Below are 51,585 nucleotides of genomic sequence, written 5' to 3'. Positions count from 1 at the left end.
ACAACATCTACAGTGATGGTCTCTGCAACTCCTGAATCCGTATTTAAATCATTGTCGGTAACTGTAACTGTTAAAGTATCTCCCGGAATACTCGTATCCGTAATATCAACAGTACCAGTAACTCCTGTAACAGGAATATCCGTACAAAAATCAAAACCTCCTATAGCCGAACCGTGTTGAGCACCTGTATTACAAGTAGAACAGTTCTGCCACACAATTGTTATACTAGAAATTCCATCTAAGTCTTCAAAATTCACACCTATCTGGTCATTATCATTAGCTACAGAACTTCCCGTAGCATCAATTTGTCCATTAGCTCCGTTAGAAGTGTAAGAAGGTGTAGTTGAATTTGTAAATGTTGGAAAAATTGTATTACCTGCACCATCTGTTGCAGTTACAATGTATGAATCACCGCTTCCAGCACCATTTTCATTAATATTATATAAATCAAACCCAACAGAGTAAATATTTGAACTAAATGTAATGGTTTGTGTTATTCCGGTTGTTCCAAAACCAGTGGTAAAATATTCTAAAACATCGTCTCCAACTATTCCCGTAGCATTAGAGCTTACACTAGGAGTAGGACCTCCAAAACCTACAGGCCAATTACTTAAAGTACCTGTTTCTCCAGAAAAAGTATGTGTAATACTAACTCCGGATCCATCAACATCGTTAAAAGTATTTGTTAAAGCACCATCCGGAGTCCAATCAAACTCATCTATTCCATTTGGAACAAAACCATCCCATATTAAATTATATACGGTATCATCACAAGCAGGACCTTGATGCAATATCACAGGTGTAGGCGCAGTACAAATATTTGCTCCAAGAGCTGTAACTCTCGGGTTCGATCCAAGTGCGTAATCAACACCAGTTTCTGTTACCAAACCATTAGATAAATTAACTGTTGCAGGATCCACTGTCCCAAATTGTCCACCATCACCACCATCTGCATTAGCGTCATTATATGCTTCATTAGCATCACTACAACCGTCGTTATCAGAATCTAGATCCTGCGTATTTGGTATACCATCTCCATCAAAATCACAAAGACTTTGAGAAATCAAAATATCATCTATTGCAAGATCATTACCTCCTCCTCCCGGAGCATTGTTAATTAGAACAAACTCAATCGGATCACTTGAAGTTGGTGTAAAAGCTCCGATAAATTCTTGCCAATCAACAGTTCTTAATAAATCGCCGGTATCAAAAGTATATACAACAGAGCCTCCTTGTTCTATATTACACGTTATATTTGGGAATACTCTTGTATCTGTACTTGGTGAATTTTCAAAATCAATATTTAGCGCCCAAAATGCTATATTTAGTTGTTGTCCTTCAACCACATTAAATACTGATCTTCTATAGAATTCTAAACCTGCTATATTATTAGAGTTATAAATAGCCATTCTACCCGTAAAATCTGTTGGGCCAGTAGTATGATCTCCTATCGTTTTCCAAACTGAAGAAGCAAACGTTGGTGCAGTAGCCTGAATATCCTCAAAAATAGTATATTCTCCATCCTGAAGATCGATAGGGTTTCCTCCACCATTACCAGAGCCCGTTCCATCTTCGTAGCTATAATTTGTATATACAGAAGATACACGAGTACCATCACCCACTCCAAAATCTTCTGATAATAAGGTAAAGTTAACTCGTGGATCTGCAACCCCACAACCGTTTTCATCGCTATCCAGAATACCGTCATTATCATCATCTAAATCCGTGGTATCCGGAACTGTATCACCATCACTATCTTTTAATACTACAATACTCACCACTGCTATATCGCAAGAGAAAGTAGATCCTGTAGGACAAATTTGATATGTCAATGTATACTCCCCAACTGGAACAGTAATTGCAACATCCACAGAACCTGTTCCGGTGTTTAAAGTAATTCCTGGATTATCTGAACCAACCAAGGTAAGATCTACTGTAGAAGTTGTAGGAGTTGCTCCCTCGATATCATCATTGCTTAAAACATTCGCAACGGTTTGCCCTCCTATTCCTTCGACTACAGTTGCGCCTAAGTCATCAACTGCATCAAGGTCTACAAAGTTAGAACAGGTTGCAGGAGCTGTTACGACAAGATCTATTATTTGACAAGTTGGTTCATTATCATCTGTTATTGTTATGGTTATATCTCCTCCAGAAATTGGAAAAGGTCCAAAAACCGTTGAACCTCCATATGTTCCTGTTCCAGAAGCTCCCCCAGAAACGGTATATGTAGTTCCTAAATCTGTTCCCGTTGGATTTAATTCAAAGGTAAAGGTATCATCACTACCATCAGAATTTGTTCCATTATCGTCACAGACTATAGAACTTAAACCAGCGTCAGCTATATTACAATTAGTACAATTTGCAGAATTTGACAGATCACAATAATCTATAGTTCCCGCCAGTACTTTATCGATAAATGTTTGATTTAAAGTAGAATTCACAACTCCAGGCGTCCTACCTGTAGCGTCCGATCTAACTATGTTAGAACTACTCTCCCAATCTCCACACTGGAAAGAAAATGTGCTTCCTGTTCCACCAGCACCAGCATTAAAAGAAGATGCTCCACTAGGAAAACTCGGAAAAGGGGCAGTTACATCACCATAAGAATACCCATGAAAGAATGAACCATCAGGCCTTCTTACTTGTATCACATCGCCTCCATTTCTAAAAGTAATTCTTGACCAAGATGGTGCTACACTAGTACACGGTAAATAACTGGTATCAGATGTAGTTGGTCTTGTACTACATCCATTTAAGGAAGAATGATTTCCAGGAAGAATATACACTCCATCTCCATTACTATCAGTAGGATCATCTGCCGGAATACTTGCATCCTTTTCTCCTTCATTATATATCACTATTAATGATCCAGGAGTTACATTATTAAAAGCACTACCTAAAATCAAGTATCCTTGAGCAATCCCAACTCCTCCTCCACTTAATTCGAAATCCCCATTATTATCATCAATAATCCAACCTGTAAGATCCACCGGGGCGGTTGGGTTTGCAGAATCTCCAACTACCAAAAGCTCTACCCATTCCTGTGAACCACCATTACCATTTGAAGCCTCGTTTAATATAATTCCGGCTGTACTTGTTACAACCGCTCCTGTTGTGCCTTGTGGACTTCCTGTTATTGTTGGGATACCATTAGAATCAACATCCCCAGGCGTATTTGCTAAATTATTATCAATAGTTAAATCTGTTGCGGTAAAAGCTCCATCTCCTTCTAACGTATCAAAACATCCATCATCATCACTATCCGTATCTAAATGATCGGGTATCGTATCATTATCAGAATCAATAAACGTACAATAAATTAAATTTGAAAATAAGAAGGTGACGTTTCCATTATTCACGACATTACCATCCTGTCTGGCTTTGTTCGTAATAATACTAAAAGAAGAAACCTGTCCTTCTATAACCACATCAGAGTAGTTAAGTGTAGTATTGCCGGAACCAGCTGTATAAGAAGTTATAGTAGGAGATAAACTATTATTATTTACGATCAAATGGGAGTTTCCTCCGGAAGTAGTTGTATAAGCACCTGTAGGAAAAGTAGTTGGCGCCATTAATTCTCCCAAGGTTATAGACTGAACATTTGTACCCGTAGCATTTACTGTTACTTTATCACCGCTATCAATTCCAGACCATCGAAATTGGACATCTGTAACGATCTCACTAAAAGTAAAAGTGTATACAACACTTTCATTGACCCCATCATCTATTTGCTGTCCTTGAACTCGAAGCGAAGTAGCATCCTCAACTAACAATTGTGATAAAACACCACCATCTACTTGATTCACCACAGCGGTTAAATCCACATCAACTCCATCAAAATCATAAATATCGTTAATAGCACCTACTCCATTTTGATTTCCGCCTGGCGCTGAACCTACATTAATAAATGCTCCTGAACAATTTAATCCCTCATCCGTATCCAGGATTCCGTCATTATCATCATCCTGATCAACAGAATCAGCAATCAAATCTGAATCGGTATCTTGTCCAAAAGAACTATTAGGTATTAATAAAAGTAAAAATAGAGTCAAAAGCACAAAACGCAGTGCCTGACCCCAACAGATTTGGGTATTTTTTTTCATATGACGATGGTTTACAATAGCTTGTAAAGGTTATGGGTGGTAACTTTTACAAGCCATTTATAAATATCTAAAAAATATTTATAATTTCAAAAACAGCGAAAATTACGGTAAAACCATAATAAACACTATATACAAATATTGCAATAGTATTATGAATTTAATAACTTTTTTCCCGTATATTTTTTACATTTTCGATGAAATACACAATTTTAAGCCATAAAACACACTGATAACACAATATTTCGAAATAGCCCAGTTTTAAAGACTTCTGATGTCTTTGTCTTTTTAAGTAGTATATTTGCAAACTTTAGCAATAGAACTACAATGAAATTCACTGAGGAAATAAAAAGACGACGAACTTTTGGTATCATTTCGCACCCTGATGCAGGTAAAACTACTTTAACAGAAAAATTACTTTTATTTGGAGGAGCTATCCAGGAAGCTGGAGCGGTGAAATCTAATAAAATTAAAAAAGGTGCTACCAGTGATTTTATGGAAATTGAACGCCAGAGAGGGATTTCTGTAGCAACGTCTGTTTTAGCTTTTGAATATCAAGGTGTTAAAATTAATATTTTAGATACCCCAGGGCACAAGGATTTTGCAGAAGACACCTTTAGAACTCTTACCGCGGTTGATAGCGTTATTGTAGTAATTGATGTTGCCAAAGGTGTAGAGGAACAAACTGAAAAACTAGTTTCGGTATGTAGAATGCGTAACATACCTATGATCGTTTTTATAAATAAATTGGATCGAGAAGGAAAAGATGCTTTCGAACTGCTAGATGAAGTGGAACAAAAGCTTGGGTTGAAGGTTACTCCATTAAGTTTTCCTATCGGAATGGGATATGATTTTAAAGGAATTTATAATCTCTGGGAAAAAAACATCAACCTTTTTAGTGGAGATAGTAGAAAAAACATAGAAGAAACCATTGAGATATCTGATTTATCTTCTTCCGAATTAAATACCCTGATTGGTGATACTGCGGCCAAAACTTTGCGGGAAGAAATAGAATTAGTTGATGGTATTTATCCTTCCTTCGATAAAGAAGCATATCAAAATGGGAACTTACAACCTGTATTTTTTGGCTCTGCCTTAAACAACTTTGGAGTTCGCGAATTATTAGATTGTTTCGTGTCCATCGCACCTACACCGAGACCTAAAGAAAGTGATATTAGAATCGTAAAACCAGACGAAAAAGATTTTACAGGTTTTGTCTTTAAGATTCATGCAAATATGGATCCTAAGCATAGGGATCGATTAGCATTTATTAAAATAGTTTCAGGGACTTTTGAAAGAAATGTACCTTACTTGCATACCCGACATAATAAAAAGCTTAAATTCTCTAGTCCTAATGCTTTTTTTGCAGAGAAAAAAGAAATTGTAGACATCTCCTATCCCGGTGATATTGTGGGCTTGCATGATACCGGGAATTTTAAAATCGGAGACACACTTACCACCGGAGAGCAATTAAATTATAGAGGAATTCCTAGTTTTTCTCCAGAGCATTTTAGATATATCAACAATGCAGATCCTATGAAATCCAAGCAATTAGCAAAAGGAATTGATCAGTTAATGGATGAAGGGGTTGCCCAATTATTTACTTTAGAACTAAATGGAAGAAAAGTAATTGGTACCGTTGGAGCACTACAATACGAAGTAATACAATATAGATTAGAGCACGAGTATGGGGCGAAATGTACTTATGAAAATCTTAATGTACATAAAGCTTGTTGGGTAGATGCAGAAGATGAAACGAATGACGAGTTTAAAGATTTTAAACGCGTGAAAAGTAAATTTCTGGCAAAAGACAAACAAGGTCAATTGGTGTTTTTAGCAGATTCCTCTTTTAGTCTTCAAATGACTCAACAAAAATATCCTTCTATCACTTTTCACTTTACTTCAGAATTCTAAAACTATTTTAAAGTGGTTTTTAGGCTGTTTCACAAAAAACAGGTAAAATAACACTGGTTAAAAACAAAAACCGATTAAATAAAAAATATTTAATCGGTTTTTAGTTTATATATAATTTAAAACTATATTTAATTCTATGTTAATAACAAATACTTATATCAATCTTTGGAACTATCAAAAGAACGTTTTCCTCCCAGAATTTCAAAAAACAACTTAAAATCTGAAATCAAACTCCAAAAAGGGTACTTAAATGTTGCGGGTTTATTTTTCTCGAAAAAAGCGTGACCAACCCAAGCAAAACCATATCCAACCGCAGGAACTAAAAACCATTTCCAACTCCAACCATAATATATGGCAATCGCAATAATTACAAACACCAAAAAGGTTCCTATAAAATGTAAGGTTCTACTTGTCTTATTTTGATGCTCGCTAAGATAGAACTTATAGAATTCTGAATAGGTTTTAATTCGATCAGACATATTGATATATTCTTATTTAAGAACGTTTAAGATAATAAAAATATATTTTCTGATCAAGTTCAATATATTTCAAAAAAAAGATCCGCATGATTTTTTAATCAAGCGGATCATTATATTCTTAAGATATTTTACACCTACTATGCTTGTCCTGTTGGACCAAAATTCAAAGGGATCGGTGGTTGTTCATAATCTTTAATTTCACCATGAGCAGCTTCAAATCTCGATACATTATCCCCTAAAGCCTTTAATAGTCTTTTAGCGTGTTGAGGAGTTAAAATAATTCTACTCTTTACCTTACTTTTAGGTCTTCCGGGCATGATATTCACAAAATCTACCACAAATTCAGATACTGAATGATTAATAATTGCCAGATTACTATAAATCCCATCCGCAATAGCATCATCCAATTCTATGTTTAACTGATTTTGTTTTTGTTTCTTTTCGTCTGCCATTTTATAATATTTTATTTGAACACATTGGTTCTTAAAACAGAAAGCCTGCCAATTGGCAGGCTTTACTGATTAATTATAATTAACTTCTTGTCGTTGTTCCATTCGATCTTCGAATTCTTCTTTAGAACCCACTATGATACTCTCATAGTCTCTCATACCGGTTCCGGCAGGGATTCTATGTCCAACGATTACATTCTCTTTCAATCCTTCCAGATCATCAACTTTACCACTTACCGCGGCTTCGTTTAATACTTTGGTTGTTTCCTGGAATGATGCTGCAGAGATAAACGATTTAGTCTGTAGCGAAGCTCTTGTAATACCCTGAAGTATTGGAGTCGCTGTGGCAGGAGTAACATCTCTTGCCTCCACTAAGTTCTTATCTTCTCTTCTTAGAATAGAGTTTTCATCTCTAAGATCTCTTGGAGAGATAATCTGACCTGCTTTCAGGTTTTCACTATCCCCTGCATCTTCTACTACTTTCATTCCGAAAATAGCATCATTTTCCTGGATAAAGTCCGATTTATGAACCAATTGATTTTCTAAGAAGATTGTATCTCCCGGATCCTGAATTCTAACTTTACGCATCATTTGACGTACTACTACTTCAAAATGCTTATCGTTAATCTTCACACCCTGTAATCGATATACTTCTTGTACCTCGTTTACCAAATACTGCTGTACTGCTGAAGGCCCTTTGATTTTAAGGATATCTTCTGGAGTTACAGAACCATCTGATAATGGCATACCTGCACGTACAAAATCATTCTCCTGTACAAGAATCTGGTTAGATAATTTTACAAGATACTTCTTGATTTCACCAATTCTAGATTCTACAATGATCTCACGATTACCACGCTTGATCTTACCAAATGATACAACACCATCAATCTCACTAACAACGGCAGGGTTCGATGGATTACGTGCTTCAAATAATTCTGTTACACGTGGAAGACCTCCTGTAATATCCCCAGCTTTTGCTGACTTACGCGGAATCTTAACCAACACTTTACCAACCTCGATCTTTTCATTATCATCCACCATTAAGTGAGCTCCAACAGGAAGGTTATATGAACGAAGAACTTCGTCTCCTTTACCCATAATCAGTAGTGTAGGTATCTTTTTCTTATCACGTGATTCTGAGATTACTTTTTCCTGGAATCCAGTTTGTTCATCTATTTCTACCTGATATGTTATCCCTTGTTCTACATTTTCGTAAGCAACTTTTCCTGCAAATTCTGAAATAATTACACCATTATATGGATCCCACTGACAGATACTTTGATCTGCTTTAACAGTATCTCCACTCTTGATAAACAATTGAGAACCATAAGGTATAAGATTTGTACTCAGTACAATTTTAGTTTTCGGATCTATTACTTTTACTTCAGAAGTACGAGAAATAACTACATCAATTTCGTTTCCTTCAGAATCCTGACCTTTTACAGTCTTCAATTCTTCTATTTCTGCTTTACCGGCAAATTTAGATTTTAATTGATTTTCTTCTGAAATGTTACTTGCAATACCTCCTACGTGAAAAGTACGTAATGTAAGCTGCGTACCCGGTTCTCCAATTGACTGAGCTGCAACAACCCCAACTGCCTCACCACGCTGCACTGTTTTACCAGTTGCAAGATTACGTCCGTAACATTTAACACAAATACCTTTCTTAGCTTCACAAGTAAGGGCAGAACGAACTTCCACAGACTCTACCGGAGAGTTTTCGATATTCTTTGCCGTTACATCATCAATTTCTACACCTGCTTCTACAAGTACTTCTTGAGTTAAAGGATTAATTACGTCTACTAAAGAAGTTCTACCTGCAATTCTTGCTGCAAGACCTTCAATAATTTCTTCATTTTTCTTTAATGGACTAACTTCTACTCCTCTAAGTGTTTCACAATCTTCAACATTCACAATCACATCTTGTGCAACATCCACTAAACGACGAGTAAGGTATCCAGCATCGGCAGTTTTAAGTGCCGTATCCGCAAGACCTTTACGAGCTCCGTGAGTAGAGATAAAGTATTCAAGAATTGAAAGACCTTCTTTAAAGTTAGAAAGAATCGGGTTTTCAATAATTTCTCCACCTGCAGAATTTGATTTTTTCGGTTTTGCCATCAATCCACGCATCCCTGTAAGCTGACGAATCTGTTCTTTAGATCCCCTTGCTCCAGAATCAAGCATCATATACACCGAGTTAAACCCTTGTTGATCTTCTCTAATACGCTTCATCGACAATTCTGTCAACTCAGCATTGGTAGATGTCCATATGTCAATTACCTGATTATAACGTTCGTTATTAGTAATAAGACCCATGTTATAATTTGCAACGATATTATCAACTTGCGCGTTAGCATCGGCAATCATGGTATGTTTCTCTTTTGGGATAATGATATCTCCCAAACTGAACGATAAACCTCCTCTAAATGCAAAATTATATCCTAGAGTTTTAATCTCATCCAAGAAAACAGCCGTTTCCGGTACACTTGTAACTTTTAGGATATCTCCAATAATATCTCTAAGAGATTTTTTGGTCAATACCTCATTGATATATCCAGCTCTTTCAGGTACTTTTTCATTAAATAAAACTCTACCTGTTGTAGTTTCTATGATCTTAGTAACTAATTCTCCATTTTCATCGATATCTTTTGTTCTAACTTTTATGTTAGCATTGATATCCAATCTTTTCTCATTGTAGGCAATAATAACCTCTTCTGGAGAATAGAACGTTAGATCCTCACCTTTAATTTCTAATTCTGGCGTAGACCTGCGAGACTTAGTCATATAGTATAGACCTAGTACCATATCCTGAGAAGGTACCGTTACTGGTGAACCATTCGCAGGGTTTAAGATATTATGAGAAGCTAACATTAATAACTGAGCTTCTAATATAGCTTCTGGTCCTAATGGTAAATGCACCGCCATCTGATCTCCATCAAAATCGGCATTAAATGCCGTACATACCAATGGGTGTAACTGTATTGCTTTACCTTCAATTAGTTTAGGCTGGAAGGCCTGAATACCTAGACGGTGAAGCGTTGGAGCACGGTTTAGTAATACCGGATGTCCTTTTAGAACATTCTCTAAGATATCCCAAACAACAGGCTCTTTTCTATCTATAATTTTCTTTGCAGACTTTACTGTTTTTACAATACCACGCTCAATCAACTTTCTGATCACAAATGGTTTGTATAACTCGGCTGCCATGTTCTTAGGAAGACCACATTCGAATAATTTCAGTTCTGGTCCCACAACAATCACAGAACGAGCAGAATAATCCACACGTTTACCAAGTAAGTTCTGACGGAAACGTCCTTGCTTACCTTTTAATGAATCTGATAAAGATTTCAACGGTCTGTTAGAATCTGTCTTAACTGCAGAAGCTTTACGTGTATTATCGAATAAAGAATCTACCGATTCCTGTAGCATACGCTTTTCATTACGTAAAATTACTTCTGGAGCTTTGATTTCCATCAAACGCTTAAGACGATTGTTACGAATAATTACACGACGATATAAGTCATTTAAATCAGACGTAGCAAAACGACCACCATCTAGTGGTACTAAAGGACGTAATTCTGGTGGAATTACCGGAACTACTTTAAGAATCATCCATTCCGGACGGTTTTCTCTATTCTTATTGGCATCACGTAAGGATTCTACCACCTGAAGACGTTTTAATGCTTCAGTCTTACGTTGCTTAGAAGTTTCATTATTTGCTTTATGTCTTAATTCGTAAGATAACTCATCAAGGTCAATTCTCTTTAAGATTTCGATAAGGCATTCTGCCCCCATCTTAGCGATGAACTTATTCGGATCCGTATCATCAAGATATAAATTCTCTTGAGGAAGGCTATCTAAGATATTTAGGTATTCTTCTTCTGTAAGGAAGTCCATTTTTTGAACAGGCTCTCCTTCTTCATTTTTAGCGATACCTGGTTGGATTACTACGTATCTTTCGTAGTAAATAATCATATCTAATTTCTTAGATGGTAGCCCTAATAAATATCCAATTTTGTTTGGTAAAGAACGGAAATACCAAATATGTGCCACTGGCACAACTAAGTTAATATGTCCTACACGATCTCTACGAACTTTCTTTTCTGTTACTTCAACTCCACATCGATCACAAACGATCCCTTTGTAACGAATTCTTTTATATTTACCACAAGCACATTCAAAGTCCTTTACAGGTCCAAAAATACGCTCACAGAACAAACCATCACGCTCAGGTTTGTGAGTACGATAATTGATAGTTTCAGGTTTTAAAACCTCTCCCTGTGACGCCGCTAAAATTGACTCAGGAGATGCTAAACCTATCGAGATTTTATTAAATCTCTTTACTGTATTCTTATCATTATTTCTTGCCATAATATATGGTTGCTTAAGAATTATTGTAATTTAAAATTGAATAATAAATGATGTATCGCACCCTTCGACTTCGCTAAGAGTGCGATTCAATCTATATTATTCTTCTAATCTGATATCAAGACCCAGACCTTTCAATTCATGCATTAATACATTGAATGATTCCGGTAATCCTGGCTCTGGCATAGGCTCTCCTTTTACGATACTTTCGTATGTTTTAGCTCTTCCTATTACATCATCAGATTTAACAGTCAATATTTCACGAAGGGTAGCAGAAGCACCATAAGCTTCTAATGCCCATACTTCCATCTCTCCAAAACGCTGACCACCAAACTGAGCTTTACCACCAAGTGGTTGCTGCGTAATCAATGAATATGGACCAATAGAACGTGCGTGCATTTTGTCATCAACCATATGCCCTAACTTAAGCATGTAGATTACACCTACAGTTGCTGGTTGATCAAAACGATCTCCTGTACCACCATCGTATAAATATGTATGTCCGAATCTTGGAATACCTGCTTCATCTGTAAACTCATTGATCTGATCTAAAGAAGCTCCATCAAAAATCGGAGTAGCGTATTTTCTACCTAATTTCTGACCAGCCCAACCTAATACAGTTTCATAAATCTGACCAATATTCATACGAGAAGGTACCCCTAATGGATTCAATACGATATCTACCGGTGTTCCATCTTCTAAGAATGGCATATCTTCTTCTCTTACGATACGTGCAACAATACCCTTGTTACCGTGACGACCTGCCATCTTATCTCCTACTTTTAGTTTACGTTTTTTAGCGATGTAAACTTTAGCTAGTTTTATAATTCCAGAAGGTAATTCATCTCCCACAGAGATTGTAAATTTCTCTCTACGTAAGTTACCTTGTAAATCATTTTCTTTAATCTTAAAGTTGTGGATCAAATCCGCAACCATCTTGTTAAGATTATCATCAGTAGTCCAGGTACCTTTAGTAAGATGCGCATAGTCATCAACACTGTTAAGCATCTTTTGAGTAAACTTCTTACCTTTTGGAAGTACTTCTTCTCCTAAATCATTAATAACCCCTTGAGAAGTCTTACCTCCTACGATTATAAATAATTTATCTACTAATTCTGCTTTTAATAATGCAAATTTTGCATCATAAGATCTCTCTAATATTGAGATATCTTCTTTATCCTGAGAACGCTTGCGCTTATCTTTAATAGCACGCGCAAATAACTTCTTGTCAATAACAACACCGTGTAAAGATGGAGAAGCTTTTAAAGAAGCATCTTTCACATCTCCTGCCTTATCACCAAAGATCGCTCTTAACAGCTTCTCTTCAGGTGTAGGATCACTTTCTCCTTTTGGCGTAATCTTACCAATAAGAATATCTCCTGGTTTAATTTCAGCACCAACACGGATCATTCCGTTTTCATCAAGATCTTTGGTAGCTTCTTCAGAAACATTAGGGATATCGTTAGTCAATTCTTCATTACCTAACTTAGTATCTCTAACTTCTAAAGAGTATTCATCGATATGAATAGAAGTAAAGATATCATCTCTAACTACTTTTTCAGAAATCACGATTGCATCCTCAAAGTTATATCCTTTCCAAGGCATGAAGGCAACCTTCATATTTCTACCTAAAGCAAGTTCTCCGTTCTCTGTTGCATACCCCTGACATAAAACCTGTCCTTTTTTCACTCGATCTCCAACTCTTACAATTGGTTTCAAGTTTATAGAAGTACCTTGATTTGTTTTACGGAATTTGATCAGGTTGTATGTTTTAGAATCACTATCAAAACTTACCATTCTCTCCTCTTCCGTTCTATCGTATTTGATAGTAATCTTCTGAGCATCTACATATTCTACTACTCCTTCTCCTTCTGCATTAATTAATACTCTTGAATCCGAAGCTACCTGACGTTCAAGTCCTGTACCTACTATTGGAGCATCTACTCTTAATAATGGAACTGCCTGACGCATCATATTCGATCCCATCAATGCACGGTTCGCATCATCATGTTCTAAGAAAGGAATTAATGAAGCAGAAATAGAAGCAATCTGGTTTGGAGCAACATCTGCATAATTTACCGATGATGGATCAATTACAGGGAAGTCACCTTCCATACGTGCAATTACCTTATCACTCTCTATTGTACCATCTTCTTTTAATGGTAAGTTAGCTTGCATGATTAATTTCTCTTCTTCCTCTTCTGCACTTAGATATTTAAACTCACTTAAATCTACCTTACCATCTTCCACTTTTCGATATGGAGTTTCAAGGAATCCCATTGAATTCACTTTTGCAAATACCGCAAGCGAAGAAATCAATCCAATATTTGGTCCTTCAGGTGTTTCAATTGGGCACAAACGACCGTAATGTGTATAGTGTACATCTCGAACCTCAAAACCTGCTCTTTCTCTCGATAAACCACCAGGTCCAAGAGCAGAAAGCCTACGCTTATGAGTAATCTCTGCTAATGGATTTGTTTGATCCATAAACTGAGATAACTGATTAGTACCAAAGAAAGAATTGATTACAGAAGACAACGTCTTTGCATTGATCAAATCTATAGGTGTAAATACTTCATTATCTCTAACATTCATACGCTCGCGAATCGTACGAGCCATACGTGCTAAACCAACACCAAACTGTTGTGACAATTGCTCTCCTACAGTTCTTACACGACGGTTAGAAAGGTGATCAATATCATCAATCTCAGCTTTAGAGTTGATTAACTCTATTAAGTATTTTATAATGGTAATAATATCTTCTTTGGTAAGTACTTGCTTATCCATTTCGATATTAAGACCTAATTTTTTATTCATTCTATAACGACCTACTTCACCAAGGTTATAACGTTGGTCTGAAAAGAATAACTTGTCAATAATACCTCTTGCAGTTTCCTCATCAGGCGGTTCTGCATTACGTAATTGACGGTATATATGTTCTACGGCTTCCTTTTCAGAATTCGTAGGATCTTTTTGTAATGTATTATGGATGATCGCATAATCACCTTTCTGGTTATCTTCTTTATGAAGTAGAATGGTTTTAGCTCCAGAATCCACGATCTCATCTAAGTGATCTTTATCCAGGACAGTATCACGATCTAAAACAATTTCGTTACGCTCTATAGAAACAACTTCTCCTGTATCTTCATCAACGAAATCTTCGTGCCATGTATTTAATACACGAGCTGCAAGTTTACGACCCAAGACTTTCTTTAATCCTGATTTAGAAACCTTCACCTCTTCTGCAAGGTCAAAAATTTCCAAAATATCTTTATCTCTTTCGAAACCGATAGCACGGAAAAGTGTAGTTACCGGTAATTTTTTCTTTCTATCAATATATGCGTACATAACGCTATTGATATCTGTAGCAAATTCTATCCAAGAACCTTTAAAAGGAATTACTCTGGCAGAATATAGCTTAGTTCCATTCGCGTGGAATGATTGTCCAAAGAACACACCAGGTGAACGGTGTAACTGAGATACAACAACACGTTCTGCTCCATTAATACAGAATGTACCACTAGGAGTCATATAAGGAATCGTACCTAAATATACGTCCTGCACGATTGTCTCAAAATCTTCGTGCTCAGGATCAGTACAAAAAAGTTTTAAACGAGCTTTAAGAGGCACACTATAAGTAAGTCCTCTTTCTATACATTCTTGCAAATCATATCTTGGAGGATCTACAAAGTAGTCTAAAAATTCTAGTACAAATTGATTACGTGTATCCGTAATCGGGAAATTTTCCATGAAGGTATTATAAAGACCCTCATTTCCTCTTTCTTCAGACTTTGTTTCTAATTGAAAGAAGTCCTGAAAGGATTTGATCTGGATATCTAAAAAGTCTGGATATTCAGGTCTATTCTTTACAGAAGAAAAATTCAATCTTTCAGTTTGCGTTGCTAACATCAATGGACGGAATTAAATTAAAGTTTAAAAAACAGCGTATTTTAATACATCATATTTATATACGCAAAATGGTTTAGACCTTAGAGAGAATTCTCCAGGTCTAAACCTCTATGTCAATATATGGTAAGCTTACTTAAGCTCAACCTCTGCTCCAGCCTCTTCTAATTGAGCTTTAAGAGCTTCTGCTTCGTCTTTTGCTACTCCTTCTTTAATTGCACTTGGAGCATCATCAACTAATCCTTTAGCCTCTTTAAGACCTAGACCAGTTAATTCCTTCACAAGTTTTACAACTGCTAATTTAGCACCACCAGCTGCTTTAAGGATTACATCAAATTCAGTTTTTTCTTCAGCAGCATCTCCACCAGCAGCTCCACCACCAGCAGCAACAGCCACTGCAGCAGCAGCAGGCTCGATACCATACTCATCTTTTAATATATCAGCTAACTCATTAACTTCTTTTACTGTTAAGTTAACTAATTGTTCTGCGAATTCTTTTAAATCTGCCATTTTCTATCGTTTTAAATAATTTTTTTTAATTGAAATATAATTTGTTAAAAAGTGCGTACTCGCTTAGATTATCCTTCTTTTTCGGATAATGTTTTAAGAATACCAGCTATAGTACCTCCGCTTGACTTTAATGCTGAAATAACATTCTTAGCAGGCGATTGTAGTAAGCCAATGATTTCTCCGATAACTTCTTCTTTAGACTTGATATCTACAAGTGCATCCAGAGTTTCGTCTCCCACAAAGATTGCTTCTTCTACAAAAGCACCTTTTAATAAAGGCTTCTCAGATTTCTTACGAAATTCTTTGATAACTTTTGCCGGAGCATTACCAGTCTCAGAAAACATAATAGAGGTATTACCTTTTAATACATTTGGTAATTCTCCGAAATCTTTATCTGAATTCTCCATTGCTTTTGCAAGGAGGGTATTCTTAATTACTTTTAATGATACGTTAGCTTTAAAACAAGCTCTACGTAAGTTTGAAGTTGTTCCTGCATCCAAACCTGAAATATCCGCTAAATAGATATTAGAGTTTTCAGCTAACTGAGCAGTTAAGTCTTCAATTACTTGTGATTTTTCTTCTCTTGTCATAATCGTTTATCTTAATTACCCAGCAAAGTTCTTAGAATCAATCTCCACACCAGGGCTCATTGTAGAAGACATATATATAGACTTAATATATATACCTTTAGCAGCCACAGGTTTTAACTTCACTAATGTTGTTAATAATTCTTTTGCATTTCCTGCAATTTTATCTGCAGAAAATGATGACTTTCCGATTGCAGCGTGAACAATGCCGGTTTTATCCACTTTAAAGTCGATTTTACCAGCTTTAACATCAGAGACAGCCTTTGCTATATCCATTGTTACTGTACCTGTCTTTGGGTTAGGCATTAAACCACGTGGTCCTAAAACTCGACCTAATGGACCTAATTTACCCATAACACTAGGCATTGTAATGATCACATCTACATCAGTCCATCCACCTTTGATCTTGTCAAGATATTCATCAAGACCTACAAAATCAGCTCCAGCTTCTTTAGCTTCAGCTTCTTTATCTGGTGTTACCAATGCGAGAACTTTAACATCTTTTCCTGTTCCGTGAGGTAATGTTACCACACCACGTACCATCTGATTTGCTTTACGAGGATCTACGTTCAAACGAACAGCAAGATCTACAGAGGCATCAAAATTTACGTTTGTTATTTCTTTTACTAAAGCAGAAGCTTCGTCTAATGAATATGCTTTATTCTTTTCAACTTTAGCTCTAACTTCTTTTTGCTTTTTAGTTACTTTTGCCATTTTCTACACGTTTTTGGATTAAAAAGGAGCTTGTCCTTTTACAGTTACACCCATTGAACGAGCGGTACCGGCAATCATTTTCATAGCAGATTCTATAGTAAATGCATTTAAATCTTGCATTTTATCTTCTGCAATTGTACGAACTTGATCCCAAGTAACACTAGCCACTTTTTTACGATTTGGCTCTCCAGAACCTTTTTTCGTTTTTGCTGCTTCCAGTATTTGAACTGCCGCAGGTGGAGTCTTAATTACAAAGTCAAAAGATTTGTCCTTGTAAACATTAATAACAACTGGCAATACTTTACCAGCCTTATCTTGTGTCCTACCATTGAATTGCTTACAGAATTCCATGATATTCACTCCGGCAGCACCTAAAGCAGGTCCAACAGGTGGGGATGGGTTAGCCGCTCCTCCACGTACTTGAAGTTTTACAACCTTACTTATCTCTTTAGCCATTTTTCTAATTTTAAATTAGAATTGTTCTATAAAGTGGAAGCAATAAGAACAATTCAGGATATATAACGTAACAATTATTATACTTTTTCTACTTGCATATAGCTTAATTCTAATGGCGTTTTTCTTCCAAAAATCTTAACCATTACTTCTAGCTTACGCTTTTCTTCATTTACCTTTTCTACGGTACCATTAAAACCGTTAAATGGACCATCAATCACCTTCACTGTTTCTCCAACAGTATAAGGAATAGCCACATTATCAGTTTTCACAGCAAGCTCATCTACTTTACCAAGCATTCTATTAATTTCTGCTTTTCTTAAAGGCACAGGATCCCCTCCTTTTACCTCTCCAAGAAAACCAATAACACCATTAATAGATTTTATAATATGCGGTATTTCACCAGAAAGGTTTGCTTCTATCATCACATACCCCGGAAAATACACTCTTTCTTTATTTATTTTTTTGCCATTTCGGATTTGAACCACTTTTTCAGTAGGAACCAAAATTTGAGAAACATAGTCTTCCATACCCAAATGAGCAATCTCTCGCTCAATGTAGTCCTTGACCTTATTCTCCTGGCCACTAACAGCACGTACAACGTACCATTTTTTTGTATTACTAACCTCAGCCATTATAATTATGATTTAACTAAAGTGAAATAATACTCTATCACATTACTAAATACAGTATCTACTCCCCAGATAGCTAAAGAAAAAATAACCGAAAAAACAATAGTAACTAAGGTTAGTCTTTGCGCTTCCGCCCAAGGAGTCCAAGTTACATGGTTTTTCAACTCGCTATATGATTCCGTAATGTAATTTATTAATCCAGCCATCTTGTTATTCTTTTTAATGACAAAAACTATTGTCATTTGAAATTCATTCTACAAGCTTTATGCAATGAACATTAGCACAAGCTACTTAAGCACGGGTTGAGAGGCTCGAACTCCCGACACCTGGTTTTGGAGACCAGTGCTCTACCAACTGAGCTAAACCCGTATACATAAGTCAAGGTATTCGTCGTAACGAATACCTCTCCTCATATATTAATATATTGTATTAGTCTAAAATTTCAGTAACCTGTCCAGCACCTACTGTTCTACCACCCTCACGGATTGCAAAACGAAGACCTACATTCATTGCAATTGGCTGAATAAGCTCAACAGTAATTGTTAAGTTATCTCCAGGCATTACCATTTCAACTCCATCAGGAAGCGCAATGTTTCCAGTTACGTCAGTTGTACGAACGTAGAACTGAGGACGGTAGTTATTATGGAATGGAGTGTGACGTCCACCTTCTTCTTTTTTAAGGATATACACCTCAGCTTTGAATTTAGCATGTGGAGTTACAGATCCTGGCTTAGTAATTACCATACCACGAGAAATCTGAGTTTTTTCAATACCTCTTAATAAGATACCAGCATTATCTCCAGCTTCACCTCTATCCAATATCTGACGGAACATCTCAATACCAGTAATAGTAGAAGTAAGTTTCTCAGCTCCCATACCGATGATCTCAACAGGATCTCCAGTGTTAGCAATACCAGTTTCGATACGTCCAGTTGCAACGGTACCACGACCAGTAATAGAGAATACATCCTCGATTGGCATTAAGAAAGGCTTATCAATCTCACGTAATGGCTCCTCGATCCACGCATCTACTTCTTTCATCAATTCCATCACAGTATCAACCCATTTTTGCTCACCATTTAGAGCTCCAAGAGCTGAACCAGAAACTACAGGCCCATTGTCACCATCATACTCATAGAAAGAAAGAAGATCTCTTACTTCCATCTCTACTAATTCTAGTAATTCCTCATCATCAACCATATCCACTTTGTTAAGGAATACAACGATTCTTGGAATACCTACCTGACGTCCTAAAAGGATGTGCTCACGAGTTTGTGGCATTGGACCATCTGTAGCAGCAACCACTAAGATTGCTCCATCCATTTGCGCAGCACCAGTAACCATGTTCTTTACATAATCGGCGTGACCTGGACAGTCAACGTGTGCATAGTGACGGTTAGCTGTTTGGTATTCTACGTGAGAAGTATTAATAGTAATACCTCTTTCTTTTTCTTCTGGAGCGTTATCGATAGTATCGAAATCTCTAGCCTCAGAAAGACCAGCATCTGCTAATACCTTAGTAATCGCAGCCGTTAAAGTTGTTTTACCGTGATCAACGTGTCCAATAGTACCAATATTTAAGTGCGGTTTGGAACGATCAAAAGTTTCCTTTGCCATAATTAATTTATTTAATCTTAGTTATATATTAGTGTTCAATTAATGCTTCTGAACTAAGAGCCAATGACGAGATTTGAACTCGTGACCTCTTCCTTACCAAGGAAACGCTCTACCCCTGAGCTACACCGGCTTTTTAAAGTACACAATGATAAACCAGACTCCTTCATTATATATCGAAAGAAAACCGATTCATCATTACTTTTATTTTAAAAATCCAATGCTAATTTTGCATCAAGATTAGCTCTGTATTTTTTCAGAGCGGGAGACCGGGTTCGAACCGGCGACATTCAGCTTGGAAGGCTGACGCTCTACCAACTGAGCTACTCCCGCGTTTTACAATTCTGTAATCAAAATTGAAGGTTGTGGGGAGAGCAGGATTCGAACCTGCGAAGGTAAAAACCAACAGATTTACAGTCTGTCCTCGTTGGCCGCTTGAGTATCTCCCCAATTATTATCATTATTTTAGAATGAACTTCTAAATTTTGAATGCGCAAAAGTAATCAAATATTTCACAATTCAAAATTTAATTTTAAAAGCTTTAATTTTCTACAAAATTAACCCTTTAAAAGAGCCGATGGAGGGACTCGAACCCACGACCTGCTGATTACAAATCAGCTGCTCTAGCCAGCTGAGCTACATCGGCTTTTCAGTATGTTTTTGAACATAAAAAAGTCCGCTATTTCTAACGGACTGCAAATGTATAGAATTTATTTATTACACAAAACAATTTTTTAAAAAAAATCATCAAACATGTGCATTTAATTTCTCCTTCCGTTTTCGTAATTGTCTTTCCAATGAACTAACACACTCATCTACACCCTCTTCAAAACTTTTATTTATTTTTTTAATTATAAACTCATCTCCTGGAACACTCAGCAAAATTTCGGTAATTTTATTTTCTTTACTACTTGTATTCATAACTTTCAAAAAAACATCAGCGTGGATAATACGACTGAAATGATTCTCCAGTTTATCCAATTTTGCCTGTGTAAAATCTACCAATTTTTGATCGACATTAAAATTTACGGATTGCAAGTTCACTTTCATAGGTGTTAGTTTAATTGGTTGAACATATATTTAAAGCCTAAAAGAAATCACGTAACCACTACGCTTTACTTTTTATTCCTTGGATGAGACTGTTTATACACTTTAGCTAACTGCGCTACACTTTGATTTGTATATACCTGAGTAGCCGCTAAACTGGAATGACCAAGCAATTCTTTTACAGCATTTAAGTCTGCTCCTTCATTAAGAAGATGCGTCGCGAATGAATGTCTCAATATATGCGGGCTTCTTTTTATCTTAGAAGATGCCTTACTAAAATAACCATTTATGATTCGATACACAAGTGTTTCATAGATTTTAACTCCTTTTTCTGTTAGTAATAAAAAAGGTTCTTCAGAATCCGCTACAACTTCTGCCCGCAGCGCTACATATTTTTCTAAAGTACCAAGTAACGAAGGTATCAAAGGAATATACCTTTCTTTATTTCGCTTTCCTAAGACTTTAACCTGTTTATTAGAAACATCCAGGTCACCTAACGTAAGATTCACCAATTCGATTCTACGCATTCCGGTTGCATAAAAAAGCTCTACAATCAATCTGTCTCTTACACTTTTAAAATCTTGCCCCTCCTTTAATTCATTTAATACATTTTCTACCTCCAGACTAGAAAACGGAATTTGTATTTTCTTAGACGCTTTCAAAGCCTGATGCTTTGCCAAAGGGTTTTTATCAATTTGCTCGGATTTAAGCAGAAATTTATAATAAGTTTTAAGCGAAGATACTTTTCTATTAATAGTTCTATTAGAAATACCTGTGTCTACCAAATCTATAATCCAAGAACGAATCTGAGGATAATTTGATTTTGATATATTTTTTACACCATACTCTTTCTCATAAAATTCGATAAAGGCTAATAAATCCGTTTTGTAAGCCGCAACAGTATGTATAGAATACTTTTTTTCTAAAAGGAGATAATCAATAAATTCTTTGATAAACATAAAAAACCATTAGACAGTAAAAGTATAAAACTTTTAACATCTAATGGTTTTAATTTATCTATACTGAAAAACGAAGTTCGATTTCATTTTAAGAAATCAATACATACAACGTTTCAACTTGTTTTAAATTTCTTCCTGATCTCTTAAGTGCTGAATGTACTGCGCTTTTTGAACCTGAGCTCTACGCTCTACAGAAGGCTTTGTGAACGCCTGACGCTTACGCAGCTGACGCATAGTTCCTGTTCTGTCGAATTTACGCTTAAAACGTTTTAACGCTCTATCTATATTTTCTCCGTCTTTAACTGGTATAATTAACATAGTGTTACCTCCTTTCTTTAAAAATTAGGCTGCAAAGATAACACAAAACTATTATCTACAAAGCTTTTTTTCAATGAAGTTGATTATTTATTTCTTTTCAGCATTTAGAACTAATAAATTCTAAAAAGAAAACGGCTTCTTATTTGCATCTACAAGGTTGATAACAAACAAAAAACCGAATTTCTTTTTCTACATATTGTTCTTACACATTAAGAAAACATGAGATGATTATTTAAGAGACCAAACAGTATATCCTTTTGGTGGTGCCTGAATCTTTACCCATTTTCCTCCTTGTGTTATAGGTTCCCAACTAGAATTACCCGTATAATCTTTTATCCTTCTGCTGGACCAGTTAGTCTGAATCCATCTTTCTTTCCAGGAATTAGAATTATTGATATATACGATCAATCCATTCTTTCCTCCTCCTCCATTTCTTCTGGCAATATACTCATCATTATCTGTCCATAGATTAGAAGTATTTCCTCCGGCAAGATTATTATGAATCCAAATTAGGTTATTCAGCTTATTTTTATCTAACCAATCTTCATAATCTCTATAAAAAAGAGCAGGATACCCTTCGTGAGTTAAAATATAAGCATACGCTAATAACTTGTTAGTATAAATTTCATCGGTATCGTGATTAGCTACAAAAGTAACCGCTCTGCTCGCATTTCTTTTCCATAACATATCTCCACTAAGTGCATTTAAATTATTACCTACAAATGCATCTCTCATTTTATAATAACACGCAAAATCAAAAGCTGAAACCTGCGCTTCAGATGTCCACCAATCCAAAGTGTTCACATTACCATCCCAATACTCTCCAACAGAAAAACCTCCTACAGCATTTTTCCACTCTCTAACAACCCAAGGTTCAAAACCTTTTACATAATCAAATCTCCATCCGTCAAATCCCATAGTATTCTTGTAATACTTTGCTACCGAATTACTTCTTTTCCAAAGCCAGTCCTGTACATATGCTTTTTTGTGACTTAAATCAGGAAAACCTCCAAAAATCCCACTATCAGAGTTATAGGATTCATTAGGGTGAAAATCATACTTAGTTCTATTGAACTTATTCGACATAGGATTAAATTTCGTGTAGGTGTTTTTACCAGCAAACTCATTCCATTCGAGATCTCCTCCACTGTTATGATTAATTACGATATCGGCAATTACACTTAATCCATTATTATGAGCACGAGATATTAAAGACTCTAATTCTGTTTTGGATCCAAATCTAGTTTCGGTACTTCCCATCTGGTTATATTGACCGAAATCATAATAATCAAAAGGGTCATACCCCATAGAAAATGTTCCATTTTGTGCTTTACTCACAGGTGGTAGCCATATAGCATCGACCCCTGCATTACTCCAACTACTAACTTTTCCTTTAACTACATTCCACCAAGTACCTCCGGCAGGAACATCCCAATAAAAAGCTTGCATCATTACACCGGATCCAATGGCCTTAAGACCGGCTCTAGTAGAAATTGATTCTTCGGGTTTTGCGGATTCAGGCTCTACAGAATCTAGAATCTCGTCTTTACCACACGATACCATTAGAAAGGATACCGCCAACAGAAAATAAATGAACTTAAAAGTTTTCATAAAATAAGTGTTTGTGTGTTAAATTTATCCCAATGTAATATTTTTACATATAACGAAAACGTTTGAAGTATCACGCAAACGTTTTCGTGTTGATAAAATTTTAACATTAACACAAAAACAGCAATCAAAAGCTGTTAATTCCTTACTTTTTTATGACATAATAAAAGAAATCCGCAGGACTTATTAGTTATTCAACTATAAGTTGCGGATTTTATAGAGTTATCAAAAAGAATCTAGTTAATTTAAGAAAATCTCAAGTGGAAAAGCCTATATCACTTCTTATCAATTACCATTTTGGCGAATTGAAAACATTTTTCGCCAAAAGTGAATTGAATTATTCCTTAACTGCAGGTTTGTACTCTTTCTTATCAATTACCATTTTGGCGGATTGAAAACAATTTTCGCCAAAAGCGAATTGAATTATTCCTTAACTGCAGGTTTGTACTCTTTCTTATCAATTATCATTTTGGCGGATTGAAAACAATTTTCGCCAAAAGTGAATTGAATTATTCCTTAACTGCAGGTTTGTACTCTTTCTTATCAATTACCATTTTGGCGAATTGAAAACAATTTTCGCCAAAAGTGAATTGAATTATTCCTTAACTGCAGGTTTGTACTCTTTATTATCAATTATCATTTTGGCGAATTGAAAACAATTTTCGCCAAAAGCGAATTGAATTATTCCTTAACTGCAGGTTTGTACTCTTTCTTATCAATTATCATTTTGGCGATAATCTCTCTTAAGATTTCAGAGGTACCGCCTCCTATTGGTCCAAGTCTACTGTCTCTAAATAATCTTGCCAATGGATACTCTTCCATATATCCATAACCACCCAATAACTGAAGACATTTATAAATTACCTCATCGGCAATCTTGGTTGATAATAATTTGGACATGCTAGCTTCTTTTACCACATATTGCCCTTCATTAAGTCGTTTTGCTACCGAGTAATTAAACTCTTTACACATTTCTAGTTCACTAGCCATATCTGCGACTGTATGCCTAAGTGCCTGAAACTTATCTATAGTTCGCCCAAAAGCTTCGCGTTCACCCATATAATTAATCACATACTCTAACGCATATTCTGTTCTGGCATGTGCATTAATACCCATTATCAATCTTTCTAGCGCAAAATGCTGCATAATGTAAGAGAATCCTTTATTTTCCTCTCCCATTAAGTTCTCCAAAGGAATTTTCACATTATCAAATGCTATTTCACCAGTATCAGAGGCCTTCCAGCCTAGTTTATCTAATTTAGTTGCAGAAACACCAGGGGTATCTCTATCAATGATAAAAATACTGATCCCTTTATTACCTAACTCCGGAGCTGTTTTGGCCGCGATTACCAGATAATCGCTATAAACTCCATTAGTAATAAAAGTTTTTGATCCGTTAATGATATATGAATCACCTTCTTTTACTGCAGTAGTTCTCATACCCGCAACATCAGAACCTCCAAACGGCTCAGAAATACACAGGCATCCTATTTTCTCACCACTGATACTTGTTCTTAGATATTTTTCTTTTATTCTATCGTCACCCTCTTTATTAACGTGAGTCATAGCAAGATATACGTGTGCCCACATTGCTGCTGCAAAACCACCAGAATTAATCTTTTGCAATTCTTCTAAGAATATCACCGTATAAAAAAGGTCTAGATCCAGTCCTCCATACTCTTCTGGATACGCAATTCCGAAATAGCCCATCTCACCGAACTTCTCCCAAATAAAACGCTCAATGTCTCCAGTTTTCTCCCATTTCTCTATGTGAGGAACTACCTCTTTTTGTAAAAAATCTTTAAGACTTTCTCTAAATAATTCGTGCTCTTCTGTAAAATACATGTTGTTTAAATGATAACTTTGATTTATATAGCTAACATATTACCGCAAAAGATATTCAAAGAAACCTAAATTAAGATTTAAGTATTATCAATATTCGCAGCAATTTTTTCCGATTATTATTTTAATGTCAAATATAGCGCTATTCTATCTATTTTTTCTAAAGAAAAACCTTCTATTTTTCCTAATTCTTCAAAATCAGATATTCCGTTATTTTCCTCAATAAAATCTTTGATATCCAGTGCAGTTTCAAAATCAAAATAAGGAACTTCCATTAACTCTTTAACAGAGGCTTGATTGATATTAACTTTCTTTATCTCCTTGTTTGTTTTAACTGTATACAATGAAAGAATTTTTCTACGCTGATGATCATAAAGTCCTTTTACGTCTTTGAGTTGAATATCATCTATAAACCCTTGAAGATCATTTCTATGCTTTATAATTCTTTCAGCTATAAAGTCAGGAACTCCTATTTCTTCTTGAAAACGTATAGAAGTAATATTATTGAGATCTCCTTTCTCCTCAAAAGACTTTACCGGATATTTTGGTTTTTTATAGGACTTTGTTTTTTTGGAATTTTGAATCCAGTCAGGAAATTTAAACAAAGGTGAAATTTTGGCTAACAATGAATCAGAAACTCCTGTAACCTTCTTAAAATCTGAAACAGAATTAATCCATTTATTTTCTTTTCGATATGCATAAAGTCTATCCAATTCTTCTGTTGATAAACCCAAAACATATCCTTTATAGTCCGTTATAAAATTAGGATTAAAGGGTTTTAGTGTATATGATTTTTTTTGATCAATTGCTTGTTGCTTAAGAGAATCGATCTCAGTTTGAAATTCTGAAAGTTCCTGAAAACCATTTGAGCTACTGGCGGAGTCCGGAAAGAAACATAATCCTAAAACCAATCCAAAAATCAGGATTATTAAAAGAAGAATCCCATTTCGGAAACGTTGATGTATTTCGAAATGGGATTTTATAGATTTCATATAAGACAATAAATAATCTTAATCTTTAGAAGCTTTTATAGCGTCAAAATATCTTCCAAGTTGTTTTTTAACCACTGGAAACAGGAAGAATAAACCTACCATGTTAGGAAATACCATTGCAAATATCATTGCATCAGAGAATGCCCAAATGGATCCCATACTTGCGGCTGCACCGATAACAACAAAAGTCAAAAACAAAAGCTTATACACTAAATCAGCGGTCTTACCTCTACCAAATAGAAACTTCCAGGATTGTAATCCGTAATATGACCAGGAAATCATGGTAGACACTGCAAATAGTACTACGGCAATAGTTAAAAATATATTAGAATATGGAATAAATTTACCAAATGCCTGAGCTGTAATTCCGGCACCTTCATAAGATACTCCGTCAATCAAAACAGCACCGCTTCCATCACCTCCATATTGAAAAGCTCCTCCGGAATTAAAAATAATAATCACCAAAGCTGTCATTGTACAGATCACAACCGTATCAATAAAGGGCTCTAACAATGCTACAAGTCCTTCTGAAGCTGAGTACTTAGTTTTTACCGCGGAATGTGCTATCGAAGCCGATCCAGCTCCCGCTTCGTTAGAAAATGCTGCTCTTTTAAAACCTACTAAAAGAACTCCAATAAGTCCACCAACTCCAATTGCCTTTGGATTAAATGCTTCGGTAATAATCATACCAATCGCATCATCTATAAATGAGAAATTACTAAAAATTATATATAGACAAGCCAAAATATACATTACAGCCATTAAGGGAACTACTTTTTCTGTCACAGAAGCGATTCTCTTAATCCCTCCAATAATGATGATCCCAACAAGAATTGCCAACACTATACCGATCACTGTTCCTGCACCCGTACTTTCTAAGCCCATAAGCTCTTTTAGCACAATCGTTGCCTGATTAGATTGGGCGGCATTTCCACCACCAAAAGATCCTCCAATACAGAATATTGCAAAGATAACTGCTGCTATTTTTCCTAATGTTGCAAAACCTCTTTCTTTAAGTCCTTTGCTCAAGTAATACATTGGTCCTCCATATACGGTTCCATCTTCTCCGACATCTCTATACTGAACACCAAGTGTACATTCTACAAACTTTGTAGACATTCCTAATAAACCGCAAATGATCATCCAGAATGTAGCTCCTGGTCCTCCCAAAGCAATTGCCAAAGCAACACCTGCGATATTTCCATTACCTACAGTTCCAGAAACCGCAGTAGCTAATGCCTGAAAGTGAGAAACTTCTCCTTCTTTACTTTCATCTCTTATCGTATCCCTGATATCGCCATCTACTGCGGCATTAGGGTCACCTAAACTATGGCCTTCTACATCGTCATATTTACCTCTTACGACATTGATGGCTCTTGCAAAATATCTAATATTCGGAAATCCAAAATAAATAGTAAAGAAAATAGCACTTAACACCAATAAGATGATAACAAATGGTGCTCCTGTAAAAACTTCAAAAAAGATAACCTTAGAGAAAAAATCGGAAACCGGTTGAAAGGCTTCATCTATTTTTTGATCCAGACCTTTTTCTGTGGTCTCTTGTGCGAATGTTAAAAATGGAATTGTGAGTGCTAAAATTGAAAGAAGAATTCTCTTCATAATGAGTGAGTTAATTGAATTTAATTTTTAGAAGTGAGCAAGATGCTAAAAAAAACAATTGTTTACAATAATTTAACGATTAAATCTTTTGTAATAGTTTAAATATTAAACTCTTTATTTAACTGGTGAACTTGTTCGGGACGGCCTATGATTACAATCTTAGATCCTGGTTTTAAAAGTGTATCTGCGCCAGGGTTAACTACATATTCTCCTTCTGGTGATTTGTATCCAATAATAGAACAACCGGTTTTAGACCTCATATCTATAGTCCTGATGGTTCTTTCTTTTTCATCATCAAACATATCCTCAAAAGAAACCTCTTCAATATTTATAGATTTTTTGCCCACGATAGAAAGATTATCTAAAAACTCTATTAAATCAGGAACCACAACTAAAGAAGCCATATGATCACCTCCTATTCTATCCGGCATAATAACGTTATCAGCTCCGGCAAGCCTTATTTTCTTATAGGATGCATCTTGAGAAGCCCTACTAATTATTTTCAGATCTTTATTAATTTGTCTTGCAGACAATACTATAAAAAGGTTATCAGCGTCTTCGGGCAATGTACAAATCAAAGTAGATGCTTTTTTAATTCCCGCCTCTATTAACACATCATCTTCGGTAGCGTTACCTTTGAGAAACAACAATGTTTCATTTTGATACCTTTCGATAACTGCCTCTTCTTTTTCAATGATAATAAAGTTCTTATCATAAGCCGTTAATTTTGCTGCGGCTTGTATACCATTTCGACCATATCCCACAATAATGATATGATTTTCTAGTTTGTTTATCATCTTTTGTATTTTACGATTTTGCACTCTCTTTGGATCATTTTTAAGTATAATATATTCTGTTATTACCGAGACTGAATATGCAAAAATTACTACACTGGTCGATATCAAAAATATTGTAAACAATTTACCATTATCATCTAAAGGCTGTACTTCTCCAAAACCAACAGTAGTCATCGTAATAACTGTCATATAAAGTGCATCCACCCAGGTATAATCAGAAAAATACCGAAAGCCCAAAACACCGATTGTAACTACAACAATCAGTAAAATCAATGCTATAAATATTTTTGGTCTTCCCGAATTGTAAAGCTTTATCATAAATCAAATACTGAAGTTCTTTTGGTATACACTAAATCTTTCAATTTCAACCAAAACGCAAGATTAAGATAAATTACAAAACCTAATCCCGCAGTGGCAAAAGTCAAATAAATAAAAAATAAACGTACGTTTTTTGCACGCATTCCTAATCTATCCGCCAACCTACTCGAAACGTAAAATCCGTTTCGTTCTAAAAAATGTCTGAGATTATAAAGCATAACGCAAAATAATTATATTATCCTAAACTACCTTCTCTATTCAATAAATAATTACCGATTGCACACTTTAGACAAGCTTTTTGATCGCAATACTTATTCTTGAGCTGGATCATAGATTGAGAATGCAATGCATCTTCAATTGCAACACCAAAACTGCTAAACTTATCAGTAATAGTATTTTTCTCTGGCGGTAATTGTGATATCAAACCAAAGATTTCTTCAGAAACGTCTCTTCCTTGGCTTTTTGCATATATAAATTTTAAAGGAATAATCGTATTGATTAAGATCAAATGAATAAATGACTTCGTCAAAGTTTTATTTCTACCAGAAGATTCTTTATCAAAAGTATAATGGGTTTTCCAAAAATCACTCGCAGTAATATCGAATAGCTCATAGAACTCAATCAAATTATTGGTTCGAATGACTTTACTAAAAAGTTGCTGATTGTTACAATAAAGATTCGCCAACTGAGATATTCTAATTGTTGGAAAGTTAGACGGACGTAGTCTAAAAAACTGAAAAGGAAGCACTCCCTTATTTGTTAACTTGAATTTATTTTTTAAAAATTTATAGTGTTTTAGAAGCTCCTGAACATATAAAATATCAGAATCATAATTCAGCAAATCGGCTTGTCCATAAAACAAAGCTTCTAACTGCTCTGCATGGGCACTGCATTTTCTAACAACTGAAAAATCAAATGAATTAGCTAAGCTAAGAAAAGCATCACTATTAATTTTTAAACCAAAATTCTTTGCCAATAATTTAAAAAGTACCGTCTCCCAGTCATTTGAGGAATTTTTTAATAAGGCCGTAATCAATTCAGACTTTTGTTCTAACCTTTCCAGATACAATCTTTCTTGCCAATTGAAAATTGTGAAATCAGATACTTCAAAAATCTGTTTTTCGCATTGGATCCAACATTTATTCTTAGTTCGAAATAATTTTTGATATCGAGATATTATAGTTTCATCCATGTAATCTTTTAGCTGTAAAGCAGGTATAACAGAATTATCTTTTCTAAAAACATCCATATCATCTTCCCAGACTACGTGTAATATGACATTATCATAAGCCGGATCACTCTCGTGATGATGCACATACCAATCACTAGACTTAATATGAATCTCGACGTTACCTGCCCATTTCTGATTGTCAATTATTAATTGAGCATTAAAAAAATCAGGTCCGGAATTCATTTCATTATGATCACCAACGCGTTGAAGAACAATCGGAAGTGAATTTGTTGTTTTTAAGTTCGAAAAATCAAATTTTTCATATTTCCATACATAATGTAAAAGATCTTCATTCATAATTTTGTCCAATGTTATACTAGAAATCTACTTTGATTCTAATATCATGTGTTGGTAATTATTGAAATGTTACCTTAAATGTGCATGGTTTTTAAATATTCTTGCTAATCATGAATCACCTATTCTCATTATTATAGCTATTCATTACATAAGCGACGTCTTTATGGTAATACTTTACATTCAAAAACCGTAAAAACAATGTTGATATAACATATTGATATTCAATTGATTTGCCTTAAATTAAAGAAGTAATTCAACACTATTAATAACTAATTTTATTTACACAAAATCATTCATTATGAAAACTTTTAAAACCTTCGCTTTGATAGCGATATTAACCACTTTTTTATTCTCTTGTCAGAACAATGAGACTGTTCAATCTGAAAACATTCAGGAAGTACCAACAGCAGTCATCTCCAAACTTCAAAAACTTGGCGTTAATACAACAGGAGTTATACCCTATACCCAAGAACTACCTGATGGAAAAAAAGAAGACGGATGGCTATCCCACGATATCTTTTTATCTCATGATGACATCAAGAACATGCCAGATCTTCCTTCTTCTGAAGAAGAATTCTCACAAAAACTATATCGCACAAATAATCTTGTGAGTGTACCTAGTAGTGGACGTAGAGTCATTACCGTAAGAGGACGTAGTCTAAGTCAAAACCTAAGACGAGGGCTTAGAAGAGCTGTTGCTAATTATAATAACCTAAACCTAAGATTCAGGTTAGAACTATCTTTTGGCAACAATAATGGTGGTAAAAACATTGTAGTATTTAGCAATTCATCTAATGGACAGGGAGGCGTAGCTGGTTTTCCAAGAAATGGGAATCCTTTTAACCGTATAGAAATTGACGGAGGATCCACCACTTTACCAATTGGAGCTATAGAGCATTTAATGACTCACGAATTAGGACACTGCTTCGGACTGAGACATTCGGATTTTGGGACACGTAGTTCTTGCCCACCATTTTTACAAGGCAATGAAGGTGCGGGAAGTATAGGTGCTGTTTTTATTCCAGGTACTGACCCCAGCAGTAATTCACAAACTTCGGTAATGAGGGCTTGTTTTAGAGTCAATGAATCCGGAAACTTTTTTAGACAAGACCGAGTTGGTCTCCGAAGATTATATTAATACAAAAAAATAGATTGAATTATGTTATAAAGGGTTATTAGCGATAATAACCCTTTATTATGTTTGTGTAATTGTATTTCTCTAACGACTAAAAAGTGATAATCTCCCTTAAAAATCATACTATCCAATTCTAAATAGTATTATTTACACCAAAAAACTCTTAAAAAAGACTTAAAACCGGCAAAAATGTACTATTGGTAAGATTTTATGTATTAATGGAAATTATTACAATCATATCATTTCTTTTCTTTGTTAAAGAAATAGGGAAGATAATTTCAAAAAATATAAAGATTTAAAAATCCTAAGCTTAGTTGAGTTTGTGTTAGGTTATAGATGGTTGTCATTTTTTGGCGACCATCTTTATTTTACACCTATTTATAATATCCTTAAATTTGAATATCAGGATAGATATCAAACTTATTAAAAAATGCTTTTTTAAATTTTGAGGAATTAGAATAATTTAGATTATCCATCACTTCTTTAATAGACAAGCCTTCTGTAAAGATCATATTGTAAGAGCTTTCTAATTTTTTATTATTAAAAAATTCCAGCGGTGTTTGATCGTGAATCTCTTTAAACATATTAAAGAAATTTGTACGACTCATATGAGCCATCGAGGCCAATTGATCTACTCCTACGAATGGTTCGTGTAAGTTATGCTCCAGATAATTACTTACTTTATATATATTACCTACTTGTGAACTATTTATATTAAAAGGATTACTCTCGGTTTCCCACATCAAAACATCTTTCCAAAACGTTTCTAACAAACGAATTCCTCTTGCTATAAAGAACAAGTAATTTTCTACTTTATCAAAATTAGGAGAAACAATCTGATCAAAAAGTACAGATTGTTTATATGAAAGATAAAATTTATTAATATGCTGATGAGAATACCTGATATACTGATCTACTTTATCAGCCATATTACTATTTTTGAGGAAATAAGGTTTGGTGTACTTACTTTTTAACACAATCATTATAGATTTTACATCTGCACCCTTAGGAATATAAACCCGCTCACCTTGCTGTGCATCCATGCATCTCATATTTCCAGGTGTATATCCATCTGAGTAAGAACTTATAATTTCGTTTTTCTTTATCTGATGATCTAATGAATACTTTCTAAAATGCAGAATAATATCTTTTTGCGCTATAGGTTCTCTAACATATTCTATGTCAATATTTGATCTATAATTATTAATAAAAAGAAAAACCTCTGGCGATATTTTATAATAACTAAGATAACCCTCTCCTATTTCTGGAGGAAAATAGATTCTATCAGTAGTTCCTTCCGGATCCAATTCAGATCTAAAATAGTTTCTTAATTCATCTATGTCAGAAAAGTCAAACGAATATTTTTGCATAGCCCCACGATTTTATACGAACCTTCCTATTTATAGATTGATATTTTACCATAAAGTTGCGTAGCACTACCTATAAATTCGGTTTAGAGTATAAAAACAACCCCTATATTAGTATGTATAACTAATAAAGGGGGTTCCTTATATGATATAAATATAAATAATTTATTTGATATGACTGATCACGTCATACTTTGTTATGATATGATGCTTGCCATTTTCCAAGGCTACAAGCACTGCGGGATTCCCATTTTTTATCAATGCGGATATTTCATCAAGGGAGGTATTAGCTTTAACAATCGGAAAAGGATCGTTCATGATTTCTCTGATTGGAGTATCACCTGTATTTTTATCTTCAAGGAAAGCTTTAAACAATGCACTTTCATCTACTGAACCTACAAAACCTTCACTATCCAAAACCGGTATTTGTGAAATCTGAAACTTACGCATACGTTCTATAGCGTGGGAAACCAGTTCTTCGGTTTTTACGGTCACTAAAGGTTTTTCTTCATGATTTTTAACCAAATCGACTGCGGTAGACACTTCTTCTTCTAGAAATCCACGTTCTCGCATCCAATCATCATTAAACATTTTACCTACATAACGACTTCCGTGATCATGAAAAAGCACTACGACAACATCGTCCTTTTTGAAATGCTCTTTTAATTGCAATAATCCTTTGATTGCAGCTCCTGCACTATTTCCCAAAAACATCCCTTCTTCTTTTGCAAGTCTCTGTGTGTAAACCGCTGCATCTTTATCGGTTACTTTAGTAAACCCATCAATAATAGAAAAATCTACATTCTCTGGTAAAATATCTTCACCGATACCTTCTGTTATATAAGAATACACCTCATTTTCATCAAATACACCAGTTTCATGATATTTTTTAAACACCGAACCATAAGTATCGATCCCCCAAACCTTAACATTCGGATTCTTTTCTTTTAAGTATTTCCCAACTCCTGATATCGTTCCTCCGGTTCCTACACCTACAATGAAATGAGTAACCTTTCCATCTGTTTGTTCCCATATCTCTGGTCCCGTACTCTCATAATGTGCTTTTGCATTAGACGGATTATCATATTGGTTTACATACCAGGAATTAGGAGTTTCTTCTGCTAATCTTTTTGAAACTGAGTAATAAGATCTCGGATCATCTGGTTCTACATTGGTTGGACACACCATCACTTTTGCACCAACAGCACGTAGAATATCCATTTTTTCTTTGGATTGTTTATCTGCCATCACACAGATCAGCTTATATCCTTTAACAATAGCGACCAGGGCTAATCCCATTCCGGTATTACCAGAAGTCCCTTCAATGATAGTTCCACCCGGTTTTAATCTTCCATCTGCTTCAGCATCTTCAATCATCTTTAGCGCCATTCGATCTTTTACAGAATTACCTGGGTTAAAGGTCTCATATTTCGCCAATACCAGAGCATCTACATCTTTTACTAAAGCGTTCATTTTTACCATTGGCGTATCTCCGATGGTTTCTAATATATTATTTGCGTATTTCACAAGCTTACTAATTTATTACAGTCTCTTTTATTGTTTTTTATGCGGTGCAAAGATACAAATACAAAGTCATTAAGTAAGAGGAAGATGCCTTATTTACAGCTACTGAAATCTAATTGCCTTAGAGGGTGATATTTTAGCAATTACGAACGACGGAATTAAAAGCATCAGCAAACATAATATCATGGTTCCGATATTAAGTAATAGAATATACCACAAATCAATATAAACCGGTGCGGTACTTACGTGATACGTTGCCGGATTAAGACCAATAACTCCATAATGTTTTTGAATAAATAAGAGGCCAATACCGATCAAATTACCCCAAAATAATCCAAGAAGAATCAAGTAACCGGCATTGTATAAAAACACTTTTCTGATACTCCAGTCATTAGTTCCTAGAGATTTAAGAATTCCTATCATAGGTGTTCTTTCCAAAATCAAAACGAGTAATGCTGTGATCATATTAATCCCGGCAACCAATATGATGATACTAATAATACCGATAATATTGAGGTCAAAAAGTTTTAGCCATTCAAAAATACTTCCGTATTTCAAAGCAATTGTTTGTGCTTCTAAATCAGAGGGAATACTATTATAAACCTCTCTGCCTTTCTGATCTATTTCATCAAAATCATCAATAAACACCTCAAAACCACCCACTTGATTTTCTTCCCACTTATTCATTTTCTGGATATGTCTGATATCTGCGAAAATAAATTTTTCATCAAATTCCTGAAAGCCTGAATCATATATCCCTACAATCTCAAATGCCCGAATATTAGCGGGAATATTAGAACTGGAATTTTTCTTCAAAAATACTGTATTAGCTTTGTCCCCTACTGCCAGACCCAATCTTGATGAAATATAGGAGGAAATTAATATTTGATTATTTCTGGGATTCGTAAAATCCGGCAAAACACCTTCAACCAGATATTCTTTAAAATAGGACCAATTATAATTACTCCCAATTCCTTTAACTACAACACCTTCAAAGTTATCTTCAGTTCTTATAAGACCTGCTTTTGTGGCAAATTCCTGTACATATGCAATTCCATCAACATCTACAAAATTAGGATAAAAATGCTGTTCCTTTTTGATAGGAATTAGAGATTCTACGCTATTATTATTATCGTAACTGGTTATGATAACATGTCCATTAAACGCTGCAACTTTTTCTCTGATTTTACGTTGTAAACCTATACCGGTAGCTACGGTTATCAGCATCATAACCATACCTATGGCAATTGCAAAAATGGCAATTTTTATGATTGCTGATGATATGCTACTTTTATGTTCCTTACCTTTGATAAGGCGTTTGGCAATAAAATATTCGAAATTCAAAGTTATCTATGGTTTTTATCAGAAATGCATCTACCTATTTCGCAGATAGGTTCAAAAATACGTTTTTATTCTTTTTTACACTGCTTATTTCTTGCGGAAGCGGAACAAAAACATCATCGCAGATTAGTTCTGAAGCTGAAAAGTCTGTTACCAACGAAAAAAGTATTATTTCGGAAGGTCAAATACAGGATTCCCTTGATGTTTTAGAACCTGTAATAGTAGGAGCTAATCAAACAGAAAAATATCTACCGCTATTACAGAATAAAAAAGTAGCGATCGTAGGCAATCAAACCTCTGTTATTTTCAAGTTTCCAAATCTGAAGCCTCTTTTACAAAATGAAGGAGTGACAGCCAATGCTCTTGACCAATATACGCATCTTGTTGATTCATTATTATCTAGAAATATTAATATCCAAAAAGTTTTTGCACCAGAACACGGTTTCAGAGGAAAAGCCGATGCCGGCGAACTCGTTGCAGACGGAATAGACATCAAAACAGGATTGCCAATTATTTCATTACACGGTAAAACCAAAAAACCTTCTGCAGAGGCACTTGCTGATATTGAAATCGTAGTTTTTGATATCCAAGATGTTGGGGTTAGATTCTATACCTATATTTCTACCCTTCATTATGTAATGCAGGCCTGTGCAGAAAATAATATTCCGTTATTGATATTAGATCGCCCTAACCCGAATGGGCATTATATAGATGGTCCAACATTAGAACCGGAACATGCTAGCTTTGTTGGAGTTCATCCGATCCCACTTGTTCACGGAATGACTATTGGAGAGTATGCCAAAATGGTTAATGGTCAGGGTTGGTTAGGAAATGATCTAAAATGTGAAATCAGCATTATACCGGTGCAAAATTACACACACAACACATATTATAGCTTGGCCATAAGACCTTCTCCTAACTTACCTAACGACAGATCGATAAATCTTTATCCAAGTCTTGGTTTTTTTGAGGGAACAACCATCAATGCCGGTCGGGGTACAGAAATGCAGTTTCAAATTTTTGGATCTCCAGATTTTCCAATTGAACGCTATGATTTTGCATATACCCCGCAACCTAATTTCGGATCCAAATATCCTAAACATAAGGGAGAAGTTTGCTACGGAAAAGATCTAAGAAAAACGGAACGTCTTAATAAGATAAATCTACAATGGTTACTGGAAGCTTATCTCAATTCTAAAAACAAAGAAGGTTTTTTTAACACTAAATCATTTACAATACACGCCGGAACTGAAAAATTACAACAACAGATAGAAAAAGGCTATACGGCCAGAGAAATTAAAAAAACCTGGATAAAGGATCTAGAAAAGTTTAAGAAAATACGATCCCAATATCTTCTTTATAAATAACCCCATAATAGAGACCCAAAGACCCCTGTTTTCAGGGATATTGATGACTTCTAAAATTAATACCTTTGAATACGCTTAGAACTTAACCATATAAAAATGAAGGTGTTTTTAGAATAACAAAACAAATGAAATCTGTCAATTATATCACATTATCTTTTCTGAGAAAAACTATTGTATTGGTGATTCTTTTTCTTTCTGCAAGTATTCAAGGTCAAATAGATGGTAAACGAAAATTCCCTTACCCAAATAAAGGTGAAAGAGAAATTATAGACGAGCTCAAAGCTTTAGCCAATACTCCTGATAAAAGAGAAGAAAGTTATATAAGAGCACATAAACAGTTAAAGAAAAAAGCAGTTAAAAGTAACAGGTTTAGAGCTGATCTAAGTTTGATTTTAAGCTCTTATTTTAGAAGTGTCTCCCAAATTGATTCTATAAAATATTACGCAAAAAAAATACTTGAACTAAACGATTTTGGAAACGACACCCTCAAAAACAATATTCATGGTCTTGCCTGCTTCACTTTAGGTCAAGCTAATAGTTTTACAGGATTACATGAAAAATCAAAAAAATGGTATTATAAGGGAATAGAAATCTCACAGAAATATAATGACAAACGTGTTTACTATGTAAACTCTTTTGGGTTAGCTAACATCTATATAGCTACTAGCGAATATGATAGAGCATTAGATCTTTTAGAAAAATGTCAGAAGTACGAAGAAAATGAAGAAATAGTATTTGGATCTATAGTGAACATAGCAAATATATATGGTTATAAAGAAGACTTCGACAAATCGATAGCATATTTAGAAAAAGCTAGAGAAATTTGTGTAAGAGCGAATAGAATAAGTTGTATCGGAACAATTTCTGTAAACCTGGGGATTACTTACAAAAAACTTGGCGAACTGGATAAATCTCTTATTTCTTTTGATCAAGCCTTAGAAATTGCCAAGGTCAACAACTTTGAACGAATGCAAATTATTGGTAGTGTTGAAAAGGGACGTCTTTTAAATGAATTGAATAGGAATCAAGAAGCAGAAGAGATCATGCTTGATGCTTTGGGTATAGCAAAAAAAATAGGATTCTTAAATGAGCAGGAAAAAATCTATTTACGGTTAAAAGAAATCGCTATTTCACAAAATGACTACCAAAAAGCATTAAGCTACTATGAACAATATGACAACGTTAGTGACTCGACCAGAACACTTGATAAGGACAAAGAAATCAATGAGCTAGAAGTACAGTATCAAACACTTCAAAAAGAAAAAGAAATAAAATTTCTGCAAATTGAAAACACCAATAAACAGCTTGAATTAACAAATCGAGAAGAAGCCATCAGGAACTTAAAACTGAAGCAGGAGATTAAGAATAAGGAAAATGAAATTGAGAAAAAAGAGAGTGAAAATAAACTCTTAGCGTTTCAGAACACCACTGAAAAAGCACTAAATGATAATATTCTTTTAAAGAAAAATCAAGAACTGAAAGACGCACAACTCAAAATTCAACGTGATGAGACTACTCGGCAAAAAGTTTTTAAAAATATAATTCTATATTCTTTTTTAATTTTATTGATTCCGGTTATTGGTTTATTGATCACTTATTATCAAAAAATTAAAGTACAAAGTGAGCTTAATAAAAAACAAGAAGAGATAAATGAACAGAAAATCACATCTCTTTTAAAAGATCAGGAACTAAAAGTGATCAAAGCTTCGATAGAAGGGCAAGACAAAGAAAGAAAACGGATTGCACAGGAATTACATGATAGCATTGGTGGAAATCTTGCTGCTATAAAACTTCAGTTAAATAATTCTGACAACAAAAATGAGGGCGTACTTAAGATCAATGCCCAAATAGACGACACGTATGAATTAGTTCGCAGTATTTCCCATGATTTAATCCCTAAAAAATTTAGTAAAAATAATTTTTGTGATGTGCTTGAGGAATATTTTAATAATATTGGAGGTGGAAGTAAATTAAATACTGTTTTTAATGCATATCCAAGAAAAGCTATTGACTCATTAGACGAAACATTGCAAGTTGAAACCTTTAAGATCATACAAGAGTTAGTAACCAATACTATTAAACACGCAAGAGCTACTTCTATCGAACTCCAGCTCAATATAGTAGGTAATGAGTTAAACATTCTATTTGAAGATGATGGGGTAGGTTTTGACCTGGATAAAAATACAGAAGGCATTGGATTTAGAAATATAAGAAGTAGATTAAACAAGATTTCCGGAACCATAGATATCGATTCCAGAATAAAAAGAGGAACAATTATTAATATAGAAATAACCAACGTAATAACTACCAAAGATGAAGTACAACCTAATTATAGCTGATGACCACAAAATGTTTCTGGACGGATTACTGAGCATCTTGAATTCTGAAAATGATTATAATATTCTTTTAACAGCTAAAAACGGTAAACATATTGCCAAATATTTAGAGATCAACCCAGATGAAAAAATCGATCTGATTATTACTGATATTACGATGCCCGAAATGGATGGTATTGCTCTTAATAAGATCGTCAAAGAAAGAAACTCAAAAATAAAAACACTGGTAGTAAGCATGCATAACAATCCTGAAATGATTGACAATCTTATTGAGCATGATGTGGATGGTTATGTTCCTAAAAATGCTGAAAAGGAAGAACTTCTTAAAGCTATACAGACTATATTGGGTGGTGAAAAATATTTTTCGCGTGAGATAAAAGATATTTATATGGAAAATAAGTTTTCCAAAAAGAAAAATGAAGAAGTAAAACTTACTCAAAGAGAAATAGATGTGATTACTTTGATCGCACAGGAATTTACAACTCAGGAAATTGCCGATAAGCTATTCTTAAGTAAACATACCATAGAAAGTTACCGAAAGAACCTAATTGCAAAACTCAATGTAAGAAACCTTGCTGGATTGACTAAGTATGCTATCAAAATGAATTATATTGAACACTAGTTTCATTAAAATATTTGCTAAAGCATTTCTTCAAAACCTTACGCTATCAAAAATAATTGTATACCAGATTTATTGTTGGATTATACATATAAATGGACATCTGGAGAATAAGATTTTTTGGATAAACCGAGATATGTTATCCAATGTACTATTTCAGCATTAAAAACGTTTGCTATTTACACTGATTATTAGATAATTGAAAAAAGTATTACTTTTTTCTTATAAAACTTTTGTAATCAAAATAGCAAACCAAAATTCTGAAATAATAAAAAATACATGTATACATCTTCTTCAGAAAAAATTATCCTAGCTCCAAATAAGTATGTTTTGGTAGTTTTGGGAATTCTTTTATTTACAAGTACAAAGTCTTCCTCACATTCTGCAGAAATTACTTTTCACTCATCAATTATTGTTACTTCGTTAAATCGTGGTTCTACTAAAATCACAAAAGATTTCATTTACTATCAGACGAATAACCAAACGGATTACCACGTAGGTCCAGGACAAAGTCTTTCTACCATCTCTGAAGTTCCTTGGGCAACCTTACAACCGGGAGATCGTGTGTTTATTCATTGGAAGGAAACACCCTATAAAGAAAAATGGGTTATCAATAGACAAGGAACTGAAAATCAACGAATAGAAATTATTGGCGTTAACGGACCACAAGGGCAACAACCAATTATAGACGGAAATGATGCAGTGACTGTCTCTGGAGTTAACTATTGGAACGAAGAACGAGGAGTCATCAAAATAGGAGGATTTAATGTGCCAGCCGATGGTTTACCTAATTACATCACTATAGAAAATCTAGAGATTAGATCAGGAAGATCGCCCTATCAATTTACCAACGATAACGGCCAAACCAGTACCTATTCTGATAATGCTGCAAGCATTTTTGTAGAAAAAGCAGCCAATCTCATCATTAGAAACTGCACCTTAAATGATTCTGGTAATGGACTATTCGTTGCCGCTAGTAATGGAAATACTGAGAATATTTTAATTGAAAAAAACTATATCTACGACAACGGTATCGACGGAAGTATCTTTCAGCACAACACCTATACCGCAGCTATTGGAATCACATATCAATTTAATCGATTTGGCCCATTGCGTTCAGGAGCTCGAGGTAACAATCTCAAAGACCGATCAGCAGGGTTAGTGGTTCGTAATAATTGGATAGAAGGAGGCAATAGGCAATTAGACTTGGTAGATGCAGAGGATTCTCAGGTATTGGTAAATCATCCCAATTATAATACAACACATGTGTATGGCAATATATTGATAGAGCCTGATGGTGCTGGAAATTCTCAGGTGATTCATTACGGAGGCGATAGTGGCACACAATCAGATTATCGAAAAGGAACTTTATATTTTTATAACAACACAATTATTTCTACAAGGACATCCAATACTACCCTGATTTCATTATCTACAAATGACGAAACTGCCAGTGTTTTTAATAATATCGTTTATACTACTGCTACCGGAAGTTCTTTTGCGATGATTAGCAATAATGGAACATTTAATATGCATCATAATTGGTTAAAAACCGGATGGAAAGACTGCCATTGCACTCCTAATGGTGTTGTAAATGATACTGGTAATAACCTTGTAGGATCAGACCCTTTATTTGAAGATTTTGACGCTCAGAATTTCAGATTACAGGAAAATTCACCCTTAATAAATCAAGGCGATGCTATTCTGGCAGTTTTATTGCCGGATTATAACATTTCTCAAGAATATGTGAAGCATCAAAACTCAACTAGCAGAGATGTCTCAGGTAATCTCGACCTTGGTTCTTATGAATATGGATCAAGCTTATCTATCGTTGATCAAGAGTTTGATAACAATGTTTTTATTTCACCAAATCCTTCTTCAGGAAAATTTAAGATCAATCTGATAGATGGTATTGTAAAAAGTGTAATCGTCTATAATGGATTAGGTCAACAAATAAAAGCGACTATCGCTAATGAGTTTGATATATCTAATGCAACTGATGGTATTTATTTTGTAAAAATCACTTCTCGACAGGGTAAAACTGCCGTGAAAAGAATCGTAAAAAAATAGCATCGCCACTTATTAACAGTTTAACTATAAGACAATTATATTTAACAATCTTATTTAGGAGGCAATTCTACATCGCCATCTGGATGAATTCTACAAATGATTTTATTACACTGATCTATTAATTTTAAACCAAATACCACAGGGCCCTCTTTTGGTATTTTCTGAAATTCTTTACTATCAGCAACAGCTTGAAGACTACCTAAAACTGCAGAACAAGCGTTTTGAAAACACTCTTCTATATATTCTTCATCCTCACTGGCATAATAATCCCCTTCTTCATTTAATGGAAAGAACGATTCTAAACTTAATACTCCGCAATCGCTAAAGGACTCTCCTTCAGAACCTCCACCATATCCCATAAAATCCAAATCCGGAGGAGTTGTAATTTCTCCTTGTGCTGCAAAAACAATCTTAGCAACCGGTCGTAATGGATCATAACCAGTAAATTCTGTGTTTGAAAATAGATGAAAGCATTCTAAGAGTTCAGCTTTTATTTGTTCATTGATTTTATTCGTGTTTTCGCTACTCATTTTTGTACTGATTTATATACAACTGCAAAATAGTGCTTTTGAAAAAAACTTCTCTCACTGTTTTCAGGGTGCTCATTTTCACCAAAAAGGGTGTTCCTTTCAGCTTAGATATAACCCATCTTTGTACTGTAGTTTTTGATAAACATCGCATCAAAACTTATAACATTAACTAATTACTAACCCTATAAAACCATAAAGATATGATCTGGGGAATCTCATTAATTTTATTAAGCATTTTAGCAGTACCATCATTATTGCTTTCAAAAAAACCTAACGCAAAAGAACTTTTAGAAAAAATCGAACCTTATCAAGGATGGATTGGACTTGTATTCTGTTTTTGGGGAGTTTGGGGAATCATTTCCGCAATTCTAAATCTAGGATGGCTCACTACATATCCAATCTGGTGGGTGACATTATTAGCAGGTAACATTATTTCTGCGGTGTTAGGATTTATGTTAGGTTTCGGGCTTATCAATAAATTTTTCTTATCTAAAAATGAAGCAGCAAAAGAAAAGGCAAACGAACTGAGAGCCAAATTAGCTCCAAAACAAGGAAAACTTGGATTCTTTGGGCTAATCGTAGGTGGATGGATGATCGTAGCTTCATTCCTTTTCTTTACATAAAATGTTAGTTAGTTGAAGAACGGGGAGAGAAAGAAACCTTCCAATAAGATGTATTTCTCTCTCCTATTCCTAACTAAAGTAAAGTTTCCAACTAAAAGAATAGCTAACTAATACTGGTTTCTCATGATTATATTCGGAACAAGTTCTTCTACGATCCATCCGGCAAAACTTGATGGAGGTTGTTGTCCTTTTTGTAAAACCGAAAATCAGATGTGGATTCAAGGATATAGAAAATACTTTCACATATTTTGGATTCCGTTTTTTCCATTATGGAAAAAAGTGTATTCGATATGTAGTCATTGTAAAGGAGTTTTTGAAAAACAAGAATTCCAAAGCAAAGAACTTCTCAAAAGTTTCGAATACTTTGAAAACCAAAAGATTAAAATTCCGTGGTATCACTTTAGCGGTATCATTCTAGCTTTACTATTAATCACGCTTATTTCAGTACTACCACTTTTAACCAAATAAAATTTAAAACCACACAAATTATTACAATATGAAAACAAAACTCTTAATCCTAACCGTGTTTGTAGCTTTAGGAAGCACAATATCTTTGCAAGCTCAAAAATTAAAAAAATTCAAAAGTACCATCGTAAAAAAAATCGGCCCTAAAGAAATTAATGTTCCTTATCTACATATGACTTCATATCTGGAATATGTTGATGGAAATAATGAAGATGAAGTGGTAGAAGGGAATAAAAATTATTATGTATATGTTTGGATTCCTGTTGCTGCTAATGAAATTGGAGTAAGAATGAAATCGCCAGTAGGAAAAATTAAGGTGAAAAATGCAGTAGCATCTGATGATTATAATAAAAATGCTAACTCTAAAGACATCTTAGATCAATTTATCTCGCTACATCGCTCTAATATTAAAAATCCAGAAGCCATAAGTCTAAGTAATATTGAAAATGCAACTTGGACAGAAATGTATCCAAATGCTCACTTAGATGATGATGATGACACAACAGAAGAGGCTCGGTTTATTAACAAAACGAACGACCCGTTAAACATGTTAGCAAGAGGGTTATATCGCGTTAGTTTTCGTACTTATGATCACGATGGTGTAAAAGGAACGTTCCTAGGACAAATTGGATTTCCAGTGAAAATTCCAGGCATTATAATTTCTCGTGATATTGAAGACATAAAAAAGAAATTATTGTCCAAGTAAATAAAAGTATGACCCGAAAGTAATCAACAAATTCCATGACATTAGATTTAGATAATACTTGATAAAATCGGGTCATTTATTACCTTGTAAACTTACAAATGACTATAAAACCATAATACTAGCAATTAAAAATGAAATGCATTTTCCTGTTATATCTAGTACTAATACAAATGACATATTCTCAAAGTATGAAACCAAATGAAGAAGTAAAAAAGCTAATTGAATTGGGCAGAGATCATATCATTGAATTGGCTTTGGATAAACTAAATGAACAGGAAGTATCAGAAATCTTGAAAGAAGATTTTCATTTTATTACCGTAAAAGCAAGTCACAAAAGGGTGCAGGTTGATTTTGGATACAATGTAATGTACCTTCCCAAAAACGCTAGTTACTATTCAGGTATTTTGGTAGAGTTTCCATCTCTATTCGTTTCTAAAAGTAGCGTAAGTAATGATGGAGAAAATACTACTTTTTATCAACCAACATCAGAACATTTAAAAGTCATTAATTTCTTAATGAATCCTAACGGAACCCGTACTGATATTTTTAACAAAGGAAAAAGATGGTCACCAACAATCATTTACGAAAAAGAAAAACACTACTTGGTCGATTTTTCAGCAAGAGATCCCTATTTGGGTGGAGGCTTTTCTGAAGAAGAAATCGACAAAGAAACCGGAGAAGTACTCTCTACACTAAGTGGACATTATGCTAGGATGCCAGAAGATATGTTACCAACAAATTTATTGGGTGAAAAAATAGAACGAGAGGAGTTTATTGAAATAAGAAAATAAAAGTAGTCTGTTTTTGATCTTATCTGTTGTTTTTTGTATAAATCAAAACCAAAACCAATTTTATAAAAAATGAGAATAAAAAAAAGTAACCACGTAAAAAACACTTTGAGTTTTCTGTCATTATTATTAGTAGTTGGCTACTTCGGTAATAACTTGGCATTCTCCAATAACATAACACAAAAGCGTATGATCATTAATCAAGACAAAAAAGAAAAACTTTTGTATGTAGAATTATATGGTGAAAAAGGAAGTAATGTAGAAGTCCGGTTTAATGATATCCCAATTAGTAAAATTTCAATTACAGATAAAGGCTATGGAAATTCTTTTGCTGCTGCTGATCATTATGCAATTCCAGGTATCAATACGCTCTCTATATATCCATTATCAAAAAAAGGAATTACAACTATTCGTTTGGTAAAATATTCTAAAGGCGAAATCACCGGAGAAGACAGTGGAGAAACACTTTTAAAAATCATAATTGAAAATGATGACACTCCTATTCATAAACAAATAACATTATCTTCAAATAGAATCAGATGGTCATGGATGGATACTGACAACATAGATAATAAAAAAAGTAAAGAAGAGGCTATTGCTTTTTCTAAGGAATTCTACAAAATAATGCAACAGAATAATATTGAAAAAATGATAAAGACAGCAGATCCTATCATTAATTACGAATTAGTATCTAAACCAGGAACCCAAAAAGAAAAAATAGTCAAAGAATGGACAAAAGGCCTAAAAATGGCATTTACAGATCAAGACATATATGATGACATTGATTCAATCGATATTCAATTGGTTCCAATTGCAAATGGAAAACTTTTTGAAGTAAAACGAAAAGATGGAAGCTTTTTATTCCGTACATCTGTCGAAAACGAATTTCCCGTGGGGTTTAAAAGTATCATTGGTCGTAAAAATGGAATTTGGCAGTTTTATCATTAATAAAATTTCAATCTAAATCAATACAGCATAGAAGATAAAACATGAAAAAACTAAAAAAACTCTCTAAATCATTTAGAACAGATATAGGACCGCATCAGATTGAAATTGCTAAAAATGAAAACTGGCAAGGTATTTCAGGCGATCAACCCATATTCTTTTTTGATTTTTTTGCAATAGGAAAACCGCTTCGATATAACCTTACTTCGTACATTGCCGAACTATGTGAAATCAATATCTCTTCTGCAGATATAGTTTGGGTAGATGGACAAGATAAGTTTTTAAAAGATGGATTATTATCATTCTGGTTTTGGGATCAAAATGATTTAATTCCATTTGCTTTTATTGGTAAAGAAGCACACAAAGGTCCTTTTCACCCAATTGATGGTGTCTTATTTCTTAATACTAACACAGGAAAAGAGCCTGCAACAATGGAAATACTTCTTCTGAGTACAAAAAGAGAACACAAGCTAACGCGTGTAGCAAATAAACTGGATGACTTATCAATTATAAAAACGAATCCAGATCGTGGCCAATCTGAGCAAATAAAACAAGAAGGAAACGGTTTATTTGGTCAGGGAAACTTTGACGGAGCTGCAGAAAAGTTTTATGAAGCCATGCTGGTAGATCCGACAAATCCTAATCCCTACAATAATATGGGAATGATTACTCAAGTCGCTAAAATACTACCAAAACGAGGTGAATTTTTTACACAACTCTCTTATTTGGTAGATCCGGAATATACCAATGGAATGAGAGGTTATAGCGGGTATCCGGCAAGTCAGGGAAACTTCAAGAAATCTATTAAACTAATTAAAAAATGTGTTGAGATAGAACCATCAGCACAAAATTATGGTATTCTGGCCAGATTTTATTTTGACGCAGGTAAGTATAAAAAAGCACAACACGCAGGAGAAGAAGCATTACAATTGGACCCTGATCATACCGAGGCACTAGACATCATGGCAAAACTTCCTTTATAACACTTCATTTTTTAAATACTTGAATTAAAATATAACAACTATGTGGCAACATCTTATTGGCGGACAAGAAAACAAAGAGGCAATCCGTGAACATCTTGGTTTTATGGCCAAAACAGAAGAAGACCAAGGAATTCTTGATAGTATCATCACACAATTTATCAAAGCCGAAGTAAATAATGAGCAGCTGTTGCTTACCTTTCAGCATGCAGAATATGATGATGAAGAAGTAGTTTTGGAATGTAAAGCACCTTTTAAAGCAGAAAAAGGACCTGCGTCATGGGTAGATCTTGCCGCAATGCATAACGGAATTGCATGGGAATCACTTGGAGGTGGTTATCTGGGTTTTAATGGGATTCAGAAAAATGGGTTTGCCATAGATCAAAGTTGGGACTATTCATATTTAGAAGAAGCCGAAGAAGAAAATGAAGAATTTATAAATTCTCTAAAAGAAAATGGATATGGAGTAGAAGATACCGAAGAAATTATAGGTTATGGTCAAAACTGGGTGATCGCTCATCCCGGACAGATGAATCAATTAGGAGAACCTACCTTATACTTTGTATCACATGGTGATTGCGAAGCAGTCTTAATCGAAGAAGCACAAAATTTTGAAATGGGACAAGTATTACTTCGGGTAATCGCAGAATATATGTTGGACGATGATTATTTTGATGAAACTTATAATTAAAATCACCAGCAATGCTCAAAAAATGGCTTCTAATCCATATTCTACTTTTTAGTTGTTTTTTATATGGTCAAAACAAAGGAGTTATGTAAAAATGAAATACGGATCTATTATAGAAATTAATCGCGGATCAACAATAGTTTTTGAAGACGGTCTATCTATTTCTTTAGGATTTTTCTCTCATAAAAATTCGGTAGATGGAACTATAACAAAAGCATCTGTGCAGATCACTCTATCAATCCACAATGATGAAACAGAACAATTACTATCCATATATAACAATGATCATCTAAAATCAGAGGAAGAACTCAACGCATTTGAGTATACGAAGACTATTATAGGAGAAGATGGAATGGAATATACCACAATATCAACTAATTATGATAGATTCATATTGTGGAAGGCGTATAAAATCCAACTTAAAGAGTTCGAATATGATGAATTTATCAAGGTTTTAGTAACGAAAAAGTCTTCTTGAAAATTAAACAATCAGACTAATCGTTAAGCTCGTCGATTACTTTTATGTTCTAATGGCATTAATTCCTTCATCTTCTCTACTATATTATAAGCAGCTGGACAAACGGCTATATTTTTCATTGTTAAGTCAGAAATTTGATGAAACTTTTTTCGATCAGTATGAGGAAACTCTTTACAGGCCCTTGGTCGAACATCATAAATCAAACAATAATTATCCGCAGCCAAAAAAGCACAAGGTACTTCCTTCAAAACAAAATCTCCATCCTCATCCTTTTTTAGATACTGTTCTTCAAACTGGTGAGACTTCATTTTTAAATGCTTCGAAATTCGGTCCACATCAATATCCGTAAACAGTGGCCCTGTAGTTTTACAACAATTGGCACACTCCAAACAATCTGTTTTCTGAAACTCTTTGGTATGCAAATCCTGCATAAACGTATCCAAATTCTTAGGCGGCTTCTTTTTCAGCTTTGCAAAATACTTTTTATTCTCGTTCTGCTTATCTTTGGCCAGTTTCGGTAATTGATCTATGAATTCTTGCATAGCACAAAACTACGAATTATGAATTACGAATTTTCAATTAAAAACTATAATGATTGATAAAGATATTTTTGGGCATGCTATTAAAGATTTTTACAACAAAAAATATAGCGAAGATATCGTAGTACAAGCTCCGGATTTTGACGATGATATCATACCGGTCCCTTATTTGTTTAGAACGTATGCAGAAATGCCGGAAATAGAACAAAAAGCATTAGATCTCTGTTATGGAGATATTCTCGATGTGGGTTGCGGTGCCGGAAGTCATAGTTTAGTCCTTCAGGAAAATCGAAAACTCAATGTACACGCTATCGATATCTCTGCAGGAGCTATTAAAATTTGTAAAAAAAGAGGAATCACCAATGCTACCGTTCAGGATGTTTTTAATATGGAAGAAGAACAGTATGATACGCTCTTATTTCTGATGAATGGAAGCGGAATCATAGGAAAACTCACCAACATTGATCATTTTTTTTCAATGATCAAAAAGCTTCTAAAACCTAATGGTCAGATTCTGATAGATTCTTCTGACATTTCTTATTTGTTTGCAGAAGAAGATGGAAGTTTTTGGGTAGATGCTTCTGCCGGTTATTATGGTGAAATGCAATATAAACTGAAATATAAAAACAAAGAATCCGATTGGTTCGATTGGTTATATATTGATTATAACACATTACAAAATGCCGCTAATGCTCATGGGTTTCTTTGCGAATTAGTATTAGAAGGAGAAAACAACGATTATCTGGCTAAACTAACTAAGGCAGCTTATACCCTTTAGTTTTTAATTTCTGAATCGTTTCATTATATAAATCTCTGCTCCACAGTTCACTAACTTCGGATACCATTGATCTCAAAGAGTCACTTTGGTTCTGAACTTTTTGTCCTACTTCAGAATTAAAAAAATCAGATAATTTGTTTTTTTGGTTGTCACTTAGTTGTGTTCTGTCTTTTACCAGTTGTCTGCCTGTTTCGGATTCATAAAATATGATGAGCTGTTTAATATCTTCGTGAGTAAAATTACTGCGATAGACAGATACTAACAGTGATTTAATATTAGTAATTGCATCTGTCTTATTACTTTGTAATTCATCCCATACATTATCAGGAACATTCTGATTGCTATACTGTTGTTGTAACAAGCTAAACATTTGATCTATAGCCGTGTCATATTGCTGTTCGGTTCCGTTTAATTCAAAATATCGAATTGCGTCTTCGTGGTACGATCTTTGTGCAAAACATGCGGTAACTGTTAAAAATAAAGTTAAAACAAAAACTAAATATCTCATAAATTCGTTTATTTACTAACCCTTACCTCTGGAAAATCAATTTATATGCAAATTACAAAATTCTTAAGTATCCTTTTATTTACATCTCTTATACTGGTTGGATGTTCTGATGATGACGATAATAATTTAATTCCCGCGATTGAGTCCCCGAATGTACAACCTCTTGGAACTTCGGCCAATGATTTGCTAAGTGATACAAATTTTAGAGGAGTAACCATAGAAATAGTCTCTGTTCAGGGATTTGAACCAACCACAGCGGCTATCAATACGTTTAGAAGTTTTCTTGAAGAACGTCTGTTTAAGCCTGATGGAATCACAATCAATCAACGTACAGTTTCTTCTTCGGGTTTATCTCCATTTAATATTGAAAAAATAAAGCAAATTGAAACCACGACCAGAACCGCATTCAACGAAGGAGATGAAATTACGGTATATATCTATTTTGCAGACGGCACGAATGACGCTGATGATGGTTCCAGAGTCACTTTGGGCACCGCTTATCTAAACACTTCAATCGTTATTTACGAAAGTACATTGCGTAATCTGAGCGCTAATCCTAATGCACCTATGCTTTCTACAATTGAAGCCGCTACACTCAATCACGAGTTTTCACATCTAATGGGATTGGTCAATATTGGAACACCTTTACAGTCTCAACATGAAAACACCGTATCCAGAGGACATTGTAACGTACAAAATTGCTTAATGGAGTCTGCTATCGAATTCGGAAACGGAATGATGGACATGCTTGGCAACGGAGTACCAGAGTTAGATCCTTTGTGCATTGCTGATTTACAGGCGAATGGAGGAAGGTAGTTTTAAGTTGTAAGTTTTAAATGATAAGTTTTAAGTTTTGAAGTGTGGGGTTTAGTTTTAGACAAATTGTTCAGAATATTGTATATTGATCTCTGTTCTCTTCTTAATTCTTTTCTAATGATTACTCATTACCACTTTGTACTTAAAACTTTTACTTAACACTTAAAACTGAACACTTATAACTTAAATACCTTCTCCCCACCAACATAAGTTGCATGTACTTT

The 51,585-nt window shown here is 34.5% G+C and carries 45 protein-coding genes and 5 tRNA genes (1 of these 50 running past the window's edge); 16 read left to right on the top strand and 34 right to left on the bottom strand.

Annotated elements, in window-relative coordinates:
- Nucleotides 1-4,103, bottom strand: a 4,103-nt coding sequence (locus ACFSR1_RS18455) for a beta strand repeat-containing protein (RefSeq protein WP_378294485.1), incomplete at its 3' end; no start/stop codon positions are given.
- Between the two features lie 324 nt (nt 4,104-4,427).
- On the opposite strand from ACFSR1_RS18455, the gene ACFSR1_RS18450 reads away from it, so the two are divergent.
- Nucleotides 4,428-6,014 carry a peptide chain release factor 3 gene (locus tag ACFSR1_RS18450; protein ID WP_378294484.1) on the top strand — a complete coding sequence of 529 codons (1,587 nt, stop codon included), beginning with the start codon at nt 4,428-4,430 and terminating at the stop codon, nt 6,012-6,014.
- 158 nt (nt 6,015-6,172) lie between these two features.
- On the opposite strand, the gene ACFSR1_RS18445 is transcribed toward ACFSR1_RS18450, so the two are convergent.
- The 26 genes from ACFSR1_RS18445 to ACFSR1_RS18320 form a co-directional block, all read right to left on the bottom strand.
- Complete coding sequence (locus ACFSR1_RS18445; RefSeq protein WP_378294483.1) at nt 6,173-6,493, bottom strand: Mpo1-like protein; 321 nt, start codon at nt 6,491-6,493, stop codon at nt 6,173-6,175.
- Between the two features lie 137 nt (nt 6,494-6,630).
- Nucleotides 6,631-6,945: a DUF3467 domain-containing protein gene (locus ACFSR1_RS18440; RefSeq protein WP_378294482.1), complete on the bottom strand. Its 315-nt coding sequence runs from the start codon at nt 6,943-6,945 to the stop codon at nt 6,631-6,633.
- A gap of 69 nt (nt 6,946-7,014) precedes the next feature.
- Nucleotides 7,015-11,316, bottom strand: a complete 4,302-nt coding sequence (rpoC, locus tag ACFSR1_RS18435; RefSeq protein ID WP_378294481.1) for a DNA-directed RNA polymerase subunit beta' — start codon at nt 11,314-11,316, stop codon at nt 7,015-7,017.
- 96 nt (nt 11,317-11,412) lie between these two features.
- On the bottom strand, nt 11,413-15,222 hold the full coding sequence (gene rpoB / locus ACFSR1_RS18430) for a DNA-directed RNA polymerase subunit beta (RefSeq protein ID WP_378294480.1): 3,810 nt from the start codon (nt 15,220-15,222) through the stop codon (nt 11,413-11,415).
- Between the two features lie 129 nt (nt 15,223-15,351).
- Nucleotides 15,352-15,729, bottom strand: a complete 378-nt coding sequence (rplL, locus tag ACFSR1_RS18425; protein ID WP_378294479.1) for a 50S ribosomal protein L7/L12 — start codon at nt 15,727-15,729, stop codon at nt 15,352-15,354.
- A 68-nt stretch (nt 15,730-15,797) separates the two neighbouring features.
- Complete coding sequence (rplJ, locus tag ACFSR1_RS18420) at nt 15,798-16,319, bottom strand: 50S ribosomal protein L10 (protein WP_378294478.1); 522 nt, start codon at nt 16,317-16,319, stop codon at nt 15,798-15,800.
- Between the two features lie 15 nt (nt 16,320-16,334).
- Nucleotides 16,335-17,030 carry a 50S ribosomal protein L1 gene (gene rplA, locus ACFSR1_RS18415; RefSeq protein ID WP_378294477.1) on the bottom strand — a complete coding sequence of 232 codons (696 nt, stop codon included), beginning with the start codon at nt 17,028-17,030 and terminating at the stop codon, nt 16,335-16,337.
- 18 nt (nt 17,031-17,048) lie between these two features.
- Entirely contained in the window at nt 17,049-17,486 is a 438-nt protein-coding gene (gene rplK, locus ACFSR1_RS18410) for a 50S ribosomal protein L11 (RefSeq protein ID WP_378294476.1), read from the bottom strand.
- Nucleotides 17,487-17,563: 77 nt separating this feature from the next.
- A complete protein-coding gene (gene nusG, locus ACFSR1_RS18405; protein ID WP_219011422.1) occupies nt 17,564-18,118 on the bottom strand; it encodes a transcription termination/antitermination protein NusG in 555 nt (184 codons plus the stop codon).
- A 5-nt stretch (nt 18,119-18,123) separates the two neighbouring features.
- Nucleotides 18,124-18,321 (bottom strand): preprotein translocase subunit SecE, encoded by a 198-nt coding sequence (gene secE, locus ACFSR1_RS18400; RefSeq protein ID WP_118457940.1) that lies wholly within the window; start codon nt 18,319-18,321, stop codon nt 18,124-18,126.
- Between the two features lie 90 nt (nt 18,322-18,411).
- Nucleotides 18,412-18,484 (bottom strand) — tRNA-Trp (locus tag ACFSR1_RS18395).
- A 60-nt stretch (nt 18,485-18,544) separates the two neighbouring features.
- On the bottom strand, nt 18,545-19,732 hold the full coding sequence (gene tuf / locus ACFSR1_RS18390; RefSeq protein ID WP_378294475.1) for an elongation factor Tu: 1,188 nt from the start codon (nt 19,730-19,732) through the stop codon (nt 18,545-18,547).
- A gap of 58 nt (nt 19,733-19,790) precedes the next feature.
- A tRNA-Thr gene (locus ACFSR1_RS18385) sits at nt 19,791-19,862 on the bottom strand.
- A gap of 127 nt (nt 19,863-19,989) precedes the next feature.
- Nucleotides 19,990-20,062: transfer RNA gene (locus ACFSR1_RS18380), tRNA-Gly, on the bottom strand.
- A gap of 33 nt (nt 20,063-20,095) precedes the next feature.
- A tRNA-Tyr gene (locus ACFSR1_RS18375) sits at nt 20,096-20,178 on the bottom strand.
- 123 nt (nt 20,179-20,301) lie between these two features.
- Nucleotides 20,302-20,375: transfer RNA gene (locus ACFSR1_RS18370), tRNA-Thr, on the bottom strand.
- A 101-nt stretch (nt 20,376-20,476) separates the two neighbouring features.
- Nucleotides 20,477-20,779 (bottom strand): ribosome hibernation-promoting factor, HPF/YfiA family, encoded by a 303-nt coding sequence (gene hpf / locus ACFSR1_RS18365; protein WP_378294474.1) that lies wholly within the window; start codon nt 20,777-20,779, stop codon nt 20,477-20,479.
- 65 nt (nt 20,780-20,844) lie between these two features.
- The gene (locus tag ACFSR1_RS18360; RefSeq protein ID WP_378294473.1) at nt 20,845-21,735 is read right to left on the bottom strand and encodes a tyrosine-type recombinase/integrase; all 891 of its coding nucleotides are present in this window, start codon (nt 21,733-21,735) and stop codon (nt 20,845-20,847) included.
- Nucleotides 21,736-21,858: 123 nt separating this feature from the next.
- Nucleotides 21,859-22,053 carry a 30S ribosomal protein S21 gene (rpsU, locus tag ACFSR1_RS18355; RefSeq protein WP_025743950.1) on the bottom strand — a complete coding sequence of 65 codons (195 nt, stop codon included), beginning with the start codon at nt 22,051-22,053 and terminating at the stop codon, nt 21,859-21,861.
- A gap of 228 nt (nt 22,054-22,281) precedes the next feature.
- Nucleotides 22,282-23,664, bottom strand: coding sequence for an alpha-amylase (locus ACFSR1_RS18350; RefSeq protein ID WP_378294472.1), 1,383 nt, complete (start codon nt 23,662-23,664; stop codon nt 22,282-22,284).
- Between the two features lie 678 nt (nt 23,665-24,342).
- The gene (locus ACFSR1_RS18345) at nt 24,343-25,506 is read right to left on the bottom strand and encodes an acyl-CoA dehydrogenase family protein (protein WP_378294471.1); all 1,164 of its coding nucleotides are present in this window, start codon (nt 25,504-25,506) and stop codon (nt 24,343-24,345) included.
- Between the two features lie 116 nt (nt 25,507-25,622).
- The gene (locus tag ACFSR1_RS18340) at nt 25,623-26,495 is read right to left on the bottom strand and encodes a helix-hairpin-helix domain-containing protein (RefSeq protein ID WP_378294470.1); all 873 of its coding nucleotides are present in this window, start codon (nt 26,493-26,495) and stop codon (nt 25,623-25,625) included.
- A gap of 18 nt (nt 26,496-26,513) precedes the next feature.
- Complete coding sequence (locus ACFSR1_RS18335; protein WP_378294469.1) at nt 26,514-28,115, bottom strand: alanine/glycine:cation symporter family protein; 1,602 nt, start codon at nt 28,113-28,115, stop codon at nt 26,514-26,516.
- 98 nt (nt 28,116-28,213) lie between these two features.
- Nucleotides 28,214-29,230 carry a potassium channel family protein gene (locus tag ACFSR1_RS18330; protein ID WP_378294468.1) on the bottom strand — a complete coding sequence of 339 codons (1,017 nt, stop codon included), beginning with the start codon at nt 29,228-29,230 and terminating at the stop codon, nt 28,214-28,216.
- The gene (locus ACFSR1_RS18325; protein ID WP_280931121.1) at nt 29,227-29,448 is read right to left on the bottom strand and encodes a PspC domain-containing protein; all 222 of its coding nucleotides are present in this window, start codon (nt 29,446-29,448) and stop codon (nt 29,227-29,229) included. Before ACFSR1_RS18325 ends, ACFSR1_RS18330 begins: the two co-directional genes overlap by 4 nt.
- A 17-nt stretch (nt 29,449-29,465) precedes the next feature.
- On the bottom strand, nt 29,466-30,758 hold the full coding sequence (locus tag ACFSR1_RS18320; protein WP_378294467.1) for a DUF2851 family protein: 1,293 nt from the start codon (nt 30,756-30,758) through the stop codon (nt 29,466-29,468).
- Between the two features lie 298 nt (nt 30,759-31,056).
- Here ACFSR1_RS18320 and ACFSR1_RS18315 point away from each other — a divergent pair, with 298 nt between their 5' ends.
- Nucleotides 31,057-31,896 carry a M57 family metalloprotease gene (locus tag ACFSR1_RS18315; protein WP_378294466.1) on the top strand — a complete coding sequence of 280 codons (840 nt, stop codon included), beginning with the start codon at nt 31,057-31,059 and terminating at the stop codon, nt 31,894-31,896.
- 386 nt (nt 31,897-32,282) lie between these two features.
- Here the strand turns inward: ACFSR1_RS18315 and ACFSR1_RS18310 are convergent, their stop codons facing one another.
- From ACFSR1_RS18310 to ACFSR1_RS18300, 3 genes are all read right to left on the bottom strand, one after another.
- Nucleotides 32,283-33,263 carry a helix-turn-helix domain-containing protein gene (locus ACFSR1_RS18310; RefSeq protein ID WP_378294465.1) on the bottom strand — a complete coding sequence of 327 codons (981 nt, stop codon included), beginning with the start codon at nt 33,261-33,263 and terminating at the stop codon, nt 32,283-32,285.
- 162 nt (nt 33,264-33,425) lie between these two features.
- Nucleotides 33,426-34,787 carry a pyridoxal-phosphate dependent enzyme gene (locus ACFSR1_RS18305; RefSeq protein WP_378294464.1) on the bottom strand — a complete coding sequence of 454 codons (1,362 nt, stop codon included), beginning with the start codon at nt 34,785-34,787 and terminating at the stop codon, nt 33,426-33,428.
- 99 nt (nt 34,788-34,886) lie between these two features.
- Nucleotides 34,887-36,128 (bottom strand): ABC transporter permease, encoded by a 1,242-nt coding sequence (locus ACFSR1_RS18300; RefSeq protein WP_378294463.1) that lies wholly within the window; start codon nt 36,126-36,128, stop codon nt 34,887-34,889.
- Between the two features lie 8 nt (nt 36,129-36,136).
- Here ACFSR1_RS18300 and ACFSR1_RS18295 point away from each other — a divergent pair, with 8 nt between their 5' ends.
- The 4 genes from ACFSR1_RS18295 to ACFSR1_RS18280 all read left to right on the top strand — a co-directional run bounded on the left by ACFSR1_RS18295 (nt 36,137) and on the right by ACFSR1_RS18280 (nt 42,517).
- Nucleotides 36,137-37,492 (top strand): exo-beta-N-acetylmuramidase NamZ family protein, encoded by a 1,356-nt coding sequence (locus ACFSR1_RS18295; protein ID WP_378294462.1) that lies wholly within the window; start codon nt 36,137-36,139, stop codon nt 37,490-37,492.
- A gap of 125 nt (nt 37,493-37,617) precedes the next feature.
- A complete protein-coding gene (locus ACFSR1_RS18290; protein WP_378294461.1) occupies nt 37,618-39,831 on the top strand; it encodes a tetratricopeptide repeat-containing sensor histidine kinase in 2,214 nt (737 codons plus the stop codon).
- Complete coding sequence (locus tag ACFSR1_RS18285) at nt 39,806-40,450, top strand: response regulator transcription factor (protein WP_378294460.1); 645 nt, start codon at nt 39,806-39,808, stop codon at nt 40,448-40,450. Before ACFSR1_RS18290 ends, ACFSR1_RS18285 begins: the two co-directional genes overlap by 26 nt.
- 276 nt (nt 40,451-40,726) lie before the next feature.
- Nucleotides 40,727-42,517, top strand: a complete 1,791-nt coding sequence (locus tag ACFSR1_RS18280) for a T9SS type A sorting domain-containing protein (protein ID WP_378294459.1) — start codon at nt 40,727-40,729, stop codon at nt 42,515-42,517.
- A 50-nt stretch (nt 42,518-42,567) separates the two neighbouring features.
- Here the strand turns inward: ACFSR1_RS18280 and ACFSR1_RS18275 are convergent, their stop codons facing one another.
- On the bottom strand, nt 42,568-43,047 hold the full coding sequence (locus ACFSR1_RS18275) for a hypothetical protein (RefSeq protein WP_378294458.1): 480 nt from the start codon (nt 43,045-43,047) through the stop codon (nt 42,568-42,570).
- A gap of 200 nt (nt 43,048-43,247) precedes the next feature.
- Between ACFSR1_RS18275 and ACFSR1_RS18270 the strand changes: the two genes are divergently transcribed.
- The 8 genes from ACFSR1_RS18270 (at nt 43,248) to ACFSR1_RS18235 (ending at nt 48,720) form a co-directional block, all read left to right on the top strand.
- Nucleotides 43,248-43,670, top strand: coding sequence for a hypothetical protein (locus ACFSR1_RS18270; RefSeq protein WP_378294457.1), 423 nt, complete (start codon nt 43,248-43,250; stop codon nt 43,668-43,670).
- Nucleotides 43,671-43,793: 123 nt separating this feature from the next.
- Nucleotides 43,794-44,138 carry a zinc-ribbon domain-containing protein gene (locus tag ACFSR1_RS18265; RefSeq protein ID WP_378294456.1) on the top strand — a complete coding sequence of 115 codons (345 nt, stop codon included), beginning with the start codon at nt 43,794-43,796 and terminating at the stop codon, nt 44,136-44,138.
- A gap of 28 nt (nt 44,139-44,166) precedes the next feature.
- Nucleotides 44,167-44,841, top strand: a complete 675-nt coding sequence (locus ACFSR1_RS18260; protein ID WP_378294455.1) for a LipL32 family surface lipoprotein — start codon at nt 44,167-44,169, stop codon at nt 44,839-44,841.
- A 188-nt stretch (nt 44,842-45,029) separates the two neighbouring features.
- Complete coding sequence (locus tag ACFSR1_RS18255; RefSeq protein WP_378294454.1) at nt 45,030-45,632, top strand: hypothetical protein; 603 nt, start codon at nt 45,030-45,032, stop codon at nt 45,630-45,632.
- A 69-nt stretch (nt 45,633-45,701) separates the two neighbouring features.
- The gene (locus ACFSR1_RS18250) at nt 45,702-46,577 is read left to right on the top strand and encodes a hypothetical protein (RefSeq protein ID WP_378294453.1); all 876 of its coding nucleotides are present in this window, start codon (nt 45,702-45,704) and stop codon (nt 46,575-46,577) included.
- A 41-nt stretch (nt 46,578-46,618) separates the two neighbouring features.
- Nucleotides 46,619-47,557 (top strand): tetratricopeptide repeat protein, encoded by a 939-nt coding sequence (locus ACFSR1_RS18245; RefSeq protein WP_378294452.1) that lies wholly within the window; start codon nt 46,619-46,621, stop codon nt 47,555-47,557.
- Between the two features lie 40 nt (nt 47,558-47,597).
- Nucleotides 47,598-48,245 (top strand): hypothetical protein, encoded by a 648-nt coding sequence (locus tag ACFSR1_RS18240; protein ID WP_378294451.1) that lies wholly within the window; start codon nt 47,598-47,600, stop codon nt 48,243-48,245.
- Between the two features lie 91 nt (nt 48,246-48,336).
- Nucleotides 48,337-48,720 (top strand): hypothetical protein, encoded by a 384-nt coding sequence (locus tag ACFSR1_RS18235; RefSeq protein ID WP_378294450.1) that lies wholly within the window; start codon nt 48,337-48,339, stop codon nt 48,718-48,720.
- A 23-nt stretch (nt 48,721-48,743) separates the two neighbouring features.
- Here ACFSR1_RS18235 and ACFSR1_RS18230 read toward each other — a convergent pair whose 3' ends face one another.
- The gene (locus ACFSR1_RS18230; RefSeq protein WP_378294449.1) at nt 48,744-49,262 is read right to left on the bottom strand and encodes a YkgJ family cysteine cluster protein; all 519 of its coding nucleotides are present in this window, start codon (nt 49,260-49,262) and stop codon (nt 48,744-48,746) included.
- Nucleotides 49,263-49,311: 49 nt separating this feature from the next.
- Here ACFSR1_RS18230 and ACFSR1_RS18225 point away from each other — a divergent pair, with 49 nt between their 5' ends.
- Entirely contained in the window at nt 49,312-50,037 is a 726-nt protein-coding gene (locus ACFSR1_RS18225; RefSeq protein WP_378294448.1) for a class I SAM-dependent methyltransferase, read from the top strand.
- On the opposite strand, the gene ACFSR1_RS18220 is transcribed toward ACFSR1_RS18225, so the two are convergent.
- The gene (locus ACFSR1_RS18220; RefSeq protein ID WP_378294447.1) at nt 50,015-50,545 is read right to left on the bottom strand and encodes a DUF2059 domain-containing protein; all 531 of its coding nucleotides are present in this window, start codon (nt 50,543-50,545) and stop codon (nt 50,015-50,017) included. The two genes, ACFSR1_RS18225 and ACFSR1_RS18220, sit on opposite strands and share 23 nt — an antisense overlap.
- Before the next feature lie 45 nt (nt 50,546-50,590).
- Between ACFSR1_RS18220 and ACFSR1_RS18215 the strand changes: the two genes are divergently transcribed.
- Nucleotides 50,591-51,361 (top strand): hypothetical protein, encoded by a 771-nt coding sequence (locus ACFSR1_RS18215; protein ID WP_378294446.1) that lies wholly within the window; start codon nt 50,591-50,593, stop codon nt 51,359-51,361.
- Nucleotides 51,362-51,537: 176 nt separating this feature from the next.
- Here ACFSR1_RS18215 and ACFSR1_RS18210 read toward each other — a convergent pair whose 3' ends face one another.
- Nucleotides 51,538-51,585, bottom strand: partial view of an amidohydrolase gene (locus tag ACFSR1_RS18210; protein ID WP_378294445.1) — the end only. 1,584 nt of this gene lie beyond the right edge of the window; the window shows 48 of its 1,632 coding nt (coding positions 1,585-1,632); its start codon lies beyond the right edge, outside the window; it ends in the stop codon at nt 51,538-51,540.

Origin of the sequence: Aquimarina rubra (assembly GCF_042684305.1) — a bacterium.
Classification (GTDB): domain Bacteria; phylum Bacteroidota; class Bacteroidia; order Flavobacteriales; family Flavobacteriaceae; genus Aquimarina; species Aquimarina rubra.
The sequence above is the reverse complement of the archived record's forward strand: the minus strand, read 5'-3'. Positions and strand labels throughout refer to the sequence as shown.

Bases quoted from the DNA above. Each gene is read 5' to 3' on its own strand.
- rpoC (WP_378294481.1), bottom strand. From the start codon at position 11,316: ATGGCAAGAAATAATGATAAGAATACAGTAAAGAGATTTAATAAAATC.
- secE (WP_118457940.1), bottom strand. From the start codon at position 18,321: ATGGCTGGATTAATAAATTACATTACGGAATCATATAGCGAGTTGAAA.
- ACFSR1_RS18240 (WP_378294451.1), top strand. From the start codon at position 47,598: ATGTGGCAACATCTTATTGGCGGACAAGAAAACAAAGAGGCAATCCGT.
- ACFSR1_RS18335 (WP_378294469.1), bottom strand. From the start codon at position 28,115: ATGAAGAGAATTCTTCTTTCAATTTTAGCACTCACAATTCCATTTTTA.
- ACFSR1_RS18440 (WP_378294482.1), bottom strand. From the start codon at position 6,945: ATGGCAGACGAAAAGAAACAAAAACAAAATCAGTTAAACATAGAATTG.
- hpf (WP_378294474.1), bottom strand. From the start codon at position 20,779: ATGAAAGTGAACTTGCAATCCGTAAATTTTAATGTCGATCAAAAATTG.
- ACFSR1_RS18350 (WP_378294472.1), bottom strand. From the start codon at position 23,664: ATGAAAACTTTTAAGTTCATTTATTTTCTGTTGGCGGTATCCTTTCTA.
- ACFSR1_RS18260 (WP_378294455.1), top strand. From the start codon at position 44,167: ATGAAAACAAAACTCTTAATCCTAACCGTGTTTGTAGCTTTAGGAAGC.
- rplL (WP_378294479.1), bottom strand. From the start codon at position 15,729: ATGGCAGATTTAAAAGAATTCGCAGAACAATTAGTTAACTTAACAGTA.
- ACFSR1_RS18220 (WP_378294447.1), bottom strand. From the start codon at position 50,545: ATGAGATATTTAGTTTTTGTTTTAACTTTATTTTTAACAGTTACCGCA.
- ACFSR1_RS18280 (WP_378294459.1), top strand. From the start codon at position 40,727: ATGTATACATCTTCTTCAGAAAAAATTATCCTAGCTCCAAATAAGTAT.
- nusG (WP_219011422.1), bottom strand. From the start codon at position 18,118: ATGGCTGAGGTTAGTAATACAAAAAAATGGTACGTTGTACGTGCTGTT.
- rpoB (WP_378294480.1), bottom strand. From the start codon at position 15,222: ATGTTAGCAACGCAAACTGAAAGATTGAATTTTTCTTCTGTAAAGAAT.
- ACFSR1_RS18230 (WP_378294449.1), bottom strand. From the start codon at position 49,262: ATGCAAGAATTCATAGATCAATTACCGAAACTGGCCAAAGATAAGCAG.
- ACFSR1_RS18265 (WP_378294456.1), top strand. From the start codon at position 43,794: ATGATTATATTCGGAACAAGTTCTTCTACGATCCATCCGGCAAAACTT.
- ACFSR1_RS18315 (WP_378294466.1), top strand. From the start codon at position 31,057: ATGAAAACTTTTAAAACCTTCGCTTTGATAGCGATATTAACCACTTTT.
- rpsU (WP_025743950.1), bottom strand. From the start codon at position 22,053: ATGTTAATTATACCAGTTAAAGACGGAGAAAATATAGATAGAGCGTTA.
- ACFSR1_RS18330 (WP_378294468.1), bottom strand. From the start codon at position 29,230: ATGATAAAGCTTTACAATTCGGGAAGACCAAAAATATTTATAGCATTG.
- ACFSR1_RS18290 (WP_378294461.1), top strand. From the start codon at position 37,618: ATGAAATCTGTCAATTATATCACATTATCTTTTCTGAGAAAAACTATT.
- ACFSR1_RS18325 (WP_280931121.1), bottom strand. From the start codon at position 29,448: ATGCTTTATAATCTCAGACATTTTTTAGAACGAAACGGATTTTACGTT.
- ACFSR1_RS18235 (WP_378294450.1), top strand. From the start codon at position 48,337: ATGAAATACGGATCTATTATAGAAATTAATCGCGGATCAACAATAGTT.
- tuf (WP_378294475.1), bottom strand. From the start codon at position 19,732: ATGGCAAAGGAAACTTTTGATCGTTCCAAACCGCACTTAAATATTGGT.
- ACFSR1_RS18245 (WP_378294452.1), top strand. From the start codon at position 46,619: ATGAAAAAACTAAAAAAACTCTCTAAATCATTTAGAACAGATATAGGA.
- ACFSR1_RS18310 (WP_378294465.1), bottom strand. From the start codon at position 33,263: ATGCAAAAATATTCGTTTGACTTTTCTGACATAGATGAATTAAGAAAC.
- ACFSR1_RS18345 (WP_378294471.1), bottom strand. From the start codon at position 25,506: ATGTATTTTACAGAAGAGCACGAATTATTTAGAGAAAGTCTTAAAGAT.
- ACFSR1_RS18445 (WP_378294483.1), bottom strand. From the start codon at position 6,493: ATGTCTGATCGAATTAAAACCTATTCAGAATTCTATAAGTTCTATCTT.
- ACFSR1_RS18225 (WP_378294448.1), top strand. From the start codon at position 49,312: ATGATTGATAAAGATATTTTTGGGCATGCTATTAAAGATTTTTACAAC.
- ACFSR1_RS18255 (WP_378294454.1), top strand. From the start codon at position 45,030: ATGAAACCAAATGAAGAAGTAAAAAAGCTAATTGAATTGGGCAGAGAT.
- rplA (WP_378294477.1), bottom strand. From the start codon at position 17,030: ATGGCAAAAGTAACTAAAAAGCAAAAAGAAGTTAGAGCTAAAGTTGAA.
- ACFSR1_RS18450 (WP_378294484.1), top strand. From the start codon at position 4,428: ATGAAATTCACTGAGGAAATAAAAAGACGACGAACTTTTGGTATCATT.
- ACFSR1_RS18275 (WP_378294458.1), bottom strand. From the start codon at position 43,047: ATGAGTAGCGAAAACACGAATAAAATCAATGAACAAATAAAAGCTGAA.
- ACFSR1_RS18360 (WP_378294473.1), bottom strand. From the start codon at position 21,735: ATGTTTATCAAAGAATTTATTGATTATCTCCTTTTAGAAAAAAAGTAT.
- ACFSR1_RS18250 (WP_378294453.1), top strand. From the start codon at position 45,702: ATGAGAATAAAAAAAAGTAACCACGTAAAAAACACTTTGAGTTTTCTG.
- ACFSR1_RS18320 (WP_378294467.1), bottom strand. From the start codon at position 30,758: ATGAATGAAGATCTTTTACATTATGTATGGAAATATGAAAAATTTGAT.
- ACFSR1_RS18295 (WP_378294462.1), top strand. From the start codon at position 36,137: ATGGTTTTTATCAGAAATGCATCTACCTATTTCGCAGATAGGTTCAAA.
- ACFSR1_RS18340 (WP_378294470.1), bottom strand. From the start codon at position 26,495: ATGAAATCTATAAAATCCCATTTCGAAATACATCAACGTTTCCGAAAT.
- rplK (WP_378294476.1), bottom strand. From the start codon at position 17,486: ATGGCTAAAGAGATAAGTAAGGTTGTAAAACTTCAAGTACGTGGAGGA.
- ACFSR1_RS18270 (WP_378294457.1), top strand. From the start codon at position 43,248: ATGATCTGGGGAATCTCATTAATTTTATTAAGCATTTTAGCAGTACCA.
- ACFSR1_RS18285 (WP_378294460.1), top strand. From the start codon at position 39,806: ATGAAGTACAACCTAATTATAGCTGATGACCACAAAATGTTTCTGGAC.
- rplJ (WP_378294478.1), bottom strand. From the start codon at position 16,319: ATGACAAGAGAAGAAAAATCACAAGTAATTGAAGACTTAACTGCTCAG.
- ACFSR1_RS18215 (WP_378294446.1), top strand. From the start codon at position 50,591: ATGCAAATTACAAAATTCTTAAGTATCCTTTTATTTACATCTCTTATA.